The sequence below is a fragment of the Sulfitobacter sp. NFXS29 genome, assembly GCF_040148765.1.
Taxonomy (GTDB): domain Bacteria; phylum Pseudomonadota; class Alphaproteobacteria; order Rhodobacterales; family Rhodobacteraceae; genus Sulfitobacter.
Genome location: NZ_JAGDED010000018.1, coordinates 1 through 42571, shown reverse-complemented (window position 1 = coordinate 42571; position 42571 = coordinate 1). Strand labels below are relative to the sequence as shown.

The following is a 42571-nucleotide window of genomic DNA, read 5'->3' as shown; positions in this document are numbered from 1 at the left end:
GTTCTGTGACCCGCAAGCGCCCTATCAGAAAGGCACTGTTGAGAATACGAACAACAGGCTGCGTCGATACCTGCCAAGATCAACCGCACCGACGGCGCTGACAAATCGATATTTGAGGTCGATTTGCCACCGCCTCAATGCAACGCCGCGCAAGTGCCTTGGCTACCGGACGCCCGCTGTGGTCTTTGAAAGCAACCTGATGGAAATACAGAACCGGTTGGAGTAAAACGACATATCAGGAGCTGCACTTCAGCGTGAGTTCACAGGGGGCGCGAGGCACACCGGCGGTGTGCGTTCTGTAAAGGGGAACTAGTTAGGGATTTGGAGGTTCTCCATGAGTACCTATTGCTTCAGGAATGGCCTGCGGCAGTAAACTGCATTCAGGAGTACATCATGTTTGCTCAGCTTAAGACTATTGTTTTTGCAGCCAGTGTCAGCACTCTCGCGCTCAGCGGGGCCGCATATGCCTCAGAAGACCTTCGTATTTCTAAGATTGATGTCGAGGCTACTGTCGCTACTGCTTCCGAGAGCAACGCGTTAGATTTCTATCCCGACATCGAAGAGGACTTGCGCGGAGAGGTCGCTCAACGTGTGCCATTGAGCAGCGATGGTGCCGATCCGCAAATCAGGATCGACATTCGTAAGATTGCACTGAATGGTGCGACGATGCTTCCTGAAAGTAGAGAGTTTAATGAACTGGAGGGTGTTGTTAATATCACCAGCCCGACGGGAGAGAATGCAGGACTAAGCTTTCCTGTAAGAATTTCGGCCTACACCGGAGATACGATCGCACCTGAGGGTTTTGTTAACATACTGCCTACAGAGGCTGACTTCTATGTTGCTATGGTTTCGACCTTTGCGGATGTCGTGGCCGAAAACCTTACGAGCGTGAACACCTCTGGGAACAAGATTGACCCATAAACGCGATATTCTCTCTGGCGGTCTCCCACCGCTACGCTGAGAAATGGCGCGGGCCTTCCTTCTCCCCCAAGGCCTGCGTCTCCCTGTTTTTTCTTTTGGTGATTGGACATCGTATCCAGAACTCAATTTAGCGCTGCCCGCCAAGTTGATGCTGGTGTTGATACCATTGCAGTGCTGTTTAACCCGCTTCCAAGAAGTCTTTTCCTGGAACGCAGTGGGACATTCATGAATGTCGTTAGTTATTGCCGTGTTAGCGGCGATAACATTTGGATTTTTGACCAAAGCCTGCGGGGGTGCAAATATAGCCGCCCGTGCCGGAACCAGCGGACGCAGTCTTAGTTGCCTGCGCCATTGCGTGCCCGGCAAAACCGGTGCCGAAAACGACTGCTAACATCGCTGAAAATGCCAAAATACCGCGCCGGGACCGGCGTGCCAGGTTCTTGTCCACAACTGCTCTCCTCAAACTCGGGCAAGCCTTTCTGATGTTGGCTTGCCTCGAATGATAATGGAGCAACTATGCGGATATGATGTTTACGGTCAAGGCGCCCATGCGTCTGGTCTATGCACCTTGTACTTGGGATCGGCATTTTACAGAGGCAAGTAGCGCCTTCAGAGCGCTGTGGGCTTGCGAGAAGAGCTCTTTAAGTCGTTATAAGGAGAGTGTTTCCCAAGCTACTTAGCGCCCCCCTGGCAAGACATGGGCGGTTTGCCGCCAATTGGGATAACCAAAGCCGTCCGGCCAAGGATAAACTTCCTTTTGCGCAAAATAGACGACCGCTTCGAGTTCGGGATAAGACGCACTCATCGTCCTAACATCAGCGTTCCACTGTGCAACATGCTCCGCATCGCCAGAAAACCCAAGCTCTGCGACCATGATGGGTTTGCCGAAGGTCACTGCACGCTCATATCGAGGTCCGAAGATCTCCTCGAAAGTTTGCGCTTGGTCAAGTATCGCTTCTTCCCACGGCTCGAAGCTGAACACCGAGAGCCCCACAACATCCACGACATCATCACCGGGATAATAGTCTGCGAGGTTTTCGTATCCGAGCGGGGACCACATGTAGCGGGCAGTTGGGGCGTTGCTGCGGCAAATTGCGTTCATCCGACGGAACGCAGAGATGTAGTCTTCTGGGCGCCAATTAGACCAAATGAACTGGCCGCTAGGGTCCTCCATTTCCTGGGCCCAACGGATCGTCATCGGAATATCAAGCTGACCTAAAGCAGAGCAGACGTTTTGCATGGTTGCATCGTAGGTGCCATTTTGAATGCCTTCCCGCAGGACTGTAGGGCTGTTTCGGTCGTCGCGGGACCATGTCCAAGGCTCAATTGTGACAAGCAGAGTCCGGTCGCGCTCTTTTGCGTAGGTTTCTGCCTCAAACAGGCTAGGCAGCAATACGTCTTCCCACGGGAGGAAGAGATGTTCGATTGAAACCCCTTCCAGCTCCGAAAAGTCGCCATTCGGGTCATAGACACCGAACGGGAGGTCCCCTGGGGGGACGGTTTGCGCGGTCACCGCGGTTCCAAAGGCAAGCGCGCAGAGGAACGATACAACTCCAAGAGAAGATGCTTGTTTGGGGGTGAACATATGAAGGGGTTTCATTTCTTGCCTCCTTTCAGGGGGACTGCATTGAGCATTTGCGACCACCAACGGGGATTATAAACCATGACATAAGGAGAGCCCTGTCCGCCCTGCCCCGCGCCGGTCACAACATAAGTGGGTGTGAAGATACGGACTGCGCTACGTGTTTCGGTAAGCGCGACTAAGCCTGCATGGCCTCGCTCTCCTGCGGCGATAACAATGCAGGCCGCTGACAACCCCACACAGGTAAATTGCGCGACGGCTCGTGGCTTCCATACCGCGGCGCCCAATTGGTTTTCGCTCAGATGTTTAACAACAATGACGACGAAGACGGTGGTGTAGAGTGTGCCGTTTACGAGGGCGAAGATGTAAAAACCGGCAGCTTCTTCCGCCCTTTCTATCAACAACACCGGGAGCAGGGAAAAAAGCGCCAAGATTAAGTAGGGCGATAGAACCCTCCACCCCAGCATCGGCACATCCTGCTGGCCCTTTGGTGTCACACGAAAATCGACAAAGCTTCCTGTGAGCGTATCTCGTACGGCCATGAGGCTCCCTAAGATCACCCATGGCCACTGCACTAGGGCAAAGAGCATTTTCTCCCACCCCAGCACCTTGGCATCATGGGGGCGGAAGAACCCATCGGCCCGCATACATAACACAAGGGTGATCATGACAACGATGGAGGGCCAGGCATGAACCAAGAATGCGGGAAAGGTAATGTTGGCATAGCGCACGTCGAAAACGAGTGCTGCGATAGGCAGCATAAACATTAGAGCCATGAACCCGGCCAGTAGTGGATACCACAATTGGCAGAAAACAAACTGTAGCCTGCGGCCTGCTGAAAGACCTGCAAAATAGCGTGGCGTGTGCTGGAGCAGAATGGTCATTAGGCTCCGTGACCACTGAAACTCCTGCACGATGAGATCGGCCACCGTGGATGGGCCTTCTCCCATAGCAATCGCATCGATGGCATGCATGCCCTTCCACCCCCCAGCATTGAGGATCATGGACGTAGAATGATCTTCGGCGAGCTCAGGGCCGAGCCCGCCTACAGCGCGCAGCGCCTTTGTTCGCACGGCATAATGTGAGCCAATACACATGGGCGCCCAGCCATTTGCATATCCCGCCTGTACGACGCCGTGAAAGACAGCTTCTGTGTGTAGCCTACTTCGTGCGGCCCAGCTTTGAGACGCATTGCGCGAGCAGATACTGGGCGCTGTTACATAGCCGATGTCTGGGTCTGCAAAGGGACGAAGCATCTCGTGTAGATAGGTGGGCTCGGGCACATGGTCAGCGTCGAGCTGGGATACGATATCATAGCGCTCATACCCATAATGGTCGTAAAAATAGGCCAGGTTGCCTTCTTTGCATCGCGTTCGCCGGGGCCAGCTTTTGTTGTGATATGCTGCGACCCCTTTGCGTGTGGAGACGTGAACATCATGCGCGCGACACCATTCCAAGACTTCAGGGTTAGGGTCTTCGTCTGCCAGCCAAGTGTCATGGGCTACTGTTTGGGCGAGCATGGCCTTAAGTGTTGTTTTGACGACCTCAAAGGGCTCTGCGGGCGCTTTCGTAACGACCATGGCGACCCTGCATGAGCCTAGCTGGGCAAGTGTGCCGGTCGTATGATGTGATCGCAAAAAAAGGTTAAGAAAATAGGCTTGGATAAAAAAGAGCCATGCCACACAAAGCGTGACGGGGGCATAGAGATACCAAGCGGTGACATGCTCTGGCTGCAGCCACCAGTGCCAAAAGAAGGCGACGGTGGCCAACCATAGGCTGGCTAACAGAACATAGCGTATTTTCACCTTCCCTTTCAGGAGGGGCTGGCGGAAAAACTGCGGATTATGTTCAGGCAGATTTTGCATTTTGCACCTTCAATAGGCCAAAGCTGCGCGCTGCGTCTGTTACGATGGTATGGATGTCAGAGTGACTTGGATCAAAGCCTATAACTTCTCGGGCTTGATCGATGTCTGCGATCAGCTTTGGCGGATCCCCCTGCCGCCGAGGCGCTTTACGCAGTTTTACTTTGGCACCGGTCACTTCCTCGACCACCTGAATGACCTGCATATTCGACACACCGCTTCCACTGCCAAGGTTCAACACCAGGCTGCCGCCGAACTTTTCCAAATGTGCCAATGCCATAAGGTGTCCGCGCACCAGATCGCTTACGTGGATATAATCGCGTACACAGGTGCCGTCGGCCGTGTCGTAATCTGTCCCGAACAGGGCCAGCGCATCCCCCTGCGGAAGCGTGGCGGCGAGGGCCAGTGGGATGAGATGGGTTTCGGGGGAGTGCTCCTCGCAGAGGGCGCCGCTTGGGTCTGCCCCTGCGGCATTGAAGTACCGCAATATTGCAAAGTCCATACCCGCCTGCCCCGCGACATCGCGCAGCATGGTTTCGCAGATCAATTTGCTCTGTCCATAGGGGCTGATCGGGTGTTGAGGAGTTGTTTCCGCAATAGGAACGGTTTGCGGGATACCGTAGGTGGCACAGCTGCTGGATAGGATGAAGCGGCGCACGCCGGCAGCTAAGCAGGCCTGCAGCAGAGAGATCATTCCATAGACATTGTTGTCGTAGTAACTGATCGGGTCCTGCATAGAGTCCCCCACATAGGCAGAGGCGGCAAAATGCAGAACGGTTCTGATGTTATTCTGGCATAAGGCCTCTGTGAGCTGTGGCGTATCGCGCAGATCGATATGGGCGAGCGGTCCCCATCGAACGGCACCTTGATGACCGGTTGTCAGGTTGTCGACAACCAATGGGGCTCGCCCCTCGGTGCCAAGGGCATAGCATGCGTGGCTTCCAATATAGCCTGCGCCGCCTGTCACACATATGCCAGTCGAGACGGTCATTCCGCGGTTAGCGCAGGGTTCATCTGCCGCAGCTCAGTCTCAAAATAGGGCATCGTGTAGCTCAGCCCATCCGCCAAAGAAGTGCGCGGTGCCCAGTTTAGGTCCCTGTTCGCTTTTGTAATGTCAGGGCAACGTTGTCTGGGATCGTCCTGCGGCAGGTCCAGATAATGTATGATGGGAGGGAGGCCGAGGATCTCAAGAATGCTGTGGGCAAGAGCAGCTATAGTGAATTCCTCTGGGTTGCCGAGATTGTAGGGTCCAACCGAGCTATCTGGTGCGGCCATCAAAGCCATAAGGCCTGCGATCATGTCGCTCGCATAGCAAAACGATCGAGTTTGATTGCCATCTCCGTAGATCGTAAGGGGTGCGCCTGACAGGGCCTGCACCATAAAGTTTGAGATGACCCGCCCGTCGGCTGGGCACATCGAAGGCCCATAAGTGTTAAAGATCCGTGCGACACGTATCCGGGCCCCTCTTGCCTTGTAGTAGTTGTAAAACAGGGTTTCGGCCGCGCGCTTGCCTTCGTCATAGCAGGCCCGAGGACCCATCGTATTTACGCGACCTCTATAGTCTTCCGATTGGGGAGAGACTTCCGGATCGCCGTAGACCTCTGAGGTCGAGGATTGCAGGATCTTTGCATTACAGGATACTGCAAGTTCCAGAAGGTTTATGGCCCCCCAAATGTTGGTCTTGAGCGTATGGATGGGGTCTATTTGATACTTCGGTGGTGAGGCTGCACAGGCGAGATTGTAGATCTCATCAACAGGGCCAATATCTGGCAAGGGATCGATAATGTCATGCCGTACCAATATGAAATTGGGATCACTTAGTAGAATCCCAATATTGGACATCCTGCCGGTTTCAAAGTTATCCATGCAAATGACGATATGTTCGTCATGCAAAAGGGTATGACACAAATGGCTCCCGAGAAAACCAGCGCCGCCTGCAACCAAAATGCGGCGTCCAGCCTTGGGACCTCTGGATATGGTCCGGTTCGAATACAACTTAGGTCTGTGCAAGCTCATAGGATTTCCTCCAGTATCAGACCATTAGCTCCAAGCAGCTGAGCGAAGGGTGTCGATCAAGGCTGCATAGATACTTTGACGCAGCGACTTTGCATGATGCGACAACTCGGCGCTGGCACAGTGTCTATGATACTAGTTTAAAATCAAAATCTTACCTGTGAAGCTAACAATAGGGTTAGCCTGCTCAGGCTTGAGCTTTGAGCGGGTCAGCGCGGGAAGTCGAACCGCTGAATGACTTGCCAAATCGCGTGGTTGATGAGGGCCAACTCTTTGATAGCGGCTTCAATATCTTCGGCCGCAGCGTCGTTTAGGGGATGCGATTGTCCCATCTTCAACGTGTCCTTGCGGTCGGCAATGCGCATCAAGATTGTACGGGGGTTTTCACCATCCGCGTCAAAAGCATAGATGCAGTGATTGTAGCGGTTCCGTAGTCTGGCTTGCCCTAAAATACGACTCGTGATGTCGAGAACCGCCGCTCTTTGGTTGGGTGAGATTCTCTCTAATTTCGCCAACCGTTCAACAAGGTCAATCCGCGCGCGGGTGGTGTTTAAGGTCAAGAAAATGACCGTTGCCGTTTCTTTGTCGACCTCAGACAAGCCTGCAATGAAGTGGATCAGTAGGCTTTCGGTGTTGGTCCAAGTATAGTTGAGCTTGCCGACGAGCAGAAGAAAGTCATCAAACTGCAACTGTCGGCCAGCTTTCTCTTTCATCCCGGTCTCATTTCCATTTTGGATTGCTCCAAAAACCAAACGGCTGCTTCTGTACGATTATTAACGCCGAGCTTAGATATCACGTGATGAATGTGCAGCTTTACAGTATGCTCAGAGAGCCCCAAGCGACTAGCAATGATCTTGTTCTGCTTACCTTCAGCGACGCAGGTTAGTACCTGCATTTCTCGGCCTGTCAGATCATTCTTAGAAACCTTAATCACTGGATCACGCAGGCTTAAAGAATCTTGAACGGCGGTGTGGAGCGAAGTTGTGTGTTTCTCGCATGGTTCTATCGGCTGTGGGGTCTGCCCCTCAGCGGACTCGTAAAGCTCTGAAGGGACGTAGTTTTCTCCGCAGATGAGAAGCTGTAGTAGGGTCAGCCAGCAATCTACGTCTCGGTTCATTGGCAGGAAGGCTAAGTTAAGGAGTGGCCGGGTCGCTCTCATGTCGTTCAGGATATTCCGGATCGGCTTAGCTTGCCGATAGGACAAGGCCACTGTGGCATTGGAAAAGCGCTCCAGCAGCATGGGCAGCACGGTTTTTAGACCGACAGCCATAGACTGATTTAGAATGATGCTTCGAACCCGATCCGGGCGACAGATTGATAGCTCTAAAAGCTCTTCGACAGAGGCTAACCGGAAAAAGTCGATATTCTCAAATTTTGTTCGAGCCAGTGTAAGTAATGTATCTGAAAAATCATGCGAGTTCCCTACAAAATAGCAGGAGATTTTATCGGTTCTTTTGAATTCAATTTCTTGCATAGCATTGTCCCTAGTCTGGCTACAACGTTCTATGCCTGTCTGCCTCATTGCGTATTCTTTGCGCTGTGATAAATCAGCAATCTTTGTTTACATGTTAATAAGAAATCATTTTTAGCGAGTAGAGATTCTACGTCTTTGTGGCTAGATATTAACACGAAATGCCTAATTATGGTCATATTTCTCCTGGAAGGCCAAATTTTCAACTTAAGGTTAATGTCATCCTGCTTTATTAAATCGAAAGGCGTAGGTTTCTGCGTCAAAAATTGATACACTCTTTGTCTTGCATTCTCCTTACCCAGATGAATTCTTCAATTCTATCAGCTTACTAAGCGATTTATGTGCGCTCTAAACCTATTGGCCAGATAGGTTTTTCCGTCGATCTTAGAGATATTCAGCCTTGTCACCATACTGTGATGACGTGCTCCACACTCAGGGTGCGTCGGCGGTTCCGAATGTCTGGGTCTCAGCGGAGGCTTCGTCGTTCCCGTCATCTTGCAAGTAAAGCAAATAAGGGAGGCGCTCTTATCCTTAAACATCACCGGAAAGCCGCGTTCTAAAACCCTGATCTAGGGTTGTCGCGGAAGCAACTTCAAATTCAACAGAAATGCACATCCCTATGGTCGCTTTTGAAATGAGCAGCGGCCCGGCATGTGCCCCACGGGAGAAATACAATGGGCAATAAGTACAACCTTGGAAATATTTTCCATTTTGGCGGCGGCACTCAAGATCAGGAGCAGGACCAGCTCCAGGCGCAGGGTCAAGGCCAGCTTGGACTGCAAGCGCAAGGTCAAGGCCAGTTCTCTGATCAAGAGCAAGATCAAACTTCCACTCAAGACCAGACCTCTGAAAACTGGAATGGCAATGGTAATGGTAATGGTAACCTGAACGCCAACCTTGGCCTGAACGGGAACCTGAATGGTAATCATTCAGACAACGCGATGACGAACGATACCAATACCAACAACAACAGCAATACCAATAACAACAGCACGACCAGCAATACCAGTGCGACGACCAACAACTCTGGTATGACCAACAACAGCAATACAACTGTTGGGGTCGACGTTGGCATGAACATGGAAGGGTATATGCCCAACGATGACGACTTTGCTGACATTGACTTAAAAGATGCGTCTGCAAATGATTTCATTATGGCCAAGGGCGACATTGACTATAACCCAGGCAATGATCTTGACCTCGATGATATTCTCAATGATGCGTTGAATGGTGCTGGCAATGATGCGGGTACGGTCAATGCCCAATCCAATAACCTCAATGACAACGACTCGCTGAGTAACGTTAGCAACAGCGGTACGATCAACCAAACAAATACCTCGATTGGCGGCACAGCAACTTCCGCCGATGGTATTGATGCGGGTGCTGCTGGTGGCAATAGTGGTCAAGGCGGCACAGCAAACGGTGCTGGAGCTCTGGGTGGTCTTGGTATCGCAGGCGCGGCGACTGCCGGTGGTGGTCAAAGCGGTGCCGGCGGCGGGTCGTCCGCAGCTGGAGGTACAGGGGCAGACGGTGGTGATGCTGCAGCCGTTGGCCTCGGTCTCGGTCTTGGCAGTGCTGATTCAGACAGTGATGCTGATGGTGACGACGGCGGTGATGCAACCTCGATCGGTGCGGGTCTCGGTCTTGGATTGGCCGGTGCAGGTTCTGGTGCAACTGGAGGTGATTCCGGTGATGCAGGTGGCATCGGTGTTGGCGTTGGCCTAGGAGGCGCTGATGCGGATTCCAGCGACGCGGATGGCGGCTCTGCGGGAAGCCTGTTTGGTATCCCCATCGCAGGCGGCGGTACCACTGGAACGGCAGATGCTGATGCCTTCGGCGGCGGTATTGGGCTTGGCCTTGGCCACAGTGGAGACGGCGGCGATGCCGGTTCAATGGGTCTCGCTCACAGCTCAGGCACCGGTACTGGTACCGGTGGAAATGCCAACGGCGGTGACGGCGGTGACGCAGGCGCCTGGGCTGCGGCATTGAACAATGCACAAGGCAACGGCGGCATCAATACTGCCAATGCGGGTGCTGGTGGTGAAGGCTACGGCGGTCACTCCTGGGGTGGAGACACTGGGAATGCCTTTGGTGGCCAAGCAACTGTCGGTGGCGTTCAAGCCGGTGGCGGCACCGGTGGTGCTGGCGGTAACGCGTACAGCGGTGCCGGCGGTGCTGGTGGAGATGCTGGGCAATGGGGTTCGGGCAATGGTGACGACGGCTTCGTGACCGGAGAATCCTTCGCCTCGGCTGCCTCGCAGATTGACACCACGGCCTTCAACATGTCGATCGTTCAGGGTGCCAACGTACTTGGCAACACTGTTGATATGACCGTTGTCGGCGGCGGCTTCAGCTCCAGCTACATCGGCGACGATGGCGATGGCGCATAAGTTTAAGTGACGGTTCCGGGGCTCAGCGTTTGCTGGGCCCCGCTTTTTAATCTCAAGATGGTGGCTGCGCATTCCGTCATCTTGCCACGCTAACAAGGAACCCAGTGTCGCAACTGTTTACATGGCAGAAATGGAACTGGCAGGATGTTAGACAAGCTCACCGAAATCATTTCTCATCTAATTGGTATTTTCCATACAACGGTCGAAGCTGAACGACTGCGCGACGCTTATGAAGATTTCAAATATCAACAGCTTCACTCCGAAGTGAATGACATTGAGATTGCCCCTGTCCATTTCGAATTGCGCTACACTCTTAGAGATTTTGACCCTGAACTAAAATACACACCCCTTTCGGACGAAACTTCCTTTAAAGTCTGGTTCGCGAATACGGATCCGATCAATTTGCGGGATCCGTATGTCCCCGGTCAGATGATCGCCTTTCCTGAGCTCTATATTGAACAGGAATATTCTTCCTTTTCCCCTGCGGCGCGTTCTTTGCTAGCTCTTGAGCCCCCAGGAAGCGTGGTCACGGTTAGCGTACAAAGCGCTTGGATGCAGGACAGCGACCTTCTTCGGATGAACAGTGTTTATGCCGAGTTCAATGATCCTTCTGTATACATTGCCGCTTTGGCCAGCCTCCAAGAAGCTGCGCAAACCCTGGGTGTGCTGACAGTGCAGTCCACTCTGGAATTTAATAGCAGCAATGGCGCGTCATTTATCTCATTGCATGACCTTATGGTCCAAACGGACGACACATCCCGTCTTGGAGAACAAGTTGTGGTTCTGCATGGGTCTGAAGCCTACGGCATGTTCGTCGGGGGGGCTCCTGTCGAGACCCTGCCCTTGCTGGACGACCTCATGCCTGAGCTTCTCCAGGCTGACGATGATACCGCGAATGAAGATGATGACAGATCAGCGAGCGTCCGTACGAGTGATCTTGATTTGCCGCCAGATGTGAAAACGCAGGCGCCTGACGATCACGAGAGAATTGAAGATAAAGACCCGTTTGAGGGTTTAAATCCTCCCTCTGGTGAGGCTGAGTTTTTTGGCCTCGATGCTGGCCACCAAGTGGTGACCGGCGGCAATAAGATGCTCAATGAAGTGGTAATGAATGTCTCTTGGCTCGATGCTCCCGTCATATCTGTCATGGGAGATGTCGTTGCGCTGAATTTGATCAGCCAAGTCAATGTACTCGCGGAACATGCCACTTTTAACAGTGTGATGCAGGACAGTCTTTCAGCCACTTTCAACATTGCGATGATGTCCTACACCTCCCAATTTGCCAGCGCCGCGACCACCGACGGAGGGCCTGAGCAGACTGCGGCTGACAATGAAGACATTTACACGGGCCTACCTAAGAACTGGGCGGTTACACGGATTGAAGGCGATGTGCTGACTGTGAACTGGGTGCAGCAATACAGCTTCATGACTGACAATGATCGCGCGGACGTACAAATTACTGGAGCCAACAGTTACATCAGTCTGGGCGAGAACCTCATTCTTAACTTGGCCAGTCTTGCGGAGATCGGATACGGCTACGATCTCATTATGATCGGTGGCAATCTGATTACGGTCAACCAGATCAGCCAGATGAACGTGATGCTGGATTTTGACAGCGTCACCACCGCAGGCGCCACCCCGTTCGGAATTTCAGTCAGTGGCAACCTGCTGTTCAACGGCGCTTCCATATCCACGGTCGGTATCAATACTTACGGGGCGATGACCGAAAATTTCGCGGCCGCGAGCGAGGCCTTTGCAGATGGCGCACAGACCATTGACCGCGATGTCGCCCATGACGATGTTTTTGCCGGCGATGATCTATTAACCGTGCTTTATATTGCTGGTGATTTCAAAACCATCAATTGGGTCGAGCAGACCAATATTATGGGTGACAGTGATCAGGTTCATTTGGCTCTTGATGCTCTTACGGCGAAGTCAGGCATGCCGGCGAAACTCTACACAGGGTCGAATGCTGAAATTAACACTGCGTCTATAAATGTTTATGGTGCTGATTCCGAAGTGCGCGTGCAGGGTGATGTCTATAGCGACGCTCTGCTGTATCAGGCGGAACTGATTGATACGACTTCTAACCCCACTGGGGTCTTCATGCCGATGTTGGCAAATGAAGCGGTCCTATTTCTCGCCGATGGTATGATCACCAACCCCTCTCATTCATCGGACGATCCCGGCATCGTTCCAACCTCACCGGAAAGCATGGCATCCCCTGATCTGATGCAGACAATGCTGGCCTGATAGAGCAGAGCGCATATGAATTACCGTAATCCTTTTCCAGCCCCCCCCTTTTCTGCCAGAGCTTTAAAAACAAGTAGTCGTTCGCGCTATTCGACTGCACTCCCAGCAGGGCAAGAGTTCAGAAATGCACTGCTTTTGACACCGTGGATGCGATGTGCAGGTCCCCTGCCGAAGCCTGCCAAAAGGACGCATGCGGGTGCGCAAGACACGTCGGAACAGACGGGCGCGCAGACAAAAACAGACGTTCCTTCGCCTGCACCACAGGCGGAGGCCCTCCCCGACGCTTTGCAGAGTTCTGGAAACACCCCGCCCGAAAAAGACGCCGCTGGCCAAAGCTCCTCGCAAAACCATAGCCAAAACCATCCCAGGGCACCTCAGGAAGAGGCGCAAGGGACGGAGACAAAGGCTGCCCCCGAACAGCCGGTCGAAGCAAAAGCCAGACACGCAGAGCCAAGCAAAACCACACTGGGGGGCGTCCAGATTGAAGGGGATGCCGGTCCAATCTTGAAATCCGGTCATGGCAACAAGCCGCCGAGTGGAACCGGGGGTGGTGGTGGCGGCGGGAATGGGGGCAAACCTACCTTCCACAAGCGCGGCGCGCCTGATCAATTCGCAGCGCAACTGAGGAAGGGCAAGCAGATCGTGCGGCGCAATATGAGCTTCGTAATGATCTTGACCTGCGCGACCAATGTTTTGGTCCTGTCGATCCCCATCTACTTGTTTCAGATCTCCGACCGTGTGCTGACCAGCCGCTCGATCGACACCTTGATCATGCTTACGGTGGTTATTGCTGGCGCTGTGATCTTGCAGTCCATCTTCGATGCAGTACGCCGCTTTATTTTGATGCGCACAGCCGTTGAGGTCGCGGTCCGTCTCGGGGGGCCGGTGTTAAGTGCCGCGGCGCATTCGTCGCTCCATGATAATGGGAGGCAGTATCAAACGCTGGGTGATCTCCAATTACTGCGCAGCTTTCTCGTTTCCGGCACACTGATCTCCTTTCTTGACGTTCCTTTTGCGCCCTTGTTCATCGCAGCAATCTTTCTCGTTCATCCGCATCTGGGGGTGATCGTGGTGGCGACGGCCATTGCCTTGATGGTGATCGCCTTGATCAACCAAAAAGCAACGTCCAAGCCTTTTGCTGAAGCCAACATGGCTCAAGCGCGCGCCAACATGCATCTCGATTCCATGTCCCGCAACAGCCAAATCATCAACGCTCTTGCCATGGTCCCTGAGGCTGTCACGCTCTGGGGACGGGACACAGCATCCTCCCTTCGGTCTCAGGTTATTGCCCAGGATCGCAACATCATCTGGGCTGCGATGTCTCGGGGAGCCCGTTTGCTCACCCAGATCGCAATGTTGGGCTGGGGGGCTTTCCTTGCCATTGAGGGAGAAATTACCGGAGGCATGGTGATCGCGGCTTCGATCATTGCGGGCCGCGCGCTCGCACCGATCGAAGGCGCCATTGAGGGCTGGAACGGCTTCTCCCAGTCGCGCTCCGCATATCAGCGCGTTGCGAACCTGATGATGACCGCCGTTCAGAAGTTTGAAAAGTTACGCCTGCCGCAGCCAGAAGGCCGGTTGAATGTAGAGCGCCTGCTCTATGTGCCTGCAGGTACAAAGCAAGTTGTTCTTAATGGCCTTACCTTTTCTCTGCAGCCTGGAGACTCTCTGGCGGTGATTGGCAACTCCGGGGCAGGCAAGACCACTCTGGGCAAGATGTTGGTTGGATCAATCTTGCCGACCTCTGGTAATGTGCGGCTCGATCTCATGGATTTGCGCAATTGGGATACCCGGCAGCTCGGAGAGAACCTCGGATATCTTCCTCAAGACGTGCAGCTGTTTCCCGGCAGCATTAAGAACAACATTGCACGGATGCGATCTGATGCGCGCGACGAAGACATTCACCGCGCCGCCGTTTTGGCAGATGTGCATGACATGATCGCTTCCCTGCCCCACGGCTATGAAACGATGGTTGCAGCAGATGGCTCTCCGCTCTCTGGCGGTCAGAAGCAGCGCATCGCTCTTGCGCGCGCCTTCTACGGAAACCCACGCTTTTTGGTGCTAGATGAGCCCAACTCCAACCTCGACACGGCTGGGGATCGGGCTTTGGCCAATGCCATCCACCGCGCTGGCGAAGCAGGTATCACGGTCGTGGTGATCACCCAAAAACCATCTTTGTTGAGTGTCGTGGACAAGATCATGCTTTTGGCTGACGGCAATATCGCGCTCTTTGGCGAACGCCAGCAGGTGCTCCAGCAACTTTCCCAGAGGAACAACAACGGCAATCCCCCAGCAGCCCATCAGGGAGGACCGAGCAATGGGTGAATTGGTAGTCTATTCTGAGCCACCTGAATGGTATGATGAGGTGCCACGCTCCATTACGCGCCAGGTTGTTTTTGGGCTTTCCTTGCTGGCTTTTACTTTTGGAGGTTTTGGTTTCTGGGCTTTCAAAGCCCCTTTAGCGGCCGCCGTTATTTCCCAAGGCAGCTTTGTCGCGACAGGTAGCAACAAAATCGTGCAGCATTTGGAGGGGGGCATCATTAAGGAAATTCTTGTCGAGGAAGGTCAAGATGTCGAGGCAGGCCAACCTCTTTTGCTTTTGGATGAAACTTCTGCCTTAGCCACGGAAAGGGAGCTGTTCTTGCGCCAAGTGCGGTTAGAGGCCATGGAAGCCCGTATCCTCGCGGAGTACAATCAAAAGGACGCGCTCGTCTATCCTATCCACCTTGAGAAACTGCGGAGTGATTTCAATATCGCCTCCATGCTTGACGGACAGGAAATTGTGTTCGATGCGGCAACACGCCAGCTGCAAAATGACGTTAACCTGCTCCAACAAAGCATAAATGGCCTGCGAGAGCGCGCGCAGGGCTACGAGCAACAGCTCCATGCGACAAAGATACAGCTTGAGATCTTGATCGAAGATTCTGAAGCCAAAGAGGCCCTTTTGAATAAAGGTCTCATCCGGCGTACAGAGTACAACACCTTGCGGCGCGCTATGGCCGAAGCCACAGGTCAAATCGGGCGGCTTGAGTCTGAAATCAAGGAAACCCAAGCGCTTTCAATGCGCTACGAGTCTCAAATAGAACAGACCATCAATGAGCGGCAGGCGGCGGCTCTCGATGAACTTCAGGTGGTGCAATCAGAGCTTGAAAGTGTTCGAGAGCAAACGCGCAAGGCTCAAGGTATTTTGCACCGTGCTGAAATAGTGGCACCCGTTTCGGGCACCGTAGTGCGTCTACACTATCATACAGCTGGGGGCGTTATTGAAAGCGGGAAGGCGATATTAGAGATCCTCCCGACTGGCGAGCCGCTGATCATCGAGGTCCAGATTCCGCGGACTGAGATTGATGTCGTACGCAAAGGTCAGGAAGCAACGGTACGTTTGACCGCACTAAATCAGCGCACCACGCCGATCTTAGAAGGGCAAGTCTACTATGTATCGGCTGACGCGATCTTGGATCGGGCAAATGACGTCTCTCAAGAGATTTATGTGGCCCGCGTGTCAGTGTCACCGAAGGAGCTCGACCGTGTTCGGGGGTTCACCCCGACGCCAGGCATGCCGGCGGAGATCATGATCACAACGCAAGACCGTACCTTCATCCAGTATCTTATGAAGCCCGTTACAGACAGTATGATCCGCGCTTTCCGCGAACAGTGAACAGTGAACGTGCAAGACACAAGACGCGCGCCCGATTGGCCAGCCACGGGCTCCAACGCGTCCTTTGTTTGACCAGTGGCACGGCGATGTCAGCCCCAGCGGTACTCTTCACCCGTACGGCAAGTGCATGCCGGACCGGCTCATGGGCAAGCTTGCCGGACGTGGGGCAGCTGCACTGCTCTGATTTTACATATCGCAGGGCGTATTAGGGATTATGCGTAAAGGATAAATTAACGATTAGAGAAGTACTTTACCTGTAGTGTACGACCACGAGGAAGATGGGTTTGGCATGCTGCTGGTAGCTAGAAAAACAGACACGATAGAGGATACAGGTCTATGAGCGATCCTGAACGGATAAAGTTGCTCGAAAAAGCATTGATAAAATATGTTGAACTATATGGGTTCATAGATGAAGCCCGTGAGTACTATATCCGTAATGCGGATGGGGAAGGACCCGGGTCTAAGCAAAAACACTAAGCGTCAGAGCTCAAATTTTTTGGGGCTTCCTTGGATGATCGCTTTCTGTTGACGTTGTCTCCGCAAAGAAGCCAGAGTTGTAGGGCCCGACATCGCACACGCTTTCCGCGCTGCGGACGCAGCTGTGCACTTCAGTTGGCAGTATCGCCTTAGGAAGCGTTTTTTTCCAACTGAAGGTGTAGCGTTAGCCAGACATTAAAGTGGGTTTGCTGCACGAGCTTGGTATGCACCCTAATCTCTTCTACAGAAGTAGCTAATTCGAGATAACGTCAAAGCATGACGCTATTCAGTTGAGCTGGCATACGGCACGTAGGACGAGTAGCTCAATGTTGTGCTCCAACCTGGTGCCTGAATGAGGTCAGTGCGAAGCGAACGAAAGAAAACGATGGCCAATCGAAGGTCTGTAAACCTCATACGTGTTCTTCTCATCCTAGTGCTCTTGGGGATCACCTGGTTGCCGAAAGAGAGACATATGACCGTTTTCTTGACGGGTTACAGCTATTGGGACAACACACCGCCAGCTTCTGCTATCATCGGGCGCCCTGTCATACATCAAATTGCCGCAGGCACAGGGACTTACGATGATCCCGTGACCTTGGCGGTGGGCTGGCGGATAGACGAGAACAAAGTATCAGAAGATTTCCAGCCTGGCACACGATTTTATATTCCGCGCTTACGCAAATACGCCATCGTCGAAGACTTGTGTGGAGATGGGGCAAAGCCTCAAAGCGGGCCTTGTCACATTGGGTGGGAGGGATATCCTTGGCTGGATATCTATGTCGATGGCAGTGCGCGCAATGCTGAGGACAGTAAGCGCTGCATGGAAAGCTTTACGGGCATCCAATCGGTTCTGATAGCGCCAAGAAGGGGGTACCGCATCTCACCCGGACCTATCGTGGAAATGGGATGTCAGGTCTTTTGAAGCAGGCCGTAAAAATCTGGCTTATATGCCCGCGCTCAGACAGCGTTTTGCGACGTATGCGGGTCAGCCCTCCCCTTTCAACATATGTGCGATAGATTGAAGAATGACTGAATTTGTATTGATATCACTGTAGGTTTTACTCGGTTCCCCCGTCCTTTGGTTGATACTGGATGCAAAACCATAGGGGGTCTTGGCCTTCTCTCTCACTATGGCCAGCAGCGTGTCACAAAACGGATGGTCTTTATATGCAGACCACAAGTAGGCGGCCTTTGAACTGATCGAAAGGTGCTCATCACGAAAGGCCTGTGTGCGATGAGCGTCCAAGCCCGCGACCGTGTCAGTCGCCCACACGCGCCCCTGTGCATCAAATTGAAGTCCTTGGTACAAGAACCAAGGCGCGTTGGGAATAGGCCCTTCTGAAACGCAAATGAGCCTTCCGGTTTCCTCATGCTCTTCGATTTGAGCTGCCAACAAAACATCCGCGAGATAGGCCGATTCAGCAGACATGCCGAACTCCAGCGCTTCCATCAGCAAAGGTTCCGCTCCAAGAGGTCCAATATGCCCGCAGACTTCCAGCAAGGCCATCTGACCGTCAGGGGTGCTTTTGCCTTGGAAAACTTCATAGGGGGATTTCACTTCGATCCCCCAAGTTCGAAAGGCCCAAGCGGCGTAGTGCGCGCAATGTGATCTGAAGGTTGTTTCGAGTATGCTGTCTTCTACGGAGTAGACGATTCCATCTTGAACGATGTCTTTTAGGTCCCAACGCGCGACGGTGGGGGCTGCGCGTTCTTTTACCAAAGGATGCAGATCAAGGTTGTATAGAGCTGCTAGAAGTCGTCCCGCATCACACCCATCAAAGTTTCTGTTCCCCCATTTGAACTTGTCTGTTGCAATCCACCCTTGCGGCAACAGCCGTCCTTGGGAGCGTCGGCCGGCAATATTGGGTAAAATGCGACCGATCGCGCTTTGGAACTTCTGGGGCGAGATAAGCTCAAGGTCGACCGCCGCCATGAGCGCAAAGATATGGCTGCCTACATCCCACATTGTCACGGTTTCATGCAGCCTTTGATGGCCAGCAGTGAAGTTCACGGTGGCGGGGCAAAGGCCTGTCTTCGGATTTGTCCATCGTTCAAAATACGACCAGGCAACCTTGGCATCGGCCATCAATCGAGCGCGGTTTGTGGCACTCGGTTCAACGGGCGCCTTTAAGAGTTGCGGCTGATAGGCCTGCGTTCTACGAAAATGTGTAATGTAAGGGCCCGTAGGAACGAGGCGCCTTACATAGTCGGGAAGCGACACCAGTTGAGAAATGCCGTCATTCTCGATCACATACAGGGCATTTTTGAGAATACGTCTGTAGGCTTGATTTTGTAAAAGATCGATTGAAACAGCAAGGATACAATCTGTCGTCCCAAGAGACCTGTCCAAAGCTTCTTTAGCGGTTCTGATGTCTCTTAGGCGCACTGCCGGCAAGCCCAAAACGTTCTGTGAACTTAGCCCCGATCGGTTTTTTTCGGTAAGCTCAGTTGCGATCCCATAGCCGCCCCCAGCCAGAACCTCAGGGGGCGCATGAAGCCCTTCGTCTAAGAGCGCAATAGCATCCAAGGGCTCAGTGAAGGGCTTCCCCTCATCCAAAGAAACCCAGTACCCCAAAGTGGCGTTTGAGGTTGCCTCTGATCCAGAGCTTGAAGGTCGGCCTTCACTCGCCAGTTCGCGCTGGAAATCAGCCAAAGCGGTCTGGTCCTTTGGTGTCGCATTCTCCCCTAGAACAAAATGCAGGCCTACATACCTTTTATAGGTATAAGCGTCCCGAAACTGGAGGTCGGAAGCAAGAATAGGACTGACCCAATGTGCGCCCGACTGGAGCAAAACTTGAGCGGCAAAAGCAGAGGCCGCAAAAGCAAGCCCTGCCAGGGGGATGGTCAAGAAGTCTGGCGCAGAAAGGTAGAGAACGCGTTCCACTGCTTGGGATTGGGGGAAGCTATAGGCTTTCTGCGCAGGCTGAAGTTGGACGCGCTGCCCACCAACTAGTCTGACCACGCCGTCATCCCAAGCCTCAGGTCTGACATCAGTGCTCATCTGAGGGCGCATTAGAACATTTCGAATGCCAGAAGCCCGAACGCCCGAGGGTGCCATGGTCGTGGGCATCATATCGCAGGCAATGGTTTGGTTTTCGGCGGCATAGGGAGAGTAATCCACGGTGCCCCATACGGCCTTGTGCAAAGCAAGGCGCGCGTCGTGAACTGCGCGCGCCTGGAAATAGGAGGTCATGCCTGCAAGATCTTTCACCACAGGTACGATTTGAAGCAAACCGGGTGTTTTTTGCAGCCGTGTTCTTAGAACTTGAGAAAGTGGGCTGTCTGGCTTCAAATCTCCTGCGTAGAGGGGGGCTGGGTCAACCAGACAGCTCACGGGCAACCCTTTGCGGGCAAAGGCGTCCAAAACAATCGCGATGCGCTCGGGGTCGGTGACGCTGTTGATGCCGTCGATCACGACAAGAGTGTTCTGAGGGGTGGCAGTCGCGCTACGGCCCAATGAGGGATGGGCTAGCAAGAGAGGTGCTGCCGTCCCCCATCTTAGAAAGGTGCGGCGCTTGATCATGTCAATTTTGCTTGCTCAAATTGAAAGCCTTCACGCGTCATACGTCCCCAATTGGCCAAAGAGCCTGTCATAGCGCGCCAGAGCGCCCGGATGACTGAGATATATAAGATCTGACGGTAGAAAATCCGTTGTACTGGCAGCAAAAGCAACAAGCGCGGGTTCTCTGTAGGGTCCCATCGAAAAGCGATAATGGCACTCGCAATCTCCAACGCCGGCAAGGCCAGATAGGCGATAAGCAACGGGTTGGTTATGACGCTTGCAAAATCAGGCTCAGTCGCGCCGAAGTTCGCGAAAAAATCTATGATGAGGATCACCAAAAATAGATCTGCTAAAGGCGCAATAAGGGGCATCAAATATCCGAAGATCGCCAAGTCTGGCAGGGCCACGAGACCTAACTTGCGGCGCTCGACCGTCGCGCCGAGGTGCTTCCAGCCAGCTTGCATCATGCCGAGCGACCACCGCAGCCGTTGGGTCATCAATGCATTTAGAGACCTTGGCGTTTCGGTTGATGCAACGGCACGATCTTCGTAGATCACTTGATAGTCTGATCGTATCATCGCCATCGTCATGTCAGCGTCTTCTGTCAGCGTTTCAGTTGAGAAAATACCCGCTTCCATCAGAGCTGTCGTGCGCCATGCCCCGATCGCGCCGGGCACAACGGTGATCGCATTGAGATGTTCTTTGGCCCGGCGTTCAACAGCTTGCGCCGTGATATACTCAAGCGCTTGGAGGCGGGTGAGAAGATTGTCTCGATTACCCACCACCACACGACCGGCTACAGCCCCCACTTTGGGGTCCTTAAAGTGCGCAGCCAACAAGCCCACGGCGTCAGGAGCGATTTGGGAATCCGCATCGATACAGACCAAGATCTCGCTTTGAGCTTCATCAAGTGCTGCGTTGAGCGCCGCAGCTTTGCCGCGATTGGGCTGCCTTAGAACGGTCACCAGCGGGTGATATGCAAAGCTGATCGCTTTCTCGTAGGTGTCATCGGTCGAACCATCATCCACCACGATGATATCGAAATCCTCATACTCGGAATAAAGGGCTTTGCGGATGCATTCTTCAATAACGCGCGCTTCGTTATAGGCAGGGATCACGATTGTGACCGAGGGCGCATGCTTCGAAGGGGGCGCTACATGGCGCTGGCGTCTTGCTGCCAAGAGAAGAAGACCGAGAGAGCGGAAAACCCCAATTCCAAACACGGTCCAGAAAGCAATCGTAAGAAGAGACCAGCTGTTACCCACGGCCAAAAAGGACATGTTGCCGAAAGTCGATGTGACGCGGTCGCCCACCGGCAGCAATATCTCTGGTGAGACCCCCAGAAGGTCCGCAAGAGTGGTGAAGGTGTAGCCTTTCTCCCGCAGTTCAGAAATCACCCGCGGGAGAGCTGCAACGGTTTGGCTCTGGTCGCCGCCCCCATCATGAAGCAGCACAACGCCCCCGGCATTGAGCTCTACCTGCCGGATAATCTCATCTGCCAGTTCATCGGCGGTTTGAGTGATCCAGTCGCGCGGCACAACATCCATTCCAGCAATAATGTAGCCCGCATCCTCAAGGGGAAGAAGAGACGCGACCTCCTTGGAGGTGATCGGACCACCGCTGCGCATATAGGGCTCGCGGTAAAGCCGCATGTTCTTGCCGGTTATGCCGTTGATCAACAACTGCGTGGAGTTGACTTCAACCTTTGCCCGGGAAGCGGACACTTCTCCCATATTGGGGTGCGAGTAGGTATGGGAACCCAACTCATGACCTTCTGCCAGAATGCGTTTTACCAGGTCTGGAGCGGCGATCGCGCTATTGCCCAGAACAAAGAATGCGCCGGGCGTTTGGGTTTCGCGCAGAATATCCAAAGCGGCGGGGGTGTGCTGGGGGTGAGGACCATCATCAAAGGTCAAGACCACCTTGTTGGGCGCGCCAGCGCCGTAAAGCCGCACAGCACCCGCTCGGGGCATCTCGCTATAGCTCACTGAGGTCACTTCTTGGGTTGTGGGGTCCGTCTGTACAGCACGTCTGCCGACCTGTGGCATGGCGATTGGCGCGACAAATGGGCCTTCACCGAAAAGCTCGACGTAGTCTGACAGAACAATATTTTTGAGGCTCGCGCCCGATAATATCATGCCCCGGCTCGTCTGATCGAGGACCGCCCAAACGCCAGGGTCCTCATATCCCAGCCCACTCAGGCCAATTGCAGTGACCCCTTGGCTTTGCAGTTCAAGAAGTTGATTTTGCACCGAAGCTGCGTCAAGCATCCAGACCCGGTGTTGTAGCCCCTTAGCATCAATATAGTTCGCCCGGGTGTTCCCAGCCTGAGGGGCGAACACTGCGGTCCCCCCCTCTTCTGCAAGCGCAGACATAGTCTGCGCAAAGGACCGTATTTCTGGCAAAGGTTGGCCCGTGACCCAATCAACGGCATGGGTTCCCAACTCAATAACCAGCTTTTCAGGCGCTACATGCTCTTGAAGGGAGGCAACATGCGCTTTGAACCAATTCTTGTCTGCCAGTGGCTGAGGTGCGGAGCCAATCCAATACTCCTGATAGCCATTGACGATGACCGTATCGAAGAACCGGTTCGCTAGGACCAAAAGGGGGTTGGGCGTACTGCTTGGAAGCTTCACGCAAGATGTAAGTCCTTGCGTGCGCAATGCAGCCGCTATTTTTTGACCGAGTGTACTGAAGGTCCGGGCAGTAAGAGACACCAAAGGGCTTGCATCAAGACAATATCCCGTCACGGCATCATTTTGAGAGGGGCGGTCAAAGAAATTTGACAGGACCATCGTCACTTGCGTAGAGCCGGGCGGGGTCGTCAAAAGCCTCACTGCGGCTGCGTCGAGCTGGAGCAGAGGCATGATGTCTACTTGAGGGTTCTTCTCAATATACTCTAGCACCGGATCGCGGGTGCCTGAGCTTACGCCAACAACTTGGGCCTTCCCCCCAGCCACCGTGATATGAAACCAAGTGGGCAAGACCACATGAAGGGTGTCACAGCTTTGCGGAAGGGATTTCGCAGCCCAAGGAAGCTTGGCAGGAACAACCGCATAGACTTTTTCTTTTTGCGTCGGTGCATCACCTGGCACACACTGGTATTTCAGATCTTCTTGCCGGGCATGAAGTTCGATTGCTGCAAGGCTCGGCGTTTCCTTGCCTTCCTCCATGGGGAGGCGCCGCCTGTCAGACCAAATGCTTTGCTCTTTTAACACACTGATCGGTTCAGGCAGTGCGGCCTCCAAGCCGCCATCTGAGCCCACCGTCATGGCAAAGAGCATCAGCCAAACAGCAGCACCAATAACAACCGTTCCTAGCGAAAAAAGAACGCGTGTTTTCCTTCGTTGGCTGGGGTCTAAAAATACGCGATCTGACAGCCCACGACTGGTGCGCGTTTCGTGATATCCACGCTCACTTTTCGCTGCTTTGCCAGCGCTCTTCCGAGATCGCCCGATATTCTCCATTCACGCTTTCGCATCTATAACTGGTCGTATAGGAGCGTTTTGCGGCGCAGCACCGAAATCCGGCGTTAAGCAGGAGCGATCGGGTAAAGCTAAAAGGTTAAAGGAACACATTTCAGCTGAAGGGTGTCCCTAATTAACTTGCGCTCACCTATATCGTATCGGCGCGCGCTAACCCGTTCGAAATTCAAATGCTTTGCGTAACCACAAAATCTATACAGCAACGACTATAGATAAAGGCGAGAGTGTGTCATCACATTGCCCAGTTTTCGCCCATTTTGCAATCTGAGGTTGAAGTACTGTTTCCCTGAGCTAAACGCTGGGCCTAAACTAATCGAATTGATGACAGAAGAGCTGGAACAGCTGCGCAAATTACAAACAAAATAGACCTGCGATTCGTCACCTTTGGCGTGACTCCGCCTCTTTCATGCCGTCTTATATCTGAGAATCGTTGACTAAATCACGGTTTTGGATGACCGTAAGGTAATCGTGTTCCCTACAGCACACGGTTAACCCAGTGACGGCTACAGCTTCGGCTGTAGCCGTCGTTGTTTGGGGGGCTGGCGTTTTGAGCATTTAAAAATGCGAGATCGCGGCTGAACTTTGCCGGTGCCGCACCCATGCGACGCGCAATGGTCTAAAGTGCACAAGCCGATCATTTGAACCGCGGCGTCCGTTCAGAGTAGGCTGGCGCAGCGCTTAGTACGTTATAGCCCGAGCTTATTTTTAAGCGCCAAAACCTCGTTTTGGTATATGTAGCCGCGGATCAAGTTAGGATCCCCCTTAACCGGCCACCATTCTGTTTGGCCGGGGTAGCTTCGCCAAACGCGGTTAAATCGGTCAACCACATGCAGAATACAACTCTTCTCTCCTGGTGATCTGCCGGCCCGGCCATTATTGGGCCAGTACCAAGTGAGGTTATGACACATACGCCCGTACTCATCGACGGTCCATGAACCCGCGCCCAAGCTGTCGCTGCTCTGCGCGCACCATACACGCGCTTGATTGTTCGGCCCGAAATAAATGCCGCCGTCACAATCACCGCCCCATTTTTCAGTCTTGCCGATATAGGCCGCAATGATTTGGCTCGGTACAGGTGTCTTAGCGCCATAGGGCAAGGGGTCTGCAATTGCGCTGACCGGAAGAACCGAGGCGAGAAGCCAAGCAAACCAAGATTTTCGAAAAAACATGAGAAACTCTTTCAGCTGGAGGACCTAGAGCGGATATGCTCAGCGGATCTATGGTGCTAAGTCAATATTTATCCTAGCGAAATTCATGCTAGAGCTACTTTTAGACAATACGCTAATTATGAGAGAATCCTTATAAAGCCTGCCTTCAGTATTCACAGAAGTCACAAACGCGAGATTGAAAGCCGTAAACTCCTAGAATATCTTGATTAGATGATATCACGTGCATATTAAGCCTCAATAGAGGCTTATCTCGAAAGAAAAATGGAAATCCTACATGATTGATAAAACCGAACTGAAGGCACTATCTCGCAAGGAACTCGAAAAACTTTTGAATGAAGTTAAAAAGGCATTGGCGTCTGCAAAAGCAAGAGATCACCGGGAGGCAAAAAAGGCCGCCTCCAAAGCTGCTGCCGAGTTCGGATTTTCGCTGGGCGAAATTGCAGAACCCGTAAGCCCGAAGCCTGAGAAGACAAAAAGAAAAGCGAAAACCGCGAAAAATCCTTCGAAACCCGCCTTTGCCAATCCGGCTGACAAGACCCAGACCTGGACCGGAAAAGGGCGGCAGCCAAACTGGTACCGAGATCAAATTGCCGCAGGAACTGAACCTGAGGCAATGCGCATCGCTAACTGAAGCTCTGGCCCTCGCAACTGCGAGGGCCTTCAGAACGTTACTAGTCTCATGCTTCGTCTCGGTCTCGGGGATTAGTAGAAGGGTTTAGAGATTTAGGGGAGCATCTATCGGCGAGGTTGGAATCTCAAAGGGATATGAAGGTCGGGCCTATAGTCAGAGGGCATAGATAGTCTTCAAATCTGAGATAAAGGTCTTGGTTTCCCGCCCCCTTTTCGGGATTAGGCGACGGCTTTTGACGAGCAATGACAGAGGTCCTGTCGCACTCCCGTACGATAGTTTCTTCCCCAAGATTTCCTCTCACGTTGCTTTGTTAACCTTATAACTACCGCTCCCGCACTCCTGCAGGAGTGTTCGTCCAAAGATGTAAGCTACCTCGCGGCCACATGGAGTCCACCTGCGTAACCCGTTCCAGATCGTAATTTTCCATCAGATGCCGTTCACTAAACCTCCAATATAAAAGAATAAAACTGTGTTTTTTTGCGCTTCGCTCATCCATGTCCGTCCTTGAGGCTGGACTGTGAAACTCGACATTGAAAACGAGAAGGAAATCGTTCAGCATCCTTTCGCCACATACTATCGGGAGAATGTTGGTTTGAGCGACCCCTTATCACCGATTTTTGTTACCAAGCCCCTTCCTTCGGAAAAGGAATTTTCCGTTGTATCTCTCGTGGCCACAGAGGAGCGCTATGAGCGGTTGCTCTGCTCTCTTTTGGCGAAGGGGTTTAATGATCAGAATTCCGAATTCCTCGCGATCGACAACCGCAACGGGAACAGCTTTGATGGCTATTCAGCGTTGCGGGGTGTTTTGCCTGGCCTGCGCGGCCGTTATGTCCTTTTTACCCATGATGACATCGAACTAATATCTGACGGGATAGATGAACTTCGCAAGCTGCTAGAAAAACTAGAGGCCCTCGACCCCAAATGGATGATTGCTGGGAACGCCGGGGGCGTCTTTATAGGGTCAGGAGATGCCCATTTCCTGCATCTTGATGATCCCTATGGTAGCTTTCGTCTGCCCGGGCCCGACCCCGTCCGGGTATGGGGGCTAGATGAGAACTTTCTCGTTATGCCCAGACACCGAATGCCGCTACCCTCGCTGGATCTCTCAGGCTTTCACCTGTTTGCGACAGATATGTGCCTTCAAGCCCGCGCTGCGGGAGGTACGAGCTATGTTATCCCCTTCCTGCTGCGTCATCACGGAAAAGGACTTGTCGATGGAGCCTATCCCAATGCTCAAGAGATGCTTGAACGCAAATACAGCCAACTGAGTGTGAAAGGCCGGATCCAAACCCCAGCGGCGGCCTTGGCATTCGGCTGGGGGGCAAAGCTGAACGCCTTCTTGAGCCGACAAGGCCAACGGGTCTATCGCATCAAGGCTAAGTTTGGCCGGTTATTTGCGCGTCTTGGTGGGCGCTCAGGCGCAAGCTAAGAGGCATCGAACGAAAACATCTCTGCGCCTGCCTTATTTTTCCGGAATTCCGCTCTTGCCCCCCTTTAGGCGATGAGATCAAATAGGGCCATATCACTTTTAAAGCCGATGGTAGAGACTGTTCCGCCATCATCAAAAGACCAGCTTTTGGCGTAGATTTCCTGCGCGCTGTCGTTCCCCTCAAAGGCATCCATGTGGATAAATATGATCTCTGTGGCCAAGTTGACGACCTTGATATTGCTATAGGTCTGCAGCAAGAAATCTAGGAAAACCCGGGCATCCTGATCAAACGTCTCAAAGCCGTCGACGCCTTGAAGCGAGCTTAGCGGATTTGGTGCATCCTCCGTGCTCTCGGGGGCCATCAGCTGGATGAGTTCAGTTTCAGCAATTTTGTCGAGGCTGGTGATCTCGAAGCTATCGAAAGCCGCGTCAAAACTCTGCAGAAAACTGATTTCTTTAACGGCTTCAGGCGCGGCGCCTGCAGAAGGTGCTGGCGTAGCTTCTTTGACCCTCGTGGTATTTTCCAAGACTTGAGCGGAGACATCATCCCAGGTCATAGAAGCCGGTGCATGAGCGGAAAGAAGTGCAATTTCAGCACTATGCATTGGCTTCACGGCCTCGAACGCTACAGGGGTGTCTACAGTTGTGCCGATGTTTAGCGCTTCTGCCTGCGCTACTTCGTCAGACGGTGTTGTTGCCTCGATCTGTCGCTGCTGCGGATGAGTGACCTCCGAGGCCAACAAAAGGGCGGCCTCTTTCGCCTTAACCTGGGTGAGTGCAGCGGACAGACTTGCGAAGCTTAGCTTTTGCGAAGTGCCATCCTCATAGGCAATTTCAACGGCATTGCTTGCAGGCAGTGGTAGGCCTACGGCAAGCGCAACAAGGCTCAAGCTGGCCCCGATGGCTTTAGCGCCATGTCCAGAGAGGCCGAGAGCCAAACCTTCCCGGCTGGCGGACGCGATTGCCCCCTGTTTTGCCAGGTCCTGATCCCCGGGGAGCGGAGGCGCTTTTTGAGCAACCAGCGGCAGCTCATCTGCGTGATCGGTCGCAGGGTTAAGGTCGCCCATTGTGCTTTTTTCCACGGAAGTGGGGCCTGCGCTTTCAGCCTCCCCTGCAGCAATCATAGGCGTGGCCGCAATGAGCTCGTCTGACATCAGATAGATCGACCACACCAATGCTGCCAAAGCCGCTGCGGGATGGATGAAGACCACATCGCGGTTGCGCTTTGCGATCGAGACAACGTTTTGCCCTGATTGTCCGGCTTGCGTCACCGGTTTCACACGGCGTGAGAATTCAGCAACCAGATCTTGCAGACTGTCTCCTTTAATCGGAGCGTCTTGCATTTGGCTGGTGACCATATAGGCCCCATCAAAACGGCTAAAATGAACCAGCACCTCGTCGTGACTGTCCATGAAGACAAACCATGGGTCTCCTTCATCGGTAACCCCGCGGTCCACTTGGGTTGTTACACCCGCCAGCGCCAAGATCCGTTGCGTGCGGTAAAGGTCTGCCAATTCCTGGTTGGACCACCCTGTGATCGGTGCAGGCAGGCTGCTGGGCTGCTGAAGAAAGGAAACGTTGGCGTCAGGCTCAGAGCGGCCATCATCGACAGCCTCATCTTCTCTTGTTCTGCCGTAGAGGTCTGACATCTTGAAACTGCCGGGTGCAGCCTCTGTCTCGGTCAGACCAGACACGGCCAGAGCAGTCGACTTCATAGATCGTGGAAACCGAATAACATCAGACATCAAGCAAATCCTTTGCCCCACCATATCATTTTGGGGGCAAAGTCCAAGGTGTTATAGCTGCAACTCTCCAAGAGGAGGCGTTTGCATAGAACCCATTCAGATCAAACTCTTATTTATAGACCCTAAAGTGACGACGTGATGGTGCTTTGCCTGGGAATAGAGCGGCTCAGCCCTCTGCTCCACCGGCCGATATCACAAGATTACGGTTGGCGGTGCGGTCACCCAGCCCCTTTGAAAGAAGGGGCGGTGGCAGAGAAGGCTATATGGCCATGACTTACGACCAATGCCGTAACAATAGTGGTAGATTGGGAGGGCTAGGCAGCCCGCTGCGAGGTCATTGCGACCAACCCAAACCCGTACGCGCATAGCGCCGGTCAAAAACCTGTGTCAGGTTGCATGGATGAAGGAACTTCACCACGCAATCCGGCTGCTCTACACGGGACAAAGCCCACGCGCCCAACGGTTTCGCTATGGGCTGATCATTTTTGATTCGCTGACCATCTTTTACTTTATCGCGACAGCCGCCCTACCCGCCGCGTCGACGATGACCGCCATAAACACTACGCTCGGCCTGCTTATTACGATGGACCTTGCGGCCCGGCTTTGGATTTCAAACAACCTGCGCCGGGAACTGACACGCATCTATACCCTTGCGGATTTGGTCGTGGCGCTGTCATTGCTGCTCGCCCCCTTTATCCCTGGAAACTTTGCTTTCCTTCGCGTCCTGAGGGGGCTGCGACTGATCCACGCCTATCACCTGCTCCGCGATTTGCGGCGCGACAGCCTGTTCTTTCGGCGTCATGAGGATGCCATCCTCGCTGCAGTCAATTTGTTTGTCTTCATCTTCGTGACTACATCATTGGTCTTTGTGTTGGCCTTTGAGGGAGAGGCTGGCGTCACGGGATATGTGGACGCGCTCTATTTTACGGTGGCGACGCTCACGACGACTGGCTTTGGTGACATCACCATGGCAACGACCAGCGGCAAGCTCTTGTCGGTCTTTATCATGGTCGTGGGGGTCGCGCTTTTTGTGCAATTGGCGCGCGCCATCTTTCAGCCTTCCAAAATCAAATATAAATGTCCCGAATGCGGCCTGAACCGGCACGAGACAGACGCCATTCACTGCAAACACTGCGGTGAACCTTTGAAGATCGAGACCGAAGGAGAGACCGCAACATAGAAACAGGAAATGGGTTGCCCCATTCCCTGTTCTGATGGCCCTTGGCTGGCGCGAGGTAAATCCCACCCAAGGTATCCGTTTGTCATTAGAACCCAACCTCGGTGAAGCGCCAATAGTATTGTTGGTCATTCTCAGACCGGCTGTAGGCTCTGTGTTGTAGTCTGTAATGCTAACTCAGATAGGTCGACAGGTGATTGGGCGCTGTGAAATCGGTGCCTGCGTCGTGCGGGCCTGTCGTATGCGACGGCAAATTTCTGGTATTCTCTAATTATATCAATGCCCTAATAAGGTCGACAAAGACTGTATTCCCCGAGGCCATGCTGCAAGGCGCTTTCCATTTGAGCTTAACCAGCATGCCTCCTGCTATCGTTGAATCGAAGCCCTTCCTAGCAACCGGGCCCGAGTATACTGGGCGTGACCTTCATTAAAAAAGAGTTTATAGCGAGACGACTATGTTTGGCTGTGAAAGATATTTATTCAATGAGTGCCAGTAACCCGCTTCAGCAGGCCTACCGGAAGTTCCGCGCCATTTTCGGGGCGACGATCCTGTTCAGCTTCTTCGTGAACTTGCTGATGTTCGTAGGCCCTCTTTATATGCTCCAGATCTATGATCGGGTGCTGTCCAGCCGGAATGAAATGACACTTATAGTGATCACTGTGATCGCCGTGGCGCTTCTCATAACCTATGGCACGCTGGAATTTGTCCGCTCGCGCATGCTGGTGCGTGCAGGCTTGCAGTTTGACAGCATCCTCTCACGGCCCCTTTTTGACCGCGTGGCACGAATGCAGCTGGTCAACCCTACCAGCGGCGCCCGCACTGCCCTGGGAGATGCGGACAAGGTTCGCAGCTTTATCACGGGGCAAGGCGTTTTAGCCTTCTTTGATGTCCCTTGGACACCGATCTTTCTTGCGCTCTGCTTTGCCTTTCACCCTTGGCTGGGTTGGGTGGCCACGGGCGGTACGGTCGTGATCTTTACCCTCGCGCTTCTCAATGAGTATCTAACCCGCAATGCGCTGCAGTCGGCCAGTACAGAAGGTCAGCAAGCGTCCGAATTTGCGGGGGCCACGATGCAGAATGCGGAGGTCATTCGTGCAATGGGGATGCAGGATGCTTTGGCAGAGCGCTGGCAGGTCAAACGCAATGGCATGCTTATTTCGCAAGCGACAGCCAGTGATTGGGCTGGCGCTGTCATGTCGAGCTCAAAATTTGTCCGAATGGCGCTCCAAGTCGCGATCCTCGGTACCGGTGCCTATCTTGCCATGCGAGGGGAGATCTCCGCGGGCGTCATGATCGCCGCCTCCATCGTGATGGGCCGAGCCTTGGCCCCTGTCGAGCAAGCTGTCGGACAGTGGAAAGAATTTGTGGCGGCACGCCAATCCAATGCCCGGTTGAAAAAGCTTTTTGAAGCGGTCCCGGAAGAACCCACGCGCATTCAGCAACCCTTGCCCAAAGGCCATCTCAACGCCGAGGGGGTCACCACCGTTGTCCCAGGTACCCGTGAAACGATCCTGCGGGCCGTCAGTTTTGATTTACCTGCGGGAAAGACGCTTGCTCTTATTGGTCCCAGTGGGTCGGGAAAATCGACTCTGGCGCGCCATCTGGTCGGTGTTGGCGATCCTATAAATGGCGCGATCCGCCTAGATCAGGTGGAACTGTCCCATTGGGACCGCAATCAGTTGGGCAAAGCCATCGGTTATCTGCCGCAGGAGGTAAAACTATTCTCAGGCACTGTTGCCGAGAACATCTCCCGCTTCATGAACGGTGCCACCGACGACGACATTATTGCAGCTGCTAAGCTCGCCGGGGCCCACGAAATGATTTCAGGCTTAAGCGATGGATATGCCACGCAGATCGGAAGCGGGGGGAGCCGTTTGTCTGGCGGCCAACGTCAACGGGTTGGACTGGCCCGGGCGCTTTTCGGCAACCCTTGTCTGGTGGTGCTCGACGAGCCCAATGCAAACCTTGATAGTGAAGGTGAAGAAGCTCTGGCACGTTGCCTCACCCTGCTGAAAAATGAAGGCAAGACGATTGTCCTGGTGACCCATAAAGCAAATATTCTGAGTGCCACCGACCTTACCTTGATCTTGAGAGAAGGAACTGTGCAGCGGTTTGTGCCTACAAAAGAGCTCTTGCAGCCCCAGCAGAAAGCTCAACAACAACAGCCTCAGCAGCAACCACAGACCGTATCGCTATCCACGGCCAAGCTGTAAGATTTGGCAGGATTTGTCCGCTCACACGACACCGAGCTGGTCCGATCCTCGTCAAGCTGTCACAACAGTTATCACCCTTACAAACCGACAAGAGATTTAGGATTTAATCGTGGCAACAGCACAATCAACTCTGATTGCGGGCCAATTGAAAAAGATGGCAAACCCGCGAAAGTATTCCTTTGCAGGGTACGTCATCCTGTTCATTACGTTCGGTATCCTGGGCGCTTGGGCTTACTTCGCCATCATTGCCAGCGCCGTTGTGGCGCCGGGGGTGGTGTCGCTGGAGAGTGACCGTAAAGTTGTCCAGCACCTTGAGGGTGGCATCGTCCAAGAGATCTTGGTGCGTGAAGCTGATTTGGTGGAACAAGGCGACCCTTTGCTCGTCCTTGACAACATCCAGGTCAATTCAGAGATAACGGTGCTTGAGCAGCGCCGCGCCACCTCGGAAGCCCTGATCGCTCGGTTGGTTGCAGAGCAGACCTTTGCCGAAGAGATCGACTTTTCCCCTGACCTGCTCAACGCTGAAGACCCCCATGTGAAAAGCGCGGTGCAAGCCCAACGCAACATCTTTGAAGACCGCCGATCAATCTTTCTGTCGCAAACCGAAATTCTCGAGTTCCGCGCAGAGCAATTGAACGGTCAAGCGGAAGGCTACGAAGTCCAACTCGCTGCGGTGGAAAGACGCCATGACCTGCGCAGCGAACTTTTTGAGCGCATGCGCACAGGCGAAGAGCGCGGTGTGATCGAGAGCAACCGTCTCTCTGAGATGCAAGATGAGGTGATCCAGATTGAGGCCAGCATCGGGACTGCCATGTCCGATATTGCCCAAGTCAAAGCAGCGGCGGGAGAAGCACGTCTCAATATCCTCAAGCTCAAGCAAGAGTATAGCGAACGCGCCAACAGCGAGCTCAAGACTGCGCGCTCCGAGCTTGCTGAGATCAATGAAAAGCTGACCGTGGCCGCCGACCGGATGCGGCGCACAACCATTCTGGCCCCCACGACCGGCAAGGTGCAAAGCCTCGCCGTTACCACCCGCGGCTCTGTGATCCGTTCTGGTGAGATCCTGATGGAGATCGTCCCTAGCGATGAGACACTTCTCATCGACGCCAAGATCGCACCTGTAGATGTCGACAACGTACGCCCCGGGCTCGAAACCGAAGTGCGGTTTTCTGCCTTTAAGGCCCGTCTGTCCAAACTGGTGTTGGGAGAAGTCTTGTCGATCTCAACTGATGTTGTGACTACCAAAGATTCCAGCGAGGCGCCCTACTATCTCGCGCGGATCAAAGTGCCGGATGAAAACCTGACTGACGAAATACGAGAAGGTTTGACCGCCGGCATGCCTGCGGATGTAGTTATTTTGACAGGTGAACGGACCGTGTTGCAGTACATGTTAGACCCTCTGTCCGAAGCGATCTTCAAAAGCTTGCGCGAAGAGTAGCTACAAAAAAATAGAAGGTACTTTTGGTGAGACGTCCAAAGATCCGATGGGAGATGATGTGAGCAAGGTCAAGCGTATCGGCGATTATATAGCCGCGTTCTTCAAGCTGGGACGCACCGAGCGTATGGCCAAAGAAGCCCATCGCAACATGCGGACGATTGAAGAACGGTTCAACGGCTTGGAAGCCCGCGAGCGGCGCTTCCGAGACGGGATTAAACAGATGGTTCAGGGCGAAACCCAAGCCCTGATGGCCCGCAACGCAGAACTTGCGCGGAATTTTGTCGAACTGTCTCGACGCTTAGATCAGGTCTTGCTCGCCTCTCAAAGTGAGCCGGGGCAGCCCCCACGCCCCACCCCGGCCACCCAAAAGGCAGGGGGGCTCGAGGCCGTCATGGACAGTTTCTATCATAGGCTGGAAAACAAATACCGCGGGTCCGTCTCCGACATTCGCAACAGGCTGCGCGTCTATCTGCCTGATGTGGAAAGCGCTGTTATCCGCACGGGTGGCAAACCGGTCATGGACATCGGCTGTGGCCGGGGGGAATGGCTCGAATTGCTGAATGACGCAGGCCTTACTGCCATCGGCATTGATACCAATTCGGTGCAAATTGGCGAGGCACAAGAAAAAGGGCTGGATGCGCGGCAAGGGGATGCTCGCCGCGCGCTGAGTGAGGCAGAAGACAGCTCTCTAGCCTGCATTAGCGCGCACCACCTGATTGAGCATTTGCCCTTTGAAGAGGTCCTTTGGATCACGCGGGAAGCCATGCGCGTCTTGGCACCGGGGGGGGTGCTTTTGTTCGAGACGCCTGATGTGCGCAATGTTTTGGTGGGGGCGACGTCGTTTCACAATGACCCTACGCATTTGCATCCCATGACCGATCCCGTGCTCACCGTTCTGTTCGAAACGGTGGGGTTCCAGCCCATTGAGACGCGCCGACTGCACCCCCATGAGAGGCTCGCCGAGTTCATGGCCAAACCAGGTTTTGACCCGGAGTTGGCCAACTTGATGTTTGGAGCCCAGGACCTCGCCGTTCTCGGCCACAAACCTCTTCAGGAGGTTTGAGATGCGGGTTGGTGTCGTCCGAACCCAAGTGCCCTTTGTCACCGGCGGCGCTGAGCGCCATGCAGCCGGCTTGGTGGGCGCCCTACGCCAATATGGCCATGAAGCTTGCGAAATCACCCTGCCCTTCAAATGGTACCCTGTTGAAACCTTGACCGACAGTATCCTCGCCGCGCGACTGACGGATCTGTCAGAGGCGGAAGGGGTGCCGATCGACATGATGATCGGGCTTAAATTTCCTGCCTATCTCGCACGGCATCCCAATCCGGTCTTCTGGCTGATCCACCAACATCGGCAAGCCTATGATATGTGGGATGCGGGCACGTCAGATCTGCTGGACAGCTCCGAAGGGATGATGGCCCGTGATATGATCCGCGCGGAAGACCGGGCGGCTTTTGCGCGCAGTCAACGCCCCATTTATGCGAATTCGCAAAATGTGGCTGGACGGCTGAAGACATACCTGGGGCTGCCTTCGACGCCTTTGTATCACCCCCCACCGCTTGCGGACCGGATGACACAAGGCGCGTTCGGTGATTACCTCTTCGCCCCGGGACGTCTGAACCCCTCGAAACGGGTCGATCTGATGTTGCGCGCCTTGGCCAAAACACCTGGGCCAATGCGCCTGGTCATCGCTGGTGTGCCAGAAAACCCCGCCTATCTGGACGATTTGCGTAAATTGGCCGCGGCTTTGGGGATTTCGGGGCGCGTCGACTGGTTGGGCGGCATAGATAATGAGACAATGATCCGACACTATGCCCAAGCCCGCGGCGTCGTCTTTACGCCGCAAGATGAAGATCTGGGCTATATCACGCTGGAGGCCATGCTTTCGGGCAAGCCAGTGATCACCACCACCGACGCCGGTGGGCCGCTGGAGTTCGTTTCTCACGAACGGGAAGGATTGATCACCTCTCCCGATGCGGAGGCGCTCTCAAAGGCCTTCACCATGCTTTCTGAAGATGCCACCTTAGCCGAAACAATCGGTCAGGCTGGGCTTGAGCGCTATCAAAGCATGCAGATCTCGTGGGAGCATGTAGTGGAAACGCTAACCGGAGAAACGGCAAAGCCAGCCCCGGGACCGGCGCAGATCGCGGCCCTTGAAGCAAAAGCCGCAGCCACGCCGGCCGAAGAAGCGGTGGCGCGTGTACAGGCTGCCGTGGCGCCTCCGCCCGCGCCTGCCTTGCCTTTTGCCTCCATTACCGACGTGCTGCAGGCTTATGCCTTTGACACCATGCCGCAGGAAAAGGGTGCGGGTCCCGCGCCGGTTGAACCTGGCTTGGCGCAATATCTGGGCTCTCATTGGACGCGCTACTTGACCACTTTACACCATGTTGTCGATTGTGCCCCGCGCGACATTCTCGATGTTGGAGTCTTCCCGCCTTTGGCTTTTGAAGCCATGGTCGTCAACGCCCTTAAGGACGTCAAAATGAGCGGGATTTGGGAAGGACCCCATCCTTATGCGCAGTCTGTCAAAAGCCTGAACCCGGCCTACCCTGATTTTGACATTGAGCTGCGCCCGGCCAACATTGAGCGCGATGTGATGCCCTATGGGGATGCTGAGTTCGACATGGTGTTGGGCATGGAGATCTTCGAGCATCTCGCTCTGGACCCGCATTTCTTCCTGTCCCAAGCGGCCCGCGTGTTGCGGCCAGGGGGCCATATCATCCTGACCACGCCCAATGTCGGCAGTCACCGCGGTGTGCGAAAGATGCTGGATCGCGAGTCCCCCTACTCTTTCGGCCTTTTTGTCCCCACAGGCGGGGTCTACGGGCGACACAACCGCGAATACACCCCCCGAGAGGTAGAGGCTCTGGCCCTTGGGGCAGGTTTTGAAACCCAGTTCTTGGGTACAACAGATGTCTATGACACCCATGTAGACCCCGCGACTGCAGCCCTCATGATTGCCCGCGAGGACGCATTGGAACTGCGTGGAGAAACAATTGTCTTTGTGGGGCGGAAAACAGGAGTGCCGAGTGCCCCGCCGCCCGGGCTCTACCATGGCGATCCTGCGCGGCTCTCAGGCAAACTGGTCCTGACCAAGGACGAGGCCGACACCGGGCTTACGCAAATCACCGCTCAAAACACCTCTTCAAGCTGGTGGCCGGCGACGGGCAATCAAGCGACGGCTCTCTTGGCGGAATGGATTAACGATGCAGGCTATCTAGTTCATACCAATGTCATTTTACCCCTAAGTGAAGCTGTGGCACCTGGAGAAGAGACGACGTTCAGTTTCCGCCGCGCGCCGGATCAGCCAGGTTTGGGAACGCTGCGGCTGCAGCTCTTCCAGACCGGTGTCGGGGCCTTTACCGGGACAGGACGGGCGAACCTTTTAGAACTGTCCTGTTCTGAGGCTACCTTCTTGGCCTTGGCCAAACAGGCGCTTTAATGGCCAACATAGAACCGCGCCCCATTATTCATTGGATCAGCCCCCTCCCCCCGGCTGAGACTGACATTGCGCATTACACCGCGCGCGTTCTGCCGGCTCTCAGCGCTGAGGCCGAGGTTGTTCTTTGGACCGATGCGCGGGAGTGGGATCCGACCCTAGAGCGCCACGCAACGGTCAAACATTTTGACCCGGATACGGTTATGCCGCGGGACTTTGCGGCCATGAGCCGCGGGTCAGGGCCAGAAATGCTCTTTTTGCATATCGGAAATTCCTGGGTCTTTCACGCGGGTTTCTTGCGCCTGGCACAGCGCATTCCCACGCTTGTAGTGCTGCATGATCTCGCGATCCAGGAACTGATGATCGAAGCGATTGAGCAAAACGAATGGGATGCGCCGAGCTATTTGGCTGGTATGGAAAAGTGGTATGGGGCCGATGGTCGGCGCTTAGGCCAAGCGTGTCTGAGCCGAACAGAAAAAGGTTCTGCTATATCTGCCAGTCTGCCGGGCTTTGAGCTGGTTCTGGAAAAGGCACTGGGCGTGCTCACGCATACTGAGATGGCCCATCATGCGGTGCAGGCGCGGTTACCGCAGCTGCCCGTTCAGGCCCTGCCCCTGCCCTTCGAAATTGGTCCGGCGCCGTTACCGCGCCGCACCTCAAGCGGACCACTGCGACTTTTGCAATTTGGTTGGATTGGGCCAAACCGGCGGCTTGAGCAGATTTTGGAGGCTTTGGCACAAATGCCGGAAGGGTTCGACTACCGGCTAGATATAATGGGCAAGATTTGGAATTCGGATATCATATATGACAAGCTCACCCAGTTGAACTTAGTCGATCGGGTACATCTGCACGGTTTTGTCTCAGAGCCAGTCTTGGATGATGCCCTGCGCCAGGCCCATCTGGTGCTAAACCTACGCCACCCCAGTATGGGGGAAGCTTCGGGCAGTCAGCTGCGTATCTGGAATGCAGGGGCACCGTCGGTTGTTACTCGGGAAGGCTGGTATGCTGGATTACCCGAAGACGTGGTCTATTCTGTCGACACGGACAACGAGATCGCCCAACTGCAGGCACTTTTTTTGAAGCTTGCCGCGGATCGCCGCGCAGGGGATGAGATTGGCGCTGCAGGTCGGGCCTATTTTGAAGCGCATCACGCCCCTGCCTCCTATGCGAAAAACATTATCGCCTGGGCTGAAGAAACCGCAGATCAAGCCGGGCGAGATCTGGCCTTGCGCTTGAGTTCTGAGCGGCAAAAAGCGCGTAGTCTACACCCCGATCTGCAAAAGCGTCTTACGGTGTTGACTGCGGCCGATAGGTCGAAGCGTTAATCTTTTTTAAGTGTCGCCGAAGAGCATCTCATAGGCTTCTGGCTCATAATAGCTCAACAGAATAGTCATGAAGGCTTTAGGCTCTTGTTCGAGGGCCTTCGCCCAATCGCGGTACCGCGCACTCGGGATTTTACCGCGTCCCGTTTCGAGCTGTGAAATAAAGGTGTAATAATCCAGATCAAGCGTATCCGCGAGCTGACGCTGCGATAGGCCTTGGGCTTCACGTAAGGTCTTCAGCCAGCTACCCAACTCAGCGCGGGCATCTTTATCGCGCGAGACAGCGGGGGTCATCTTATCATGTGCCATACTATGAGGCTTCCTGTTCGCGGCGCAGCCCCAGTTAAAGTCGGGGCTGAACCAGAAGTGTTGCAGCTATAGGTTTGAGGCCACCGACTTGAGTTCGGTCAGATCTGAGCCTGTTTGTATTTATAACATCTTCTGAAAAAAGATGGTATACTTTTTACTGGACATAAAGCTTGCCCGAAGGTGGCGGATTTGGTAATCCAATCCTAGCGATCACTCCGCGATCTGGCGACAATGCCGACTTCGGAAAATTTTTGCCGCGCGGTCGCTCGTGAAAAGATCATCGTGTAAGCTTATTAAGCAGGAAGCAAAAACCATGGCAACATCTGAACAAATTAACGATCTCGTCGCGCTTTACGCCGGCTATTTTAACCGCGCCCCCGATCCCGCAGGCCTCCAGTTCTGGATCGATCAGATCGATGGCGGTCGCGAGTTTAACACGATTGCTGCGGATTTCGCGTCCTCTTCGGAAGCAACCGCGCTGTATCCTTACCTGACAGCACCTGATGTGGCGTCGCCTTCGACCTTCATCACCAGCATCTACCAGAACCTGTTCAACCGCGCCCCTGACCAAGCTGGTCTGGACTTCTGGTCCGGTGTGCTTGCCGCGGGGTCTGTCTCCGTAGCCGACATGATCGAAGCGATCATCAACGGTGCCGTTGATGCGCCCGACGCAACACCCCCCACCTTCGACAAAACAACGCTCGACAATAAAGTCGAAGTTGGTCTGGATTTCGCCGTCGACGCAGGCAACACACCCGGCTTCGAATTCGATGCTGCCGCTAAATCTGCCGCAGTCGATGCGATCGATGACGTCACAAACGACCCTGCAACCGTTGCCGCCGCCAAAGCTGAAACAGATGCCTTCCTGTCTGGCACAGCCAACCTCGGCGACACCTTCACGCTCACCGCAGGTCTCGACGTCCTCGCAGGCGCCGAAGCAAATGACACATTTGCCGCCAATAACGCCACCTGGAATGTCGGCGACAACGTCGATGGTGGTGCCGGTGTGGACACTCTGAGCATTGCTAACGAGAACCAAGACCTTACGTTGGCTGGCCGCACAATCACCAACGTTGAAAACGTAACCGTCATCAACATTGACCCCGACACGGGCAGCCAAGACTTCAACATCAACAACAAGATGATTGAAACGCTCACGGTTGATTACGCTGATACAGAGATGAGCAACGGTCTCTACCTCGACAACATGCGCGCCGACACCGACCTCGTCGCCACTAACATTATTGCCGATGGCCAAACCATTTATCGTAACGATGATGATACCATCAGCACCCTGACGGGGGCCGTCTCTCAGAGCAACACCATTTCGAACGTTGATCGCGTGACGAATGACAATTACGTCAATTTCGACAACTACAATGAATTCTCGGTCGCTACAGAATTCAATCTGACCAACACCTTTGAAAACTTCACCTCTATCGATGGTGATGGTGATGACGAGGGTTTCGATTCTTATGATGAAATCGAAATGCAGGCAGATAATGCTGTCATCAACGTGACGTATAACGTGACGAATGTTGAAACTCCGGATGACTATAGCGAAATCGACCTGGATGTTTACAACGGCGCGACGGCTGACGTTGCTGACGTCGTAAATGTTGTCTTGAACCTCGACAATGTCGATGGTTTGGACGTGGTCTTGGATGCCAATGATAGCGGCGTGAGCAGCGACAATGATCGCGTGACTGTCAATGTTGCAAGCGGTGGTCTGGCCAATACCGACGGCTCCAACGATTTCAATTTCCAAGACTTCGAAAACATTGACCTGAACATCGACGGCGATGCTGATTTCGGTGAAATCGACAGCTATTCCAATATTGATGCAGCCCAGACCATCAATATCGTCGCCAATGCCAATATGACCGTGGACAGCATCTGGGATGTTGCGGACGATCAAGAGGTCACCTTCAACATCTCTGGTGCCGGCGACGTTACCTTTGACGTTTTGGGCGATAACGAAGGTCTGACAGTCAATGCAGGTGCCGCAACTGGCAACCTTGATCTGGGCGTTGGTTCCAGCGCTACATTTGCGACCGTCGCAACGGCTGGTTCTGGTGACGACACGATCACACTGCTGAACGAGTTTGAACTGAACGCTGACTCAGATGCCTTCATCCAAGTTCTGGATGGTGGTGACGGTGTCGACACCTTCGAAATCGATACCGATGATCTTGTTGCCTCGCAGGCTCTGCTGAACGCCGATGTGACGGACTTCAGCGACGCGATCGTCAACTTCGAGCGTCTGTCGTTGACTGCTGTTGCAGGCCAGAGCATCGACGCGACCACTCTTGGTTTCAACGATGTGACTATCGACGGCTACACCACAGGTGGTGATCTGACTGTAGAGACAGCTGCAACTGTCACCGCAACTGATGATGGCACAACCGACTACGCAATCATCGTAGAAGATGCGGCTGCTGGCACTGCAGACAGCCTGAACCTGGTTGTCGAAGGTGAAGATGGTATTACTCTGAACGGTCTCACCGTCGCAGATGTCGAAACCATCAATCTGACATCCGCTGCAACTGACGCTGACGAAACCACACCTGGCGCCAACACAGTCGATCTGATTGCTGACGGCACGACAGCATTGAACATCTCGGGTGAAACCGAGTTGGTCATGGGTGCTGCAACAAGCCTGACGGATATCGAAACAGTTGATGCAGCGGGCTTTGATGCTGGTCTGGACATCGATCTCTCGACTGCGGCTCAAGCTGTCACAATCACCACAGGTGCTGGTGCTGACGTCGTAGTTGGTTCCGACTTCGCTGACACGATCAGTGTTGGCAACGGCGGCAACACAGTGACCGGTGGTCTCGGTGGAGACGACATCACCCTCGGTGACGGTGTGACCGAAGACGATGTCGACACCATCGTCTTCAACGGTGTAGCAGAATCGCAGGGCGTAAACGTCGACACGATCACTGGCTTCCAGGTCGCTGTTCAGTCGACAGATGACATCAACAGCGACACAGTTGTGGATGCTGATGACGTTATCAACGACATCCTGGACTTCTCCGGAGTTGTGGCAACTGGCACATCGTCTTATGCCGGTGAGGCAAATGGCTACGGTGCGGTGCTGACCACTCTGCAGGCAGGAGGAACGGACTCGTTGGCTGTTCTCGACACGTCGACCAACACTCTCTACTGGGATGTGAATGCCGACGGTCAGTTGGACAACAACGACATGGCCATCGAGTTGGCCGGTGTGACCGATCTGTCCGCAGACAACTTCGCCTTCGTCTAAGCCAGCCAACCTGGACTAAGCATTTGGATCGGCCCTTCGGGGCCGATCTTTCTTTTTCAAACTTACAAATCGACGGAGAAACTTATGGCTAAGTTGAACATTGATGGTCGCGAATATGACACTGAAACACTGTCCGAGGATGCCAAGGCACAGATTACCAATGTCCAGGTCGTGGATCGGAAGATCGTCCAGCTACAGCAGGAAATGGCGATTATGAAGACGGCACGGAATGCCTATATTCGCGACTTGCAGAGCAAGCTGCCGAAAGAATCCTGAACGGCCAACGGCGACTTGATCTCTGCCCGATCAGAGGCCGCCAAGGCGCAGCTGAGCGAGCTGAAAGGCGTTAATAGGAAGATTGCCAATCTGCAGGCAGAGCTGGCGTTCGTTCACATAGCCTGGAATGCCTAGGCCCCGCCTTGCGAGACAAATTGGCGAAGGTTGAGCCGCAGCAGTAGCTGAAACTGTCGCCCCATCACTGTCTTGATTAATAGAAGATCTCTGCTGATAGTAGTGGAGGTCTTTTTCTGGGGTAGAGAGGCACTACACATCCCCCCTCTCCCGAAATTAGGTGAAGAATTTTAGCTGCTTAGCCTAACGCCGCCAAGGTCAGCTCATTTACGCCTCCCCGCAATGCCTTTTTTACGTCATTTTTCTTATAAGAAACCTTTGCCCGGTCTGAACCTATGGTAATCCCCCCATTTTTAATGGGGTCCAGCCGTAGAATTCACGCAGCCGTTTTCAGTTTCATTGCGGGTGTCATGCCGCCGATGCCCATGTTGGGTCGCTCGTTGTTGTAAGTCCAGAGCCATTGT

General features: G+C 53.9%; 29 protein-coding genes. 17 read left to right on the top strand and 12 right to left on the bottom strand.

What is annotated here, in order from left to right; translation table 11 throughout:
* Both J3456_RS18770 and J3456_RS18765 read left to right on the top strand, forming a co-directional pair.
* Nucleotides 1-226 (top strand): transposase (locus J3456_RS18770; RefSeq protein ID WP_502989525.1); only part of this gene is annotated, 226 nt, incomplete at its 5' end.
* 167 nt (nt 227-393) lie between these two features.
* The gene (locus J3456_RS18765; protein ID WP_349581748.1) at nt 394-921 is read left to right on the top strand and encodes a hypothetical protein; all 528 of its coding nucleotides are present in this window, start codon (nt 394-396) and stop codon (nt 919-921) included.
* 250 nt (nt 922-1171) lie between these two features.
* Here the strand turns inward: J3456_RS18765 and J3456_RS18760 are convergent, their stop codons facing one another.
* The 7 genes from J3456_RS18760 to J3456_RS18730 form a co-directional block, all read right to left on the bottom strand.
* Nucleotides 1172-1369, bottom strand: coding sequence for a hypothetical protein (locus J3456_RS18760; protein WP_349581746.1), 198 nt, complete (start codon nt 1367-1369; stop codon nt 1172-1174).
* Nucleotides 1370-1597: 228 nt separating this feature from the next.
* Nucleotides 1598-2521 (bottom strand): glycoside hydrolase family 26 protein, encoded by a 924-nt coding sequence (locus tag J3456_RS18755; protein WP_349581745.1) that lies wholly within the window; start codon nt 2519-2521, stop codon nt 1598-1600.
* Nucleotides 2518-4368: a glycosyltransferase family 2 protein gene (locus tag J3456_RS18750; protein WP_349581743.1), complete on the bottom strand. Its 1851-nt coding sequence runs from the start codon at nt 4366-4368 to the stop codon at nt 2518-2520. Before J3456_RS18750 ends, J3456_RS18755 begins: the two co-directional genes overlap by 4 nt.
* Complete coding sequence (galE, locus tag J3456_RS18745) at nt 4352-5356, bottom strand: UDP-glucose 4-epimerase GalE (protein ID WP_349581742.1); 1005 nt, start codon at nt 5354-5356, stop codon at nt 4352-4354. Before galE ends, J3456_RS18750 begins: the two co-directional genes overlap by 17 nt.
* Nucleotides 5353-6381, bottom strand: a complete 1029-nt coding sequence (locus tag J3456_RS18740) for a UDP-glucuronic acid decarboxylase family protein (protein WP_349581741.1) — start codon at nt 6379-6381, stop codon at nt 5353-5355. The genes galE and J3456_RS18740 overlap by 4 nt, the downstream gene beginning before the upstream one ends.
* A 206-nt stretch (nt 6382-6587) precedes the next feature.
* Entirely contained in the window at nt 6588-7091 is a 504-nt protein-coding gene (locus J3456_RS18735; protein WP_349581740.1) for a hypothetical protein, read from the bottom strand.
* A complete protein-coding gene (locus J3456_RS18730) occupies nt 7088-7852 on the bottom strand; it encodes a response regulator transcription factor (protein ID WP_349581739.1) in 765 nt (254 codons plus the stop codon). The genes J3456_RS18735 and J3456_RS18730 overlap by 4 nt, the downstream gene beginning before the upstream one ends.
* A gap of 671 nt (nt 7853-8523) precedes the next feature.
* Here J3456_RS18730 and J3456_RS18725 point away from each other — a divergent pair.
* The 5 genes from J3456_RS18725 to J3456_RS18705 all read left to right on the top strand — a co-directional run bounded on the left by J3456_RS18725 (nt 8524) and on the right by J3456_RS18705 (nt 17549).
* Complete coding sequence (locus J3456_RS18725; RefSeq protein ID WP_349581738.1) at nt 8524-10239, top strand: hypothetical protein; 1716 nt, start codon at nt 8524-8526, stop codon at nt 10237-10239.
* A gap of 144 nt (nt 10240-10383) precedes the next feature.
* A complete protein-coding gene (locus J3456_RS18720; RefSeq protein WP_349581737.1) occupies nt 10384-12492 on the top strand; it encodes a type I secretion protein ATPase in 2109 nt (702 codons plus the stop codon).
* A 147-nt stretch (nt 12493-12639) separates the two neighbouring features.
* Nucleotides 12640-14817, top strand: a complete 2178-nt coding sequence (locus J3456_RS18715) for a type I secretion system permease/ATPase (RefSeq protein ID WP_349581749.1) — start codon at nt 12640-12642, stop codon at nt 14815-14817.
* A complete protein-coding gene (locus J3456_RS18710) occupies nt 14810-16150 on the top strand; it encodes an HlyD family type I secretion periplasmic adaptor subunit (RefSeq protein ID WP_349581736.1) in 1341 nt (446 codons plus the stop codon). Before J3456_RS18715 ends, J3456_RS18710 begins: the two co-directional genes overlap by 8 nt.
* Before the next feature lie 949 nt (nt 16151-17099).
* Complete coding sequence (locus J3456_RS18705) at nt 17100-17549, top strand: hypothetical protein (RefSeq protein ID WP_349581735.1); 450 nt, start codon at nt 17100-17102, stop codon at nt 17547-17549.
* Between the two features lie 63 nt (nt 17550-17612).
* On the opposite strand, the gene J3456_RS18700 is transcribed toward J3456_RS18705, so the two are convergent.
* From J3456_RS18700 to J3456_RS18690, 3 genes are all read right to left on the bottom strand, one after another.
* A complete protein-coding gene (locus tag J3456_RS18700) occupies nt 17613-20150 on the bottom strand; it encodes a DUF3131 domain-containing protein (RefSeq protein WP_349581733.1) in 2538 nt (845 codons plus the stop codon).
* A complete protein-coding gene (locus tag J3456_RS18695) occupies nt 20147-23596 on the bottom strand; it encodes a glycosyltransferase (protein ID WP_349581732.1) in 3450 nt (1149 codons plus the stop codon). Before J3456_RS18695 ends, J3456_RS18700 begins: the two co-directional genes overlap by 4 nt.
* Before the next feature lie 704 nt (nt 23597-24300).
* On the bottom strand, nt 24301-24783 hold the full coding sequence (locus tag J3456_RS18690; protein WP_349581731.1) for a DUF995 domain-containing protein: 483 nt from the start codon (nt 24781-24783) through the stop codon (nt 24301-24303).
* 274 nt (nt 24784-25057) lie between these two features.
* On the opposite strand from J3456_RS18690, the gene J3456_RS18685 reads away from it, so the two are divergent.
* Nucleotides 25058-25414 carry an H-NS histone family protein gene (locus J3456_RS18685; RefSeq protein ID WP_349581730.1) on the top strand — a complete coding sequence of 119 codons (357 nt, stop codon included), beginning with the start codon at nt 25058-25060 and terminating at the stop codon, nt 25412-25414.
* Nucleotides 25415-25931: 517 nt separating this feature from the next.
* The gene (locus tag J3456_RS18680; RefSeq protein WP_349581729.1) at nt 25932-26843 is read left to right on the top strand and encodes a hypothetical protein; all 912 of its coding nucleotides are present in this window, start codon (nt 25932-25934) and stop codon (nt 26841-26843) included.
* Nucleotides 26844-26908: 65 nt separating this feature from the next.
* Here the strand turns inward: J3456_RS18680 and J3456_RS18675 are convergent, their stop codons facing one another.
* Nucleotides 26909-28588 (bottom strand): hypothetical protein, encoded by a 1680-nt coding sequence (locus J3456_RS18675; RefSeq protein ID WP_349581728.1) that lies wholly within the window; start codon nt 28586-28588, stop codon nt 26909-26911.
* A gap of 400 nt (nt 28589-28988) precedes the next feature.
* Here J3456_RS18675 and J3456_RS18670 point away from each other — a divergent pair, with 400 nt between their 5' ends.
* The 6 genes from J3456_RS18670 (at nt 28989) to J3456_RS18645 (ending at nt 38182) form a co-directional block, all read left to right on the top strand.
* Nucleotides 28989-29768, top strand: coding sequence for an ion channel (locus J3456_RS18670; protein WP_349581727.1), 780 nt, complete (start codon nt 28989-28991; stop codon nt 29766-29768).
* Nucleotides 29769-30248: 480 nt separating this feature from the next.
* Nucleotides 30249-31979 (top strand): type I secretion system permease/ATPase, encoded by a 1731-nt coding sequence (locus J3456_RS18665; RefSeq protein WP_349581726.1) that lies wholly within the window; start codon nt 30249-30251, stop codon nt 31977-31979.
* Between the two features lie 109 nt (nt 31980-32088).
* Nucleotides 32089-33417: an HlyD family type I secretion periplasmic adaptor subunit gene (locus tag J3456_RS18660; protein ID WP_349581725.1), complete on the top strand. Its 1329-nt coding sequence runs from the start codon at nt 32089-32091 to the stop codon at nt 33415-33417.
* 58 nt (nt 33418-33475) lie between these two features.
* Entirely contained in the window at nt 33476-34480 is a 1005-nt protein-coding gene (locus J3456_RS18655) for a class I SAM-dependent methyltransferase (RefSeq protein WP_349581724.1), read from the top strand.
* Nucleotides 34481-34784: 304 nt separating this feature from the next.
* The gene (locus tag J3456_RS18650) at nt 34785-36860 is read left to right on the top strand and encodes a glycosyltransferase (RefSeq protein ID WP_349581723.1); all 2076 of its coding nucleotides are present in this window, start codon (nt 34785-34787) and stop codon (nt 36858-36860) included.
* Complete coding sequence (locus J3456_RS18645; RefSeq protein WP_349581722.1) at nt 36860-38182, top strand: glycosyltransferase family protein; 1323 nt, start codon at nt 36860-36862, stop codon at nt 38180-38182. The genes J3456_RS18650 and J3456_RS18645 overlap by 1 nt, the downstream gene beginning before the upstream one ends.
* 6 nt (nt 38183-38188) lie before the next feature.
* On the opposite strand, the gene J3456_RS18640 is transcribed toward J3456_RS18645, so the two are convergent.
* Nucleotides 38189-38488, bottom strand: coding sequence for a helix-turn-helix domain-containing protein (locus J3456_RS18640; RefSeq protein WP_349581721.1), 300 nt, complete (start codon nt 38486-38488; stop codon nt 38189-38191).
* Between the two features lie 313 nt (nt 38489-38801).
* On the opposite strand from J3456_RS18640, the gene J3456_RS18635 reads away from it, so the two are divergent.
* Nucleotides 38802-41756 carry a DUF4214 domain-containing protein gene (locus J3456_RS18635; RefSeq protein WP_349581720.1) on the top strand — a complete coding sequence of 985 codons (2955 nt, stop codon included), beginning with the start codon at nt 38802-38804 and terminating at the stop codon, nt 41754-41756.
* A gap of 84 nt (nt 41757-41840) precedes the next feature.
* Complete coding sequence (locus J3456_RS18630) at nt 41841-42032, top strand: DUF6447 family protein (RefSeq protein ID WP_349581719.1); 192 nt, start codon at nt 41841-41843, stop codon at nt 42030-42032.
* Nucleotides 42033-42571 lie beyond the last annotated feature (539 nt).

Excerpts from the sequence above, each read along its gene's own strand:
- J3456_RS18730 (WP_349581739.1), bottom strand. The coding sequence starts at position 7,852 with ATGCAAGAAATTGAATTCAAAAGAACCGATAAAATCTCCTGCTATTTT.
- J3456_RS18755 (WP_349581745.1), bottom strand. The coding sequence starts at position 2,521 with ATGAAACCCCTTCATATGTTCACCCCCAAACAAGCATCTTCTCTTGGA.
- J3456_RS18735 (WP_349581740.1), bottom strand. The coding sequence starts at position 7,091 with ATGAAAGAGAAAGCTGGCCGACAGTTGCAGTTTGATGACTTTCTTCTG.
- J3456_RS18670 (WP_349581727.1), top strand. The coding sequence starts at position 28,989 with ATGAAGGAACTTCACCACGCAATCCGGCTGCTCTACACGGGACAAAGC.
- J3456_RS18715 (WP_349581749.1), top strand. The coding sequence starts at position 12,640 with ATGCGATGTGCAGGTCCCCTGCCGAAGCCTGCCAAAAGGACGCATGCG.
- J3456_RS18685 (WP_349581730.1), top strand. The coding sequence starts at position 25,058 with ATGATTGATAAAACCGAACTGAAGGCACTATCTCGCAAGGAACTCGAA.
- J3456_RS18665 (WP_349581726.1), top strand. The coding sequence starts at position 30,249 with ATGAGTGCCAGTAACCCGCTTCAGCAGGCCTACCGGAAGTTCCGCGCC.
- J3456_RS18710 (WP_349581736.1), top strand. The coding sequence starts at position 14,810 with ATGGGTGAATTGGTAGTCTATTCTGAGCCACCTGAATGGTATGATGAG.
- J3456_RS18630 (WP_349581719.1), top strand. The coding sequence starts at position 41,841 with ATGGCTAAGTTGAACATTGATGGTCGCGAATATGACACTGAAACACTG.
- J3456_RS18695 (WP_349581732.1), bottom strand. The coding sequence starts at position 23,596 with ATGGAGAATATCGGGCGATCTCGGAAGAGCGCTGGCAAAGCAGCGAAA.
- galE (WP_349581742.1), bottom strand. The coding sequence starts at position 5,356 with ATGACCGTCTCGACTGGCATATGTGTGACAGGCGGCGCAGGCTATATT.
- J3456_RS18640 (WP_349581721.1), bottom strand. The coding sequence starts at position 38,488 with ATGGCACATGATAAGATGACCCCCGCTGTCTCGCGCGATAAAGATGCC.
- J3456_RS18675 (WP_349581728.1), bottom strand. The coding sequence starts at position 28,588 with ATGTCTGATGTTATTCGGTTTCCACGATCTATGAAGTCGACTGCTCTG.
- J3456_RS18705 (WP_349581735.1), top strand. The coding sequence starts at position 17,100 with ATGACCGTTTTCTTGACGGGTTACAGCTATTGGGACAACACACCGCCA.
- J3456_RS18650 (WP_349581723.1), top strand. The coding sequence starts at position 34,785 with ATGTGGGATGCGGGCACGTCAGATCTGCTGGACAGCTCCGAAGGGATG.
- J3456_RS18725 (WP_349581738.1), top strand. The coding sequence starts at position 8,524 with ATGGGCAATAAGTACAACCTTGGAAATATTTTCCATTTTGGCGGCGGC.
- J3456_RS18700 (WP_349581733.1), bottom strand. The coding sequence starts at position 20,150 with ATGATCAAGCGCCGCACCTTTCTAAGATGGGGGACGGCAGCACCTCTC.
- J3456_RS18645 (WP_349581722.1), top strand. The coding sequence starts at position 36,860 with ATGGCCAACATAGAACCGCGCCCCATTATTCATTGGATCAGCCCCCTC.
- J3456_RS18750 (WP_349581743.1), bottom strand. The coding sequence starts at position 4,368 with ATGCAAAATCTGCCTGAACATAATCCGCAGTTTTTCCGCCAGCCCCTC.
- J3456_RS18690 (WP_349581731.1), bottom strand. The coding sequence starts at position 24,783 with ATGTTTTTTCGAAAATCTTGGTTTGCTTGGCTTCTCGCCTCGGTTCTT.
- J3456_RS18720 (WP_349581737.1), top strand. The coding sequence starts at position 10,384 with ATGTTAGACAAGCTCACCGAAATCATTTCTCATCTAATTGGTATTTTC.
- J3456_RS18635 (WP_349581720.1), top strand. The coding sequence starts at position 38,802 with ATGGCAACATCTGAACAAATTAACGATCTCGTCGCGCTTTACGCCGGC.
- J3456_RS18740 (WP_349581741.1), bottom strand. The coding sequence starts at position 6,381 with ATGAGCTTGCACAGACCTAAGTTGTATTCGAACCGGACCATATCCAGA.
- J3456_RS18765 (WP_349581748.1), top strand. The coding sequence starts at position 394 with ATGTTTGCTCAGCTTAAGACTATTGTTTTTGCAGCCAGTGTCAGCACT.